We start from the raw sequence: 56434 nt of genomic DNA on the forward strand, positions 1-56434 counted from the left end.
ACGAGCTGACCACGGCCCTCAGCAGCGCCCTGGGCGAGTCGGACGACGTGTCGTCGGCCGTCGAGAGCCTGATCTCCGACGGCGACACCGACGGCGACGGCTCGCTGTCGGGCGACGAGTTCGCGGCCCTGGCCCAGGCTTCGGGCGGCCCCGGCCAGATGGGCGGCCCGCCGCCCGGACCGCCGCCGTCTGAAAGCGCGAGCAGTGAAGGCGGCGGTGGCGGTGGCGGCGGCGGTGCGTCCGGCTCCGGCGGAGCCTCCAGCTCCAGCGAGGTGTTCGACAGCCTCGACACCAACGAGGACGGCACCGTCTCGGCCGCCGAACTGGCCGCCGCCTATACCGACAGCGCCGACAGCGCGGATGCGACCTCGGCCGCTTCCTCGCTGATCTCGTCGGCCGACTCGGACGGCGACGGCAGCCTGTCGGGCGACGAGTTCGCCAGCCTGCTGAAGCAGGCGTCGGATTCGAGCGACGACTCCAGCTCGACCCTCGCCAGCACGCTGTCGAGCTCGAGCCTGGCCTCGGACATGATGCAGAAGCTGCTGCAGCAGCTGGCCGACGCCAGCGGCGACAGCTCGAGCAGCAGCTCCAACAGCTCGACCACGACCCAGTCGGTGAACATCGCCGCCTGATCGGACTGAAAACCCTCCCCCTTGATGGGGGAGGGTTGGGCGGGGGTGGCTCGGGCCTTGCCGGCCGAACCGCCGCGTCACCCCCATCCCCGCCCTTCCCCCATCGAGCGGGAAGGGGGCGGTGACTTGATATTGACGCCCGTCGCTCGCCCGACAGGCGCCGGCCCTCGCCAAGCCAAAGGTTAAGCAAGCCGCTTGCGCCGGGCGCGCTTGTGTTGGACAAACTGGCCCCTTGGTCGGCGTCGCGGGGGCGTCGCTTCATAATTCAAGGTTCTGCCGTCTTGCTTTTCCGTCCTGAGAACGTCCAGGCCCTCGCCGGTCTGGCGCTCACCCTGGGCCTGTGCTGGCTCGTCTCCGAAAACCGCAAGCGCTTCCCGTGGGTGCTGGCCGTCGGCGCCCTGATCATTCAGGTCGGCCTGGTCGTCCTGCTGTTCGGCCTGCCTCAGGCCCAGCAGATGCTGCGCGGCGTCAACGGCGCGGTCGAGGGCCTCGGCGCCTCCACCCAGGCCGGCACGGCCTTCGTGTTCGGCTTCCTGGCCGGCGGCGACCAGCCCTATCCGGTGAGCAACCCGGGCGCGGGCTTCATCTTCGCCTTCCGCGTCATGCCGGTGATCCTGGTGGTCTGCGCCCTGTCGGCGCTGCTGTGGCACTGGAAGATCCTGAAGTGGGCCGCCCAAGGCTTCGGCTTCGTGTTCCAGAAGACCCTGGGCCTGCGCGGCCCGCCGGCCCTGGCCACCGCCGCCACCATCTTCATGGGCCAGATCGAAGGCCCGATCTTCATTCGCGCCTATCTCGACAAGCTCTCCCGCTCGGAACTCTTCATGCTGATCACGGTCGGCATGGCCTGCGTCAGCGGCTCGACCATGGTGGCCTACGCCACCATCCTGGCCGACGTTCTGCCCAACGCCGCGGCCCACGTGCTGACCGCCTCGATCATCTCGGCCCCGGCCGGCGTGCTGCTGGCCCGCATCGTCGTGCCGTCGGATCCGCTGGAAAAGGGCGGCGACCTGGACCTGGCCGCCGAAGACAAGACCTACGGCAGCGCGATCGACGCCGTCATGAAGGGCACCACCGACGGCCTGCAGATCGCGCTGAACGTCGGCGCGACCCTGATCGTCTTCGTGGCCCTGGCCACCATGCTCGACAAGTTCCTGGCCATGCTGCCGGCCATCGGCGGCCAGCCGCTGAGCCTGACGCGCGGCCTGGGCGTGGTGTTCTCGCCGCTGGCCTGGTCGATGGGCATCCCCTGGAAGGAAGCCGGCGCCGCCGGCGGCCTGCTGGGCACCAAGCTGATCCTCACCGAGTTCACCGCCTTCATCCAGATGGCCAAGACCGGCGCGGCCACGCTGGACGAGCGCTCGCGGATGATCATGACCTATGCGCTGTGCGGCTTCGCCAACATCGGCTCGGTCGGCATGAACGTCGCTGGCTTCTCGGTGCTGGTGCCCCAGCGCCGCCAGGAAGTGCTGAGCCTGGTGTGGAAGGCCATGCTGGCCGGCTTCCTGGCCACCTGCCTGACCGGCTCGCTGATCGGCCTGATGCCGCGGGCGCTGTTCGGGCTGTAAGGCTCTTTCCTTCCGCTACGAAAACGAACGATCCTCCCGGCCAAAACCGGGAGGATTTTTCGTTGAAGCTCTATGACAGCCGTCGCGCGCCCAATCCGCGCCGGGTGCGGTGGTTCATGGCCGAGAAGGGGATCGAGGACGTCGAGATCGTCGAGGTCGACATCTTCTCCGGCCAGCACCGCACGCCCGACTACATGGCAAGGGCCGGCCTGCCCAACGTGCCCGCCCTGGAGATGGACGACGGGACCACGATCACCGAGTCGGTGGCCATCTGCCGCTTCCTGGAAAGCGTCTATCCCGAGCCGAACCTGTTCGGCGCCGACCCGCGCGAGATCGCGATCGTCGAGATGTGGGCGCGGCGAGCCGAGATGCTGGTGGCCACGCCCCTGATGCTGACCGTCCGCCACAGCCACCCGGCGCTGGCGGCGATCGAGACCCAGGTCCCCGAAGTGGCCGCCAACAACCGCGCCGCCGCCGAGAAGGGGATCAAGGTGCTGGACAGCCGCCTGGCCGAGAGCCCGTTCATCGCCGGCGACCGCGTGACCATCGCCGACATCCTGGCCGTGACCGGCATCGACTTCGCGCGCATGGCGCGGTTCCGACCCGATCCCGAGCTTGTGCACGTCAAGCGCTGGCTGCACGAGATGAACGCGCGGCCGGCGGCGAAGGCCGGGGTGTAGGGGGCTCCCCCCATACTTCCCGTCATTCCCGCCCTTGTGGCGGGAAGCCCTCTGTCAGCCGCAAGGGCGGAGGGGGCGGCGCGCCGAGCGCGCCGCTGGCGCTTCACGTGCAAGCGGAACCAGGGGTTCCCGCCACAAGGGCGGGAATGACGGGAGGAGAGGGGAGTGGGGCACGCCTTCCCAAAGCCCCGCTTGGCGCATGCGTCCTATCCGGCATAACCTCGTTTCATGGCCGTCTCGCTGTTCACCCATGCCGACATGCTCGACCACCGGCCGGGGTCCGGCCATGTGGAGAGCCCGGCGCGTCTGAAGGCGGTGATCGACGCGCTGGAGGACGAGGCGGGCCTCGACCTGGAGCCGTTCGAGGCGCCGATGGTCGATCCGGCCGACCTGCTGCGCATCCATCCGGCCGCGTTCGTCGATTCGATCTTCGCCGCCGCGCCGCATGCGGGGATCCACGCCCTGGACCCCGACACGGTGATGTCCACCGGCAGCCTGATCGCCGCGCGGCGGGCGGCCGGGGCGGTGGCGGCGGCCGTGCGCCATGTGGCGAGCGGGCAGGGCGGACGGGCCTTCTGCGCCGTGAGGCCGCCCGGCCATCACGCCGAACCCGGCACGGCCATGGGCTTTTGCGTGTTCTCCAACGTGGCGGTGGCGGCCCGCGTCGCCCAGGCCGGCGGCCTTTCGCGGGTGGCGATCGTCGATTTCGACGTCCACCACGGCAACGGCAGCCAGGCGGCGTTCGAGAACGACCCGACGGTGATGGTCGCCTCGATCCACCAGTCGCCGCTCTATCCCGGCACCGGCGATCCGTCGGAGACCGGGGTCGGCAACATCGTCAACGCCACGGTGGCGCCCGGCGCGGCGCGCGAATCCTGGCGCAAGGCGTTCGACGGGCTGATGGCGCGCGTCGACGCCTTCGCCCCCGACCTCGTGCTGGTCTCGGCCGGTTTCGACGCCCACGTACGTGATCCCTTGGCGCAGCAAAGCCTTGAGGCCGAAGACTTCGCCTGGGCGACGCGGGCCATCGTCGCCGTCGCGAACCGTCGGGCCAGAGGGCGTATTGTCTCCTCGCTCGAGGGCGGGTACGACCTCGAAGCGCTCGGCCGTTCGGCCCAGGCGCATGTTCGAGCGCTTCAGGAAGGATAGGGACCCGGCGCCGCGCCCCGCGCGAGCCGGACCGTCGAGGAAAATGGCCGACGCACCGACCGCCGACCAGACCGCCTCGCCCGTGGTCCGCCCACCCGGGGCGATCGTCCTGGCGCGCCACGGCGAGCCGGCGCTGTCACGCAAGGTCCACTTCAGCGCCCAGGCCTATGGCGACTGGTGGGCGCTGTACGAGGAGGGCGGCCTGCTGGCCGGCCAGACCCCGCCCGACTGCCTGCTCGACATCGCCCGCAAGGCCGACGTCATCATCTCCTCGACCCGTCGTCGCTCGATCGAGACAGCCCAGGCCATCGCCGGCGGCCGCGATTTCCCGCGCGATCCGATGTTTATCGAGGCCCCGCTGCCGCCGCCGCCCTGGCCGGCCTGGATCAAGCTGTCGCCCAAGAAGTGGGGCTTCTTCTCGCGCTTCTGGTGGTGGTTCTTCGATCACCACATGGGCCAGGAAAGCCGCAAGCAGGCCGAGGTTCGCGCCGACGCGGCCGCCGACGCCCTGATCGCCCTGTCGCAGGACGGCAGGAACGTGCTGCTGGTGGCCCACGGCTTCTTCAACACCATGATCGGCGTGGCGCTGCAGAAGCGCGGCCTGAAGAAGACCCTCGACCAGGGCTTCCAATACTGGTGCGTCAAGCGTTTCGAGCGCTCCTGAAGCCTCACAGCCGTTGCCCGCACGCGCCTGCCCCACTAGGGTGCCTGCTTCTCCCTGGAGTAGAAATGACCGACGCCGCTTCCCCTGCGCATGATCTCTCGGCCCTGAGCTTCGAGCAGGCCCTGGCCGAGCTGGAGAAGATCGTGTCCGAGCTGGAATCGGGCCAGGCGCCGCTGGAGCGGTCGATCGACATCTACGAGCGCGGCGCGGCCCTGAAGGCCCACTGCGAGAAGAAGCTGGAAGCCGCGCGCCTGAAGGTCGAGAAGATCGTGCTCGGCCAGGGCGGCGCCGCGGGCGTCGAGCCGGCCGAGTTCTCCTGATGGGTCAGGCCGCCGCGAAGATCTCGCCGACGATCGCGTTCGAGGATTTCGAGCGCGTGGACATCCGTGTCGGCACGATCACGCAGGCGCAGGCCTTTCCCGAAGCCCGCAAGCCGTCCTACAAGCTGACGATCGACTTCGGGCCCACGATCGGCGTCAAGCATTCGTCGGCCCAGGTGACCCGCCACTACGCGATCGACCAGCTGGTCGGTCGCCGCGTGGCGGCGGTGGTGAACTTCAAGCCGCGCCAGATCGGCCCGTTCATGTCGGAGGTCCTTTGCCTGGGCTTTCCCGACGACGAGGGCGAAGTCGTCCTCGTGACGGTGGATCGCGCGGCTCCGAACGGGGGAAAGCTGTTTTGAGCGACCTTGGCAAGCGCATCGCCCAGGCGGCCGACATCGTCACCGTGGCGCTCGACGAGCTGCTGCCGCGCGCCGACGGGCCCGAAAGCCGCCTGACCGAGGCCATGCGCTATGCGGCGCTGGGTCCGGGCAAGCGCCTGCGGCCGTTCTTCGCGCTGGAAACCGGCAAGATGTTCGACCTGCCCGAGCGGCCGGTGCTGCGCGCGGCCTGCGCGCTGGAGTGCATCCACGCCTACAGCCTGGTGCACGACGACCTGCCGGCGATGGACGACGACGACATGCGTCGTGGCCGTCCGACCGTGCACGTACAATATGACGAAGCGACCGCGATCCTGGCCGGCGACGCCCTGCAGACGGCGGCCTTCGAGATCATGGCCCACCCCGACACCCATGACGACGGCCATGTCCGTTCGGAGCTGGTGCGGAAGCTGGCCATCGCCTCGGGCGCGCGCGGCATGTGCGGCGGCCAGATGATCGACCTCTTGGGCGTTCGCGACGACCTGGGCGCGGTGGCGCGCATGCAGCGTCTGAAGACCGGCGCCCTGATCGCCTTCGCCTTCGAGATCCCGCTGATCATCGGCCGGGCCAAGGAAGCCGAGCGCGCGGCCCTGATGGGCTTCGCCCAGGACCTGGGTCTGGCCTACCAGATCGTCGACGACATTCTCGACGCCGAGGGCGACGTCGCCTTGCTGGGCAAGGCCGCGGGCGGCAAGGACGCCGTCAAGGGCAAGGCCAACTACGTCACCCTTCTGGGCCTGCAAGCCGCCAAGGAACGCGTCGAGCTTCTGGCCGCGCAGACCAAGGCTCATCTCGATATCTTTGGCGACAGGGCCGATCATCTGCGCGACAGCGTTGATTTCGTGCTGGACCGCCGCAACTGACCGCGCTTTCTACGAACATGCCGACGCAAACGCCTCTTCTCGACTCGATCACCTCGCCCGCCGATACGCGGGGTCTGTCGGTCGCCGAACTCAAGCAGCTGGCGCAGGAGGTGCGGGCCGAGACGATCGACGCCGTCTCCGCGACCGGCGGTCACCTGGGCGCTGGCCTGGGCGTGGTCGAACTGACCGTGGCCCTGCACCACGTCTACGAGACGCCCAAGGACATCCTGATCTGGGACGTCGGCCACCAGGCCTATCCGCACAAGATCCTCACCGGCCGCCGCGACCGCATCAAGACGCTGCGCCAGGGCGGGGGCCTGTCGGGCTTCACCAAGCGGGCGGAAAGCGAATACGACCCGTTCGGCGCGGCCCACGCGGCCACCTCGATCTCGGCGGCGCTGGGCTTCTGCGCCGCGCGCGACGCCAAGGGCGGCGACAACGCCGTCGTGGCGGTGATCGGCGACGGCTCGCTGGGCGCGGGCATGGCCTACGAGGCGATGAACGCCGCCACCGACGCCACGCGTCAGCTGACTGTCATCCTCAACGACAACGACATGTCGATCGCCCCGCCGGTGGGCGGGATGAGCGCCTATCTGGCCAATCTCGTCTCGGGCGGCGTCTATCGCAAGGCGCGCAAGCTGGGCAAGACGGTGGTCGAGAAGCTGCCGACCCCGATCCGCGACGCGGCCCGCAAGGCCGAGGAATACGCCCGCGGCATGGTCACCGGCGGCACCTTCTTCGAGGAGCTGGGCTTCCACTATGTCGGCCCGATCGACGGCCACGACATGGACGCCCTGGTCTCGGTGCTGAAGAACGCCCGGGAATTCAAGGAAAAGCCGGTCCTCGTCCACGTCGTCACCCAGAAGGGCAAGGGCTACGCCCCGGCCGAGGGCGCGGCCGACAAGCTGCACGCCGTGGCCAAGTTCGACGTCGTCACCGGCCAGCAGCAGAAGGCGGCCGCCGGCCCGCCCAGCTACACCAAGGTGTTCGCCCAGGAACTGGTCAAGCAGGCGACCAAGGACGACAAGATCGTCGCCATCACCGCCGCCATGCCCTCGGGCACGGGCCTGGACATCTTCGAGAAGGCCTTCCCGACCCGCACCTTCGACGTCGGTATCGCAGAGCAGCACGCGGTGACCTTCGCCGCGGGCCTGGCCGCCGACGGCATGAAACCGTTCGCGGCGATCTATTCGACCTTCCTGCAGCGCGGCTACGACCAGGTCGTGCACGACGTGGCGATCCAGCGCCTGCCGGTGCGCTTCGCCATGGACCGTGCGGGCCTGGTGGGCGCCGACGGCCCCACGCACGCCGGTTCGTTCGACATCGGCTTCATGGGCGCTCTGCCCGGCATGGTGCTGATGGCCGCCGCCGACGAGCTGGAGCTGGCCCGCATGGTCGCCACCGCCGTCGAGATCGACGACCGCCCCAGCGCCTTCCGCTATCCGCGCGGCGAGGGCGTGGGCCTGGAACTGCCGGCCGGCCCGGCCGAGCCGCTGGAGATCGGCAAGGGCCGCATCGTCCGCGAAGGGACCAGCGTCGCCATCGTCTCGTTCGGCACGCGCCTGAGCGAAAGCCTGAAGGCGGCCGACCTGCTGGCCGCGCGTGGTCTTTCGGCCACGGTCTGCGACGCCCGCTTCGCCAAGCCGCTGGACCTTGACCTTCTGCTGCGCCTGGCGCGCGAGCACGAGGCCATCGTCACGGTGGAAGAGGGGGCCATGGGAGGTTTTGGCGCCTTCGTGCTGCAGGCCCTGGCCCAGCACGGCGCGCTCGATCGCGGCCTGAAGATCCGCACGCTGGGCCTTCCGGACGTCTTCCAGGACCAGGACAAACCCGACGTTATGTACGCCGAGGCGGGTCTCGACGCCGAAGGCATCCTGCACGGAGCGCTGTCGGCGCTGGGGATGGACAATGTCAGCGCCGCGGGGCGGCGGGCGTAGCTCAAGATCCTTCTCCCCTTGCGGGAGAAGGTGTCGGCGAAAGCCGACGGATGAGGGGTCTCTCAAAACTCAGACGCCGCGAAAGCTGATCGGCTTTCGCGGCGTTTCTGTACGTGCGACCCCTCACCCGACCTCCTTCGGAGGCCACCCTCTCCCGCAAGGGGAGAGGGATCAGGCGTCACAAGCCTCGAAGAACGCCTTCACGCGGCCGCGCTCGTCATTGCTGGCCGAGATGCTGTGGCGCTTGCCGGCGTTAAGGATTGCAAGATCGCCCGTGCGGCGAAAATTGCCTAGCGCGGGGTCGCGCGGGGTCGTCCGGGCCAGCAGGAAGGGCCCGGTTCCGCCGTCGTCGGCGGCTTTCGCGGCCAGGCGCGACGTCTGGTCGCGGCTGGCGAGCGCTATGGCGCCGCCCGCGATCCCGCTGGCCGAGACCTCTACCGGCCCGCCCGCCGTCGGACAGGCCAGCATCAGCAGCACCTCGTCGCTGGAGGGGCGGCCGTAGGCCAGCTTGGGACCTTCGCCGGGCTCGTTGAGATAGGCCCAGGCATAGGCGGAATTTGCCGCCTGCTCGTGCGCGCAGCCGGCCAGCCCGAGGGCGGTCAGCAGGGCGGCGGCGATCAGGCGGAATGACATGGCGGCGGATCTCCTTCGTCAGGAGAACGCGTCGCCGCCTAGGCGGTTTCTGCCGATCCCTGTCCGACCACCCTGGGGCGGTCGAGCAGGAAGGGCTTGTATGCGAGCGGCCGGACGTGTCCGGAACCGTCCTTTACGTCATCAGAACGGCGAGAACTTCTCGACCAGGGCCTGGCCGGCCGGGGTCTTCTGCACGCGGCTGATGTCGCCCCGGCCGCCGTAACTGATGCGGGCTTCGGCGATCTGGGTGTGCTTGATCGTGTTGGCCGAGGAGATGTCTTCCGGACGCACGATGCCGGCCACCGTCAGCTGGCGCAGCTCGTTGTTGGTCTTCACTTCCTGGGTGCCCTGGATGACCATGTTGCCGTTGGGCATGACCTGGGAGACGACCGCGGCGATGGTCAGGTTGATCTTCTCCGCGCGGCTGACGCTGCCGGCGCCGGCGTTGGAGAAACCAGAGTTGCTGTTGATGGCGTTCGACGGGTCGAAGCCGCCCGGCAGAACCTTGCCCAGGCTCGACTCCAGGCCGAAGAAGTTGCTGAGGCCAGCCGTGCCCGACGAAGTGCGCGAGGACTTGCTGGTGTTGGAGGTGCTGACGCTGTCGTCGATCTCGATCAGCACGGTGACGATGTCGCCGACGCGGCTGGCGCGCTGGTCGTTGAAGAAGGCGCGGGCGCCGACCCGCCACAGCGAGTTGGCCGAGGCGGCCTGCGGGGCCGGTTCGCGGGCCGAGACGTAGCTGGGGGTCATCGGGGCGAGCGAGGCGGGATAGCCGACCGGGGCCAGCTCGGGGCCCTTCACGGCCTCCTTGACGCTGGAGCAGGCGGCGATTGGGGCGAGCAGGGCGAGGGCGACGAAGGCGGGACGCAGGGACATCTCTGTGCTCTCTTAGCGGGCGGCGTAGCGCACGGAATTGCGGGGAGCCTTCAGGGCTTGCGCCTGAGGGCCGACGACGGCCGAACCGGGGCCGGTGGCCACCGCTTCGATGATCTTCTTGCTGGCGGTGTTCTGGATGCTGAGGGTCTCGCCCACGGCCGCACCGCTCACGGCCTTGCCTTGCAAGGTGAGGGCCACGCCGTCGTAGTCGTAGGTGACTGCGACAACATCGCCCTTGGCGATGACCTGGGCGGCCGAAACGTCGCGCAGGGCGGCGGCCGCGCCTTGGCGCAGCGGGCGTTTGGCGCTCATGCCGATCATGGCGTTGGCGTCGCCGGGGGCGTCGAAGGGCGCGGCGGCGACCTTGATCCACACCAGGTCCTCGGGCTGCACGACCTCGCCGGCGGCGAGGCTGCGGGCATAGGCAAGAACCTCCACGTTGCCGCGCTGGACGCCGGCGCCGCCGGCCAGCTGGCCGCCGTTCTCGACGCCCTGGCGGACGATGACGCGGCGCAGGCCCTGGGGGTTGGCCCAGTCGAGGCCGGCGCGGCGTGCGGTCATCTGCAGCTGGGCGGCGTCGAGCACGACGCTGGGGCCGTTGCGACGGGCGACCACGACGCCGCCGGCCGAGCCGGCGCCGTCGAACAGTTCGCCCAGGGTGACGACGCCGTCGGCGTCGGTGGTGTCGTTGCGCAGGTCGACCGGCTGGCCGGCGAAGGCGGCGGGGGCGGCGATCAGCAGGGCGGCGGCGGCGAGGAGCAGGCTTTTCATGAGCTTACGACCTCAGGTTCGCGGTGGCCTGGAGCATCTGGTCGGCCGTGGTGATGACCTTGGAGTTCATCTCGTAGGCGCGCTGGGCGACGATCAGGGAGGTGATTTCGCTGACCGCGTCGACGTTCGAGGCTTCGGTGTAGTTCTGCAGCAGGGTGCCGAAGCCGGTGGAGCCGGGGGCGGCGACGTTGGCCGCGCCGGAAGCGCCGGTCTCGAGATAGAGGTTGTCGCCGATGGCCTCGAGGCCGCCTTCGTTCATGAAGTTGGCCAGTTCGATCTGGCCCACGGTCTGCGGGTCGGTCTGGCCGTCCAGCGTGACCTGCACGAGGCCGGTCTTGCCGATGGTGATGGCCGTGGCGTTCTCGGGGATCGTGATCCCCGGCTGCACCGTGTAGCCGTCCTCGGTGACGATCTGGCCCTGGTCGTTGGTCGAGAAGTTGCCGGCGCGGGTGTAGGCCGTCTCGCCCGAGGGCAGCAGGATCTGCAGGTAGCCCTTGCCCTGGATGGCCACGTCCAGCTGGTTGTTGGTGGCCGTCGGGGTGCCTTGCTCGGTGATGCGGTAGACCGAGCCGGCCTTGACGCCGCCGCCGATCTGAACGCCGGTCGGGACCACGTTGCCGTCGCTCGACGACTGGGCGCCGGCGCGCTCGATCGTCTGGTACAGCAGGTCCTGGAACTCGGCCCGTTGGCGCTTGAAGCCGACGGTGTTCATGTTGGCGATGTTGTTCGAGATGACCTCGACGTTCAGCTGCTGGGCGGCCATGCCGGTCGCGGCGGTGCGGAGCGCTTGCATGTTCGGCTATTCCCTTACTGGACCTTGCCCATACGCTCGACGGCGGAGCGCGAGAGTTCGGCGGTTTGGTCCATCATCTTGGCGATGCTCTCGTAGGCCCGGCTGACCTCGATGAGCTTGGTGATCTGCTGGACGGGCTGGACGTTCGACCCCTCCAGCATCCCTTGGTGGATGATCGCGTCGGTGGCCGACTGCGGGGTCTCGTTTCCGGCGTTGCGATAGAGGTTGTCGCCCTGCTTGCGCAGCGAGGAGAGGTCGGAGAAGCGGGCGACGCCGATCTTGCCGACCCGGTTCGAGCCCTGGCTGACGATGCCGTCGCGGCCGATGGTGACGGGGCCAAGCTGCGGGTCGATGTTGATCTGGCCGCCGCCGTCGTCGAGCACCGGCGCGCCCTGCTGGGTGGTCAGCACGCCTTCCGGATTGGTCGTGAAGCGGCCGTCGCGGGTGTAGCGCTCGCCCTCGGCGGTCGAAACCTTGAAGAAGCCCTGGTTTTCCAAGGCCAGGTCGAAGGTTCCGCCCGTCTGGTTGAGGGCGCCGGGCTTGAAGTCGCGGACGACGCCGTCGTCCAGCACGAACTTGATCGGCGCCGGGCCGCCCGCGGTGCGCGCGGGCTTGGCCGCTTCGGTGCGGACCATCAGGTCCTCGACCTTGAAGCCGGTGGTGTTGGCGTTGGCGATGTTGTTCGCGACGATGTCCAGCTCACGACGGAGCGTCATCTGCCGCGAAAGGCCCACATACAGCGCGTTGTCCATGACGATTAACTCGCAGTTTGGCGCGACAAATGCGCCGCAACCCTGCAAGCAAGCCCTGTGCCAACTCGAAAAGTGCAATGAAATCAGCAAAGAGGGTGGTTAACGGCGACGCTTTTCGAGGGCGAGCCGGGCAGATTCAGCCTGCGACCAAATGGCCTTCAAAAGAGATCGTTAACCATGCTCGCGCACAAGTAGGACCCATAGTTTTCAAGGAACTCGCGCGTGGCCAAGAAACCGCCCAAGGAAGCCCCCGCCCCGGAAGGCGAAGAGGGCGCCGTCGAGGGTGAAGCTTCCGCCAAGAAGAAACCGCCGATCATCCTGATCGCCGGGGCCGCCGGCGCGCTCGTGCTGCTGATCGGCGGCGGGACCACGGCCTTCCTGCTGATGAAGCCGAAGCCGGCCGCCGAGGGCGAAGCCGCCGCCGGCGAGCATGGCGAGAAAAAGGAAAAGAAAAAGGAAGAGAAGAAGAAGGAAGGCGGCGAGGGTGGCGAAGGGGCCAAGGCCGACGGCGGCGCCGGCGCGCCGGTCGTCAAGGAAGGCCCCGACGGCGTGGTGTTCTACACCCTGCCCGACATCGTGGTGAACATGCAGTCGGCCGACGGCAAGTCGACCTTCCTGAAGCTGAAGCTGACCTTCGAACTGCCCGACCAGGATACGGCCGACGCCCTGACGCCGAACCTGCCGCGCCTGACCGACATGTTCCAGACCTTCCTGCGCGAACTGCGTCCCGAGGATCTCGCCGGCAGCCAGGGCAGCTATCAGCTGCGCTCCGAGCTGCTGCGCCGGGTGAACCTGGTGGCCGCCCCTTCGAAAGTGAACGCCGTCCTGATCGAGGAGATGCTGATCAACTAGCCCTGGCGGCTGGCTGAAGCGACCATCATGGCAGACGAGATCGACGATCAGGCCGCAATGGCCCAGTGGGCCGCGGAGAACCCTCCGGGGACCTTCGACGCCGCCGGCGGCGGCGAGATGAACAGCTTCGGCGACTTCAGCGGCGGCATGGCCGGCATGGGGGGCTGGGACGACGGCGGCGGCGACGGCATGGGCGCCGAGCGCATCCTGAACCAGGACGAGATCGACAGCCTGCTGGGCTTCGACCTGTCCGGCGACGGCTCCGACGACCGCACCGGCATCCGCGCCATCATCAACTCGGCGCTCGTCAGCTACGAGCGCCTGCCGATGCTGGAAATCGTCTTCGACCGCCTGGTGCGGTTGATGACGACGTCCCTGCGCAACTTCACCTCCGACAACGTCGAGGTCAGCCTCGACAACATCAGCTCGATCCGCTTCGGCGACTACCTGAACTCGATCCCGCTGCCGGCCATCCTGGCGGTGTTCCGGGCCGAGGAGCTGGACAACTACGGCCTGCTGACGGTCGACTCCAACCTGATCTACTCGATCGTCGACGTGCTGCTGGGCGGCCGTCGCGGCACCGCAGCCATGCGCATCGAGGGCCGTCCCTACACGACCATCGAACGCGTGTTGGTGCAGCGGATGGTCGAGGTGGTGCTGAACGACGCCAAGGCCGCCTTCGAGCCGCTGCATCCGGTGGCCTTCACCCTGGACCGCCTGGAGACCAACCCGCGCTTCGCCGCCATCGCCCGCCCGGCCAACGCCGCGATCCTGGTGAAGCTGCGCATCGACATGGAAGACCGCGGCGGCCGCATCGAGCTGCTGCTGCCCTACGCCACGCTGGAACCCATCCGGAAGATGCTGCTGCAGCAGTTCATGGGTGAGAAGTTCGGCCGCGACAACATCTGGGAAGGCCACTTGGCCACCGAACTCTGGACCACCCAGATGGAGGTGCGCGCGGTGCTCGACGAGCAGCAGCTGCCGCTTTCCAAGGTGCTGAACCTGCAGGTCGGCGACACGTTGATGCTGAACGCCACGCCCGACAGTCTGGTGGAGTTGCGGGCGGGGTCGATTCCGCTTACCCGCGGCCGGATGGGCCGTCGTAACCATTCCATCGCCATTCGGGCCGACGCCCCGCTGACGCCCGCGGCGAAGAAGGCGGTTCAGAAGCTGAAATGAGCCTGGTCGCGGTCGCCCTGCAGGTCTTTCTGGCGGTGCTCCTGATGGTGGCGCTGGTCTTCGGCTGGCGCCTGGAGCGCAAGCTGAAGGCTCTGCGCGACGCCCAGGACGGTTTCGCCAAGGCCGTGGCCGATCTCGACAACGCCGCCCAGCGCGCCGAGCAGGGTCTGGCCGACCTGCGCGCGGCCACCGACGAGGCCTCCGAATACCTCGCCGACCGCATCGAAAAGGCCAAGGCCCTGGCCGCCCAGCTGGACGACCGCATGACCCGGGCGGCCTCGGCGCCGCGGATCGAGACGCGCGACCCCCGCCAAGATCCGGGCCAGCGCCCAGCTCGCGATCCGCGTGATTTCGTCGCGTCGCAGGCCCCTGAGCCGGAGCCCGCGCCGAGCCCCGCCGGCGGCCGCCGCCTGAGCGCGCAGGACTTCGAAGCGATGCTGGAGCGCGAGGCCCGCGCCCGCACGAGCGGCCCTGCGACCTCGCGTCCCGCGACGCCTTCGAATTCCTCGCTTAATCCGCCTCTCAGTCCCTCGCGCGAAACGCCCCGTTCACGGGCGCGGGTGGATGATGACCTGTTCGACGGCCCCGACCCCTCGTCGCGGCCCGGATCGCCTTTCAGAGACCGTCGATGAAGAACGTTCCTCGCATCCTGCCGATCGTCGGCGTCGCCGTCATCGGCGTCCTGGCCGTCAACGCCCTGGCCGGCGCCAAGTCGATGCCCGACCTGCTGGGCGGCGCGAAAGCGTTCGCCGAAGGCGTGGGCAAGACCGACAAGAAGGACGCCAAGGGCGAAGAGGCCGCTTCGGCCGACGGCGCGGGCGCCGACGCCGCCGCCAAGGCTTCGGCCGCCGCCCCGCCGCGCATCTGCGCGCCGTCGGCCACGGACCTGGCCAAGGAAGCCGGCCTGTCGCCGGCCGAGCTGCGCGTGCTGCAGAGCCTGGGCCAGCGCCGCGGGCAGCTGGACCAGCGCGAGCAGGACATCGACGTTCAGCTGCAGCTGCTGGCCGCCGCCGAGGCCAAGCTCGACGCCAAGATGAAGACCCTCAACGGCATGAAGGGCGAGATCCAGACCCTGCTGGGCCAGGCCGACAGCCAGAAGGCGGCCGAGGTCGACCGCATGGTCAGCGTGTTCTCGGCCATGAAACCCAAGGACGCCGCCGTCCGCCTGACGCTGCTGGACGACAGCGTGCGCCTGCCGATCGCCGCCAAGATGAAGGAACGCACCCTGGCGATGATCCTGGCCAACATGGCGCCGGGCGACGCCAAGGTGCTGACCGAGCGCCTGGCCACCCGTTTCTCGGGCGACGCCATCGCCAAGGGCAAGGCCGCCGTGGCCGACAACGCCGCCGCGCCGACCGCGGGTGGTCAGCAGGCCGCCGCGGCGCCGCCGCTGGCCGGCGCGGGCGCACCGAAGAAAGCCGGCTAGTCCGGGCCAAGGGGGGCTTATGAACCTGCGGGGGGCGTTGAGGGCGAGCGTCGCGGCGATCTGCATCGCCGGCGTCGTCGCGCCCGCCGTCCAGGCCGCGGGACCCGCCGCGGCCCAGGCCCCTCGTTCTTCTATAGGGCAGGGCGACCTCGTCGTCCGCGCCGCCCAGGCTCCCGACTTCTCGCGCCTGGAATTCCGCTGGAGCGGCCGCGCTCCGGCGATGAAGATGCGCCGCGAGGGCCAGCAGGCGATCCTGCGCTTCGGCCGCGACGCCAATCCCAACATCGCCGCCCTGCGCATCGCGCCGCCGCGCTGGATCCGGACGGTCGAGGCCCGCCACGCCGGCGGCGCGCTGGAACTGGTCCTGACCCTGACCGACGACGCCGACCTGCGGGTCGGTCGCGCCGACGGCGTGGATTTCGTCAATGTCTTCGCCAAACCGCCCCAAGCCGCGACGCCGGGCGCGCCGCCGGCGGCCGCGACCCCGGCTCCGCGCGATCCGCGCCGGCCCAATCCCGCCCCCGCCAGCGGCGTGGTGGCGGTGAACTACAGCAAGACCGACGGCCAGACCCAGTTCGTCGCCACCTGGGCCGCGCCCGCCGCCGCCGCCGTCTTCAAGCGCGGCGAGGCCGTGTGGGTGGTGTTCGACGCCTCGGTGCGCCTGGAGCTGGGCCGCACGCCGCAGACCGGCCCCAGCCACACCAAGATCCAGGTGTTCCGCGGTCCCGACTACTCGGCCCTGCGCATCGTCGCCAAGCCCGGCGTGCCGGTCTACGCCGAAGGGCAGGGGAACGTCTGGACCGTAGCCCTGGGGGCCGGCCTGCAGCCCGAACCCGATCCGATCAAGGTGGCTCGCGACGAGACCGCCACACCCGCCAGCCTGTCGGCCAACCTGGCCGGGGCGGGGCGTCCGATATGGGTCAACGATCCGGCCGTCGGCGACCGCCTGGCCGTCGTTCCGGCCCTGGCGCCGTCCAAGGGCCTGCCGTCGCGCCGCGAATATGTCGAGATGGCCCTGCTGCCGTCGGCCCAGGGCCTGGCGGTGGAAGCCTTCGCCAGCGACCTGCAGGTGCTGACCGAGGGCGACATCGTCCGCATCGGCCGGCCCAAGGGCCTGGTGCTGTCTCCGGCCTCGGCGTCGAGCGCGGGCGAGGAAGTGATCACCGGCGCGCCGCAGCCGGCGGCCATGCCGGCCGTCGTCGACCTGGAGAACTGGCCCAAGACCGGCTCGGGCGGCTTCATGGCCCGCTACGACGCCCTGCAGGCCGCCATCGCCGCCGTCGATCCCGCCGACCGCCAGGGCGACATCGCCGCCCGCATGGCCCTAGCCCGTTTCCTGGTCGGCTCGAAGCTGTCGTTCGAGGCCATCGGCGTGCTCAACGCCGCGGCCCGCAAGCAGCAGACCCTGCTGGGCGACGCCGAGTTCCGCGGCCTGCGCGGCGCGGCCAAGGCCATGGCCGGGCGCTGGGCCGAGGCCGAGGCCGACTTCTCCTCTCCGGTGCTGTCGGACGATCCGTCCAGCGCCCTGTGGCGCGGCTATGTCGCCTACAAGCAGGGCCAGTGGGTGGACGCCCGCAACAAGTTCGCGGCCGGCGCCCAGGCGATGAACCTGTTCCCGGCCGTCTGGCAGGCGCGCTTCCTGGGCGCCCAGGCCGACTCCGCCGTGGCCACCGGCGACGGGATCGGGGCCGAGCGGCTGGTGACCCAGGCGCTGAGCCTGCCCAAGCTGCCCATCATCGACCAGCTGGAGCTGCGCCTGATCCAGGCCAAGGCCTTCGAGCTGCAGGGCCGCAAGGACAAGGCCCTGAAGATGTTCCAGGCCATCTCCAAGGCGACGGTCGACCGCATCGCCACCCCGGCCACGCTGCACGCGGTGCAGATCAAGCTCGAGAAGAACCAGATCACGCCGGCCGACGCCGCCAGGACCCTCGACCAGCTGCGCTTCCGCTGGCGCGGCGACGGCGTCGAGCTGGAGGTCGTGCGGGCCCTGGGCAAGCTCTATATCGACCAGGGCCGCTATCGCGAGGCGCTGGAAGTGCTGCGCTCGGCCAACAAGGTGCTGCCTGACCTGCCGCAGGCGGTGGCTTTGCAGAACGACCTCTACGGCGCCTTCCGCACCCTGTTCCTCGACGGCCTGGCCGACGGCATGCAGCCGATCCAGGCGGTGGGCCTGTTCTACGACTACCAGGACCTGACGCCGATCGGGAACGACGGCGACCAGATGGTCCGCAACCTCGTGCGGCGGCTGGTCGACGTCGACCTGCTGGACGAGGCCGCCAAGCTGCTCAAGTACCAGGTCGACAACCGCCTGAACGGCGTGCCCAAGGCGCAGGTGGCCACGGACCTGGCCTGGATCTACCTGATGGATCGCAAGCCCGAGGACGCGCTGGCGGCGATCAACAACACCCGCACCACGATCCTGCCGCCGGCCCTCAACAGCGAGCGGCGCCTGGCCACCGCCCGCGCCCTGATGACCCTGGGCCGCTACGACGACGCGCTGGAAGTGATCGAGGGCGACAAGGGCAAGGACGCCCAGGACATCCGCGGCGACATCGCCTGGAAGCAGCGCAACTGGCCCCAGGCCGGCAAGCTGTACGAGGCCGCCCTGGGCGACCGCTTCAAGAACGCCGCGGGCCTGGCGCCCTCGGACGAGGCCAAGCTGATGCGCGCCGCCGTCGCCTTCAGCCTGTCGGACGACGACGCCTCGCTGGGGCGCCTGCGCACGCGCTACACCAACCTGATCGGCACGGCCCGCAATCCCGAAGGCCTGCGCGTGGCCCTGGCCGGCGTGGACGGCGTGGCGTCGAGCTCGGACTTCAGCCGCGTGACCGCCGAGAACGAGGTGTTCAACGGCTGGGTCGCGAAGATGAAGGACCGCTTCCGGGCGGCGGCGACGCCGAAAACGTAGGGCGGGGAGACCCCCTCCGGCCCTCCGGGCCACCTCCCCCAGAGGGGGAGGATCTAGAAGCGCCGCGCCAAGAAGATGCTCCCCCTCTGGGGGAGCTGTCGGCGAAGCCGACTGAGGGGGTCTTCTACAGCCCCAACTCCCCAATCACGCTCGCCGCCTCGGTGAACGCCGTATTGGCCGCCGGCACGCCGGCATAGATCGCCGTCTGCATCAGCACCTCCTTCAGCTCGTCCTGGGTGAAGCCGCCTTGCTCCAGGCCGGCGCGGACGTGGAGGCGGAACTCTTCCCAGCGCGCCAGGGACGCGCAGATCGCGAGCACGAGGAGCCGGCGGGTCTTGTGGTCGAGGCCCGGGCGGCCCCAGATCTCGTTCCAGGCGTAGCGGGTGATCATCGCCTGGTAGTCGGCGGTGAAGGCCGTGCGCTTGGCCAGGGACTTGTCGACCCAGGCGTCGCCCAGCACCTTGCGGCGGTTCTTCAGGCCGGCCTCGAACAGCGTTTCCTTGGCCGCGCGCTCGGCCGGATCGGCGCCGAGGAAGGCGCGCACGGCGCCGGCGAAGGCGGCCGGGGCTTCGATCGAGGGCAGGTGGGCGGCGTCCAGCAGGGCCGTGACCGCGCCGGGGATGGCGGCGGCGATGCGGTCGCCGTGCCCTTCGAAGGGCGTGGAGACATCCTTGGTCCCGCCGATCACCAGGGTGGGGACGGTGACGGCTGGCAGGCGCTCCAAAAGGTCCATGTCGCGGATGGCCGCGCCGCAGGCGGCGTAGCCCTCGGTGCTGGTGGCCAGGAGGCCCGCGCGGACGGTCTCGACCTGTTCGGGATGCAGGCCGCGGAAGTCTTCCGAGAAGAACCGGCCCAGCGCCATGTCGGCGATGGCGGCCAGGCCCTGGCCGCGAACCGTGTCGATCCGCGCCTGCCATGCCGCGGCGTCCATGGCCGCCGAGGTGCAGGCCAGCACCAGGCCGGTCAGGCGCTCCGGCGCCTTGAGGGCCAGTTCCATGACGATCATGCCGCCCAGCGAGGTGCCGCAGACGGCGGCCTTGTCGATCCCGGCCGCGTCCATCGCCGCCAGCACGTCGCCGGCCAGCAGGTCGAGGCTGTAGTCGCCGGCCGGGGCGTCGGAGGCGCCGTGTCCGCGGGTGTCCAGCCGCAGCAGCCGGAAGTCGGCCAGCAGCAGGGGGGCGGCGGCGTCGTAGAGGCCGATGTCGCAGCCGATCGAGTTCAGCAGCACCAGGGCCGGTTTGTCGGCGCCGCCGTCGAGGCGGAAATAGAGGCGGGCGCCGTCGGCGGCTTGGGCGAAGGCCATCAGCGGTCCTTTTCGTAGTGGGCGAGGGCCCTGAGAGCGATGTTCTCGCTCTCGCCCGTGTCGGTCCCGACGCCGGCGGCGGCGAGGTTGGCGGTCATGCGGTCGGGATGGACCTCCAGGTCCTCGATGACCGGGGCCATGACGGAGAGAGCCCCGTGGGCCAGCTGGAAAAGTTCGGCGATGACCGGACCCTCGGCCTGCCAGCCGCCCAGGTCGCGCTCGTGCGGCTGGGGCAGGGCGGAGACGAGGGTGGCGGCCAGGTGCGGGGCGCGGATGGCGGCGGTCAGGGCCGTCTGGCAGGCGGTGGGGTTGCGCTTGTGGGCCATGGCCGAGGAGCCGCCGCGCCCTTCGACGCGGGGCTCGAAGGCTTCGGCCACCTCGCCCTGGGCCATCAGCGACAGGTCGCGGGCGATCTTGCCGACGGCGCCGACCAGTATGGCCAGGGCCGAAGCCAGGGCCGCGATCGCTTCGCGGCGCGCGTGCCAGGGCGCGATGGCGGGGGCGAGGTCGAGGATCTGGGCCAGGCGATCCGAGACGGCGAAGGCCTTGCCGTCCATGCCGGCCAGGGAGCCGGTTGCGCCGCCGAGCTGGACTTGTAACGCAGAGGCGGCCTCGCTCTCGAAGCGGGCCAGCGCCGCGTCGACGCCAAGCAGCCATTGCGAGGTCTTCAGGCCGAAGGTGATCGGCAGGGCCGCCTGCAACAGGGTGCGGCCGATCATCGGCGTGGCGGCGTGGGTCTTGGTCAGGACGGCGAGGCCTGCGGCGAGACGGCGGGCCTCGTCCACGATCAGCGCCGTCCCGGCCTTGGCCTGGAGGACGAGGGCGGTGTCGGCCAGGTCCTGGCTGGTGGCGCCCTTGTGCACCAGGGCGGCGATGGCCGGGTCGGCGATGCGGCCCCGCAGGTCCTTGACCAGGGGGATGGCCAGGGTGCCGGCGTGGGCGGCCGCCTCGGCCAGAAGCTCGACGTCGGGAAGATCGGCGCAGGCGGCGGCGATGCAGTCCGCCGCGTTCGCATCGATCAACCCGACGTCCACCTGCGCCCGGGCCAGGCCCGCCTCGAAACGCAGGGCCGCGCGCAGCAGGGCCTCGTCGCCGAAGATCGCCAGCATGGCGGGCGTCGAGGCCGCGCGATCGCGGATCAGGGATGGCAAGGTTTCGACTCCTGGGCGGCTAGACGTCGAAGAAGACGGTTTCGCGCTCGCCTTGCAAGACGATGTCGAAGCGCCAGGCGTCGCCGTCCTTCTTGGCCACCAGCGTGTCGCGGCGTTCGGCCGGAACCAGGGCCAGGATCGGGTCCTCGGCGTTCTGGGGCGCGTCCTCGAAATAGACGCGGGTGACCAGGCGCTTGATCAGGCCGCGGCCGAACACGCCGACGGCGATGTGCGGGGCCTGCAGGCCGTTGCCGGGGGCTGGAACGGCGCCGGGGCGCACGGTCTTGAAGCGATAGAGGCCGCTCTCGTCGGTCGAGGCGCGGCCGAAGCCGATGAAGCCCTCGTCCAGCGGGATCTCGGCCCGGTCGTCGTCGGGGCTGGCGTAGCGGCCGGCGGCGTTGGCCTGCCAGATCTCGATCATGGCGTCGGGCACCGGCTTGCCGTCGGCGTCATAGACTACGCCTTCGAGAGTGATCACCTCGCCGCTGACCGCGCCGCGCGGCGGCGACAGGTTCAGGACGTAGTGTTCCTCGGGGAACAGCTCCGGACGCGCGCCCATCTCCGACTGGCTCACGAGGTCGGCGCCGCCCTTCCAGGGCAGGCCGTAGTGGAAGAACGGGCCGACGGTCTGGGACGGGGTCTGGCCGAACAGGGCCGGGTCCTGGTTGTCGTGGCGCGGGGCCGGGTTGACCTGCTCAGTCGTCATGGTGGTCGTCCTCGGTGGGGGTCGCATCGCGGCCGCGCAGCACCACGTCGAACAGATAGCCCAGCGCCCAGTTGGGCTTGGTGGTCTCGATGTCGAAGCGCGAGACCATGCGGTCGCGGTAGGGCATGGGCACGGCGTTGGCGATCGGGTCGATCTCGATCAGCGGGTCGTCGGGGAAGTACATCTGGGTGACGATGCGGCTGGCGAAGGCCGGGCCCAGCAGCGACAGGTGGATGTGCGACGGCCGCCAGGCGTTGTGGTGGTTGCCCCACGGATAGGCGCCCGGACGGATCGTCACGTACTGGTAGCGGCCCTCGGCGTCGGTGACGACGCGGCCGGCGCCGGTGAAGTTGGGATCGTGCGGGGCGTCCCACTGGTCCTTCTTGTGGATGTAGCGGCCGGCGGCGTTGGCCTGCCAGATCTCCATCACCGTATTGGGGACCGGGCGGCCGTCCTCGTCGAGCACCCGGCCCGAGACCACGATCCGCTGGCCCTGGGGCGTGCCCTTGTGCTGGGCCGTCAGGTCGGCCAGGGACGCGCCCATCAGGTTCTCCCACTGGCCGGCCGGACCGGTGGTCTCGGTCAGGGTGTGGGGGATCTTGACCAGCGGTTGGCGCGGCGAGCGCGCCACGGTCGAGGCGTAGCCGGGGGCGAACGACGGCGGCTGGCCGGCGTCTTCCCGCGCATAGGGCAGGATCAGGGTCACGAGGACCTCCTAGTCGTATCAGACACGTTCGATGGCGAGGGCCGCGCCTTGGCCCACGCCGATGCAGAGGGTGGCCAGGGCGCGCTTGCCGCCTGTGGCTTCCAGCTGGCGCAGGGCCGTCAGGGCCAGGCGCGTACCCGAAGCGCCGAGCGGGTGGCCCAGGGCGATGGCGCCGCCGTTGGGGTTCACGTGCGCGCCGTCGTCGGGCAGGCCAAGCTCCCGCAGCACCGCCAGGCCCTGGGCGGCGAAGGCCTCGTTCAGCTCGACGACGTCGAAGTCGCCGATCGCAAGACCCGTGCGGGCCAGCAGGCGCTGGGTGGCGGGGACGGGGCCGATGCCCATGACGCGCGGGGCGACGCCGGCGGTGGCGTAGCCCAGCACGCGGGCGCGCGGGGTCAGGCCGTGGCGCTTCACCGCTTCTTCCGAGGCCAGGATGATGGCGGCCGAGCCGTCATTGACGCCCGAGGCGTTGCCGGCGGTGACCGTGCCGTCCGGACGGACCACGGGCTTCAGCTTTGCCAGCGTCTCCAGTGTGGTCTCGCGCGGGTGCTCGTCGCGGTCGACGATGGTCGGACCGGCCTTGCCGGGGATCTCGACGGGCGTGATCTCGCCGTCGAAGAAGCCGGCCTTGATGGCGGCGGCGGCGCGCTGCTGGCTGCGCAGGGCGAAGGCGTCCTGGTCGGCGCGGGTCACGCCGTAGTCGGCGGCGACGTTCTCGGCCGTCTCGGGCATGGAGTCGACGCCGTAAGCCTTCTGCATGGCCGGATTGACGAAGCGCCAGCCGATCGTGGTGTCCTCGATCTTGGCGGCGCGCGAGAAGGCGCTGTCGGCCTTGCCCATCACGAAGGGCGCGCGGCTCATGCTCTCGACGCCGCCGGCGATGACGAGGTCAGCTTGCCCCGAGAGGATGGCGCGGGCGGCCGTGCCGACCGCTTCCAGGCCCGAGGCGCACAGGCGGTTGACGGTGACGCCCGGCACGGTTTCCGGCAGGCCCGCCAGCAGCACGGCCATGCGGGCGACGTTGCGGTTGTCTTCGCCGGCCTGGTTGGCGCAGCCGTAGATCACCTCGTCCACCGCGGCCCAGTCGAGGCCGGGATTGCGGGCGATCAGGGCCTTCAGCGGGATGGCCGCTAGGTCGTCGGCCCGCACCTTCGACAGCGAGCCGCCGTAGCGGCCGAACGGGGTGCGGATGGCGTCGCAGATGTAGGCGGTCGTCATTGGAAGGCTCCGGGGTCGAAGGCGGCCTTGGTCTTGGCCTTGACCTCATCCAAACGAACGTTTGGAGCCAGTTCAACCAGCTTCAGGCTCTTCTGGCCGTCGGCGCCGCGCTCGAGCGTGAAGACGCAGAGGTCGGTGATGACCATGTCGACGCAGCCCGCGCCGGTCAGGGGCAGGGCGCAGCGCTCCAGCACCTTGCTCTCGCCGGCCTTGTTGGCGTGGTCCATGACGACGATGACGCGCTTGACGCCGGCCACCAGGTCCATGGCCCCGCCCATGCCCTTCACCATCTTGCCCGGGATCGTCCAGTTGGCGATGTCGCCGTTCTGGGCCACTTCCATGGCGCCCAGGACCGTGAGGTCCACATGGCCGCCGCGGATCATGGCGAAGCTCTGGGCGCTGTCGAAGAAGCTGGAGGTCGGCAGCTGAGTGATGGTCTGCTTGCCGGCGTTGATCAGGTCGGGATCGACCTCGTCCGGATAGGGGAACGGACCCATGCCGAGCATGCCGTTCTCGCTCTGCAGGGTGACGTGGACGCCCTCGGGAATGTGGTTGGCGACCAGGGTCGGGATGCCGATGCCCAGGTTCACGTAGAAGCCGTCCTGCAGCTCCGCGGCCGCGCGGGCGGCCATTTCATCGCGGGTCCAGGCCATCAGGCGTTCTCCTCGGCTTGGTCTTCCCGGGGACGGGTCGTGAGCTTCTCGATGCGCTTCTCGTTGATGGTCGAGAGCACGATGCGGTCGACATAGATGCCGGGGGTGTGGATGCCGTCGGCCTCCAGGGCGCCGGCCTCGACGATTTCCTCGACCTCGACGACGGTGACCTTGCCGGCCGTGGCCATCACCGGGTTGAAGTTGCGGGCGGTCTTGCGGAAGACGAGGTTGCCTTCCGGGTCGGCCTTCCAGGCCTTCACGATCGACAGGTCGGCGCGCAGCCAGCGCTCGCGCACGTAAAGCTCGCCCTCGAACTCCTCGACCGGCTTGCCCTCGGCCACGACGGTGCCGACGCCGGTCTTGGTGTAGAAGGCCGGGATGCCGGCGCCGCCGGCGCGGATGCGCTCGGCCAGGGTGCCCTGCGGGTTCAGCTCCAGCTCCAGCTGGCCTGACAGGTAGAGCTGCTCGAAAAGCTTGTTCTCGCCGACATAGGACGAGACCATCTTCTTGATCTGGCCGTTGTTCAGCAGCATCCACAGGCCGAAACCGTCGGCGCCGCAGTTGTTGCTGATCACGGTCAGGCCCTTCACGCCGGTATCCTTCAAGGCCGGGATCAGGGTCTCGGGATTGCCCGACAGGCCAAAGCCGCCGGACATCAGCGTCATGCCGTCGAAGGTCACGCCCTCCAGGGCGGCCGCGGCGCTGTCGTAGATCTTGCTCTTCATGCTGACTCCAAGGCGACTTTTGGCGCGTAGCGGGCGCCAAAACCGCTGACACTTTTGGCTGCTACGCTCCCCTAGATCAGAGGGAGACCGACATAGTTCTCGGCCAGCGTCACCTGGGCGGCGCGCGAGCCCTTGATGTAGGCGAGTTCTGCGACCTGCATCTTGCGGTCGAAGCCGTCGCGGTCGGGGAAGCGGTGGGTCAGGCTGGTGAACCACCAGGAGAACCGCTCGGCCTTCCAGACGCGGGCCAGGGCCCGAGCCGAATAACCGTCGATCCCGGCCTTGGAGCCCTCGTTGAAGTACTCTGTCAGAGCCTCGGACAGCATGACCACGTCGGAGGCGGCGAGATTCATGCCCTTGGCCCCGGTGGGCGGCACGATGTGGGCGGCGTCGCCGGCCAGGAACAGGCGGCCGTGGCGCATCGGCTCGGCGACGAAGCTGCGCAGGGGGGCGATCGACTTCTCGAACGAGGGGGCGCGGACGATGCGCGAGGCCGCGTCGGGACCCAGGCGGATCGAGACCTCGTCCCAGAACCGCTCGTCCGACCAGTCCTCGATCCGGTCGTCCAGCGAGCACTGCACGTAGTAGCGGCTGCGGGTGGGCGAACGCATCGAGGCCAGGGCGAAGCCGCGCTCGTGGTTGGAATAGATCAGCTCGTGGTCGCAGGGCGGGGCCTCGGTGAGAATGCCCAGCCAGCCGAACGGATAGACCCGCTCGAAGGTCTTCAGCACGCCCTCCGGGATCGCCGCCCGGCTGACCCCGTGATAGCCGTCGCAGCCGGCGATGAAGTCGCAGTCGAGGCGCTGCTCAACCCCGTCCTTGCGCCAGGTGACGTAGGGCTTGTCGCCCTCGATGTCGTGCGGCTGGACCTGGTCGGCGTCGAAGACGATCTGGACGCCGCGCTCTTCGGCGGCGTCGAACAGGTCCTTCATGACCTCCTGCTGGCCGTAGACCATCACGGTCGAGCCGCCGGTCAGTTCGGCCATGTCGATGCGGAAGACCTCGCCGTCGCTGGCCAGGTTCGTGCCGCCATGGACCAGGCCTTCGCGGCGCATGCGGGCGCCAAGGCCCAGGCGCTCCATCAGGTCGACGGTGATCTGTTCGAGAACGCCGGCGCGCACGCGGCCTTCGACGTAATGGCGGTCCTTGCGCTCGACGATGACGGCGTCGACGCCGGCCTGCTTCAGCAGGTGGCCGAGGAAAAGGCCCGCGGGGCCCGCGCCGATGATGGCGACCTGAGTGCGCATGGGGTCCTTAGTCTCGCTCCCTGGGGCGCCTCACGGCGTCTTGTGTGGGAGGAGCCTAGCTCTCCGGTCTAGGATTGGGATGGACAGAGCGCGCCAAAACTTGGACATTTCGCACAGGCGTTCGCATCGCGCACAAATTCTGGATCTCCCGAGCCCGACGATGGAAAAGACTGTCGTTCCTAGCTTTTTCCTGTTCGGCGAGCCGCCCCAGGCCGCCGAGGGCAAGTTCATCCATCTGGAGGCCTTGGACGATCGCACGCGGCCCAACGACTGGAACATCCGCGCCCACGCCCATGGCGACCTCAACCACGTCTTCCACCTGACCACCGGCGGCGGGACGATGATGGCCGAGGACCGGCGGATCGCCTTTGTCGCTCCGTGCCTGCTGGTGGTGCCGTCGGGCGTGGTGCACGGCTTCGCCTACGACGTGGGGACGGCCGGCTCGGTGCTGACCATCGCCGACAGCTATCTGCGCGACCTTTCCATGCGCGAGCCGGCCTTCGCGGGGCTGTTCCGGGCGCCGGCGGCGCTGGCCCTGGCCAAGGACTCTCGGGTCGAGGGGGCGCTGGAGGGGCTGGCGCGCGAGCTGGTCTGGGCCGCGCCGGGCCATGCGGCGGCGGTGGAGGCGCATCTGCTGACGGTGCTGGTCGAAGCGCTGCGCCTCAGCGTCTCGGCGCGGGCCGGGGAGGGGCCGGCGGCGATCGGCGGCCATGCGGCTCTGGTGGCGCGGTTCCGCGAACTGGTCGAGGCCCGCTATCGCGAGCACCTGTCGCTGGAAGCCTATGCCGACCTGCTGGGCGTCACCGCCAGCCGCCTGCGGACGGCCTGCGCCAAGGCCGCGGGCGGGGCGCCGCTGAAGTTGGTGCAGGACCGCATCCTGCTGGAGGCCAAGCGGGCGCTGCTCTATTCCAACATGACGGTGGCCGAAGCGGCCTATCACCTGGGCTTCGACGACCCGGCCTATTTCTCGCGCTTCTTCGCCAAGGCGGTGGGCGCGTCGCCCAGGGCGTTCCGCGAGGGCGCGCGGGTCGAGGCGGTGTAGAGGGCAGTGCGTGGTCCTCGTCCTTCGACAGGCTCAGGATGAGGACCATTGATGCGGCGGTTCAGTAGAAAACCTCACCCTGAGCTTGTCGAAGGGCGTGGTTTTCGCTGGGCGCGGCAGCCAAGGGCGCCATGGCGGCTCTATCGCACCACCGATTGACGTCAGTTTCGAATTAGGACTATGTCGATCGCGCGCCGCGTCCTGGCGTGGGGAGAGCCTTGTCCGTGACCAGCTACAGCGAACTGATCGGGGCCTTGCGCATCGACGGCGAGGCGGTGGTCGCCAGCGTCGGCGACGACTGGAAGCAGGGGCGCACCACCTATGGCGGGCTGTCGGCGGCTCTGTGCCTGGAGGCGGCCTCGCGCCGGCTGCCGGAGGCGCCGCCGCTGCGCTCGGCCCAGTTCGCGTTCGTGGGACCGGCGGCCGGCGAGCTCGGCGCCAGGGTCGAGGTGCTGCGGCAGGGCAAGTCGGCGCTGTTCGCCAATGTCGATCTGCACGGCGAAGGCGGCCTGGCCACGCGCGGCCTGCTGACCTTCGGCGCGCAGCGGACTTCCAAGCTCGATCACCTGGACCTGCCGGCCCCCGATGCGCCAGCGCCCGAGACGCTCGAACTCTTCATTCCGGAGGGCGCGGGTCCGGCCTTCGCCCGCCAGTTCGAGTTCCGCTACGTGGCCGGCGGCCGGCCCCTCGGCGGCGGTCCGCCGGACTTTCTGGTCTGGATCCGCCACCGCGATCCGGCCGCGCGGTCGCTGGCGGCGATGGTCGCCCTGGCCGACGCCCTGCCGCCGCCGGCCCTGTCGGTGTTCGACCAGTTCGCGCCGATCTCGACCATGACCTGGTCGATGGATGTGCTGGGCGAGGTTCCCGACGACGACGGCTGGCGGCTGATGTCCAGCCGCGCGGAAACCATCGCGGAAGGCTATTCGGCCCAGGCCATGACCCTGTGGAGCCGGGACGGCCAGCCGCTGATCGCGGCGCGCCAGACGGTGGCGGTGTTCCTCTAGGGCGGTGTTGGAGCGCCCTTCGAGGGTTTTAGCCGTGAACTCCAGCCCACGGCGGCCATTGCCTCGCGTCATCGACTGCGGCTAAGGAGAACGCCCGTTCGCGAACGCGCGCCGTTCGCCGACGTCGAGGCGCCGGCTTAGCTCAGCGGTAGAGCAGCGGTTTTGTAAACCGAAGGTCGGGGGTTCAATCCCCTCAGCCGGCACCAGCCTCCGAAAATCCCTCTCAGGCCTCGGGCTCGTAGTGAACGAAGCCGGCCGGATCGAGGGACTCGAGCACGCCGCGCACGGTCAGGCCCTCGGAATGATGGCGCTCGAAATCCTCGACCTCGTAGACCTGGCCGGTGAAGACGCCCAAGTGGGGCAGGCCGGCGCCGGTGCGCAGGATCATGTCGCCCTGTCGGAAGACGCGTTCGGTCATGGCAAATCCTCCCGTTCCTTATCCTGAGATTGCAGGCGAGCGGGCTCTCGACCAAGACACGATGATGTCAGCTTCCCGAGCGGAACCTCTTTCGGCGTTCAGAAAGCCAGCGTCAGGCGCAGTCGCGCGCCGCCCAGGGCGTTCGGATCGCCGGGCTCGGGCGGCAGCAGGGCCAGGCTTCCGCCATGGGCCTGGATGATCTGGCGCGCCAGGCTTAGGCCGACGCCCGAGCCGGTCGCCTTGGTGGTGTAGAACGGCAGGAACACCTGGTCGGCCTGGTCGGACGCGATGCCGGGGCCCGAGTCCTCGACGGTGATGTGCAGGGCTTCACCCACGCGTTCGGCCGACAGGCGCACGCGCGGGGCGGGGCGCTCCAGCGCGGCCTGGGCGGCGTTGTTGAGCAGGTTGCCGACCGCCAGCCACATCTGGTCCTCGTCGAGACGGACCTCCAGCTCCGGCGGAGCCGCGCGCTCCAGCAAGACGCCCTTGTCGCGCCACTGGGCCTCGAAGCTCTCGCAGGCGACGTCGAACCAGGCGGGCAGGTCGGCCAGGGCGCGCACCGGCGGCGGCAGGCGGGTCATTGTGCGGTAGGCGTTGATGAAGTCCTGCAGGCCGGCGGTGCGGGCCACCACCCGCTCCAGGGCCTTGATCGCCGTGGCGGTCGCGTCGTCGCCGCCATCGCGCAGGAGGTCGAGGGCGCTGCGGCTCATCGAGGCGACGGGGGTCAGGGCGTTCATCAGCTCGTGGTTCAGCACCCGCAGCAGGTCGCGCAGGGCGGCGGCCTCGGCGGCGCGGACGTCGGCCGAGATGTCGGTCAGCACCACCAGGTCGGCGGCCTGGCCGTTCTCGATCAGCTCGGCGCGGCTGACGGCGTAGGCGGCGTCGCGCCAGCGGACGGGGGTGACGAGGTCGGCCAGCGGCTGGCCGTCGGTCAGGGCGCGGCGGGCGGCCGAGGGCAGGGCGTAGGGCGTGTCGAACAGCCGGCGGGCGGCGCGATTGACGGCGATGACCTGGTCGTCCTGGGCGCGCAGCAGGATCGGCGACGGCGTCTGGTCGAGCAGCATCTGCAGCCGGCGGCGGCTGAGATCGGCGGCGAAGGCCTCGCCGGGCAGCGCGGCGCGGGCGGCCAGAGGGCGTCCCGACAGCAGACGCTGGGAAAGGGCCGTCGCCAGGCCGGCGGCGACCAGCACGCAGAGCAGGGCGTTGGCGTAGAGCCCGTGGGTGAAGGCCAGCCAGGCCAGGGCGCCGACCGCGAACAGCGCGGCCTGGACCGCTAGCAGCAGGGCGAGCGGCTTAAAGCCCATGCTTTTCCATCCGCCGGTAGAGCGCCGCCCGGGTGATGCCCAGGTCCTTGGCCGCCTGGGAGACGTTGAAGCCGTGGCGGGTAAGGGCGGCCTGGACGAGGGTGCGCTCGGAGCGCTCCAGGTTGAGGTCCTTGGGCGGCAGGCCGGCCGGGACGCGGCGCGGGGCCTCCAGCGCCGCCTGGATCGAGCCGAGGAAGCGGTCGTTGTTCCACGGCTTGACCACGAAGTCCTGGGCCCCCAGGCGCATGGCCTGGATGGCGATGGCCATGCCCGAATGGCCGGTGACCACCACGACGGGCAGTTCGGGGGTCGCGGCCAGGGCGGTTTCGAGGAAGGCCAGGCCCGCCTCGCCGGAGGTGTCGCCACGCCGGAAGTTGAGGTCGAGCAGCAGCAGATCGATCCCGCCCTGGGCCAGGCGCTCGTGCGCGGCGGCCGGCGTCTCCAGGCCCACGAAGGCGAAACCACCCCGCTCCAGCACCAGGCTGGCGGAGGTCAGGATATCGGGATCGTCGTCGAGAAAGAGGACGGTGGGCCGGGCGTCGGACATGTTCGGAAACGTACACTCTCAAGCGGCGGTTGAGGTGGAGAATCTGCCGAAATTCCGTAGAAATCAAATAAAATCAGTTATTTATGTCTATTGAGTCGATGCTGTTAGCCTAGCAGCATGACCAGGACCGTCCTGCTTTCCTCGACCCATGACGACGCCGGCGCTGGCGGCATGGACCGCCGCGTCGAGCGGCCATGGCACGCGAAACGCGCTTATCGTCTGGGCGCGGCCGCCGCGGCAGTGGTCCTGGTCGGCGTCGCGGCCTGGACGCTGTCGCCGAGGGCGGGGTCGGTGAATGTCGACGCCGGCCTGCTGACCATCGGCGCGGTGACCCGCGCGCCCTATCTCGACTACGCCCCGGTGCGGGCCGAGGCGGCGCCGGCTGAGACCACCCTGGTGGCGGCCGAGGCCTCGGGGCGGGTCGAGAGCGTCGGCGCGGCCGACGGCGACCGAGTCAGCGCCGGCCAGGTGCTGGCGCGGCTCAGCAACGCCCAGCTCAGCCTCGACGCGGCCGCCCGCGAGGCCGACATCTCGGCGCGGATCAGCGACAACGCCAGCCGGGTGATGTCGCTGAAGTCGGCCGAGGAGAGCCGCGAACAGGCGCTGGCCGACACCGCCTACGCCCTCAACAAGGCCCAGCAGGAGCTGGAGAAGCGTCAGGTGCTGCTGTCGCGCGACCTGCTCAGCGAGGCGGCGGTCAAGCCCTATGCCGACGAGGTCGTCTACCAGCGCCAGCGGCTGGCGGCGCTGAAGGCCGGCCAGGTCTCGGACAAGGCGTTCTACGTGTCTCAGCGGACCCAGGCCGCGCGTACGGCCGAAGACCTGCGGCGCAATCTGGTCGAGGTGGGGGCGGGGCGCTCGGCCCTGGTGGTGCGCGCGCCGATGAGCGGCCGGCTGACGGCCTTCGACCTCAAGCCCGGCCAGGCCGTGACCCTGGGCCAGAGCCTGGGCCAGGTGGACGTCGAGGACGCCTACAAGCTGCGGGCCCAGGTCGACGAGTTCTACCTGCAACGCCTGGCGGTCGGGCAGAACGCCGAGGCGACCGTCCACGGCCGCACGGTGCAGGCCCGCGTGGCCAAGGTGTTTCCCCAGGTGACGGCGGGGCGGGTGACGGTGGAGCTGGCCTTCGCCGGCGCCCAGCCCGCCGGCCTCAAGCGCGGCGAGGCCATCGACCTGCGCCTGTCGCTGGGCCAGCCGGCGAGCGCGGTGATCGCCCCCTCGGGCGCCTGGCTGAGCGACACCGGCGGAGCCTGGGCCTTCGTCCTGTCGCCCGACGGCAAGCGCGCCGAGCAGCGGGCGGTGACCATCGGCCGGCGCAATCCCGAACAGGTCGAGGTGGTGAGCGGTCTTGCGCCCGGCGAGCGGATCGTCACCGCCGGCGCCCAGGACCTGCAGAAAGCCAAGACCCTGCGACTTCGAGCGAGAGACTGACCATGATCGAACTGAAATCCCTCTCGCGCCGCTATCGGTCCGACGAGATCGAGACCACGGCCCTGAACGACGTGTCGCTGACCATCCGCCAGGGCGAGTTCGTGGCCATCATGGGCCCGTCCGGCTGCGGCAAGTCCACGCTGCTCAACATCCTGGGCACGATCGATCGGCCGACCGAGGGCCGCTACCTGTTCGACGGCGAGGACCTGACCGCCAGCAGCGAGGGGGCCCTGGCCCAGCATCGCGCCCAGCGGCTGGGCTTCATCTTCCAGAGCTTCAACCTGGTCGATGATTTGACCATCGCCGAGAACATCGAGCTTGGCCTGCTCTATCGCAAGGGCCGCCAGGGCTCGCGCCGGGCGCTGGTCGAGGCGGCGATGGACCGGGTGGGCGTGGGGCACCGTGCGCGGCATTTCCCGCACCAGCTGTCGGGCGGCCAGCAGCAGCGGGCGGCGATCGCCCGCGCCATCGTCGGCGAGCCCAGCCTGATCCTGGCCGACGAGCCGACCGGCAACCTCGACACCGAGAACGGGGCCCAGGTGATGGAGATCCTCAAGGGCCTGAACGCTGCCGGGGCGACCATCGTCATGGTCACCCACTCGCCCAGCCACGCCGACCAGGCCGGGCGGCGCATCGACATCCTGGACGGGCGGCTGGTGGCCTCCGTCGCCCAGGCGATCTGAGGAGGCGGGGCGTGCTGCGTTCGATCCTGGTCGCCTTCTGGCGCTCGTTCACCCGGCGGCCGCTCTATGCGGCGCTGAACCTGCTGGGCCTCAGCCTGGGCGTGGCGACGTTCCTGACGCTGAGCCTGCTCTATCGCTTCGAGACCGGCTACGAGAGCTGGACGCCCGAGCGCGGCCGCATCTACGCGGGCGGCGTGGCCTACAACATCCCCGGCTTCACCCACGCCACCCGGGTGGGGGCGATGGGCGGGCTGCTGGAGGAGATGAAGGCCGACTATCCCGACATCAGGGGCGTGCGCGACTGGCCCCAGCTGGTGACCGTGCACAGGGGCGCGGCGGCCACGGCTGAGCAGATGGAGCTGGTCGATCCCGAGTTCCTGGACTTCTTCCAGGTTCCGCTGCTGGCCGGCGATGCGCGCACGGCGCTGGCCGATCCCGGCCGGGTGGTGATCTCCGAGGACCTGGCGCGCAAGTATTTCGGCACGGCCGACGCCGTCGGGCGAACGCTGGAGGTCACCGAAGCCGAGGGGCGGGCGAACTACACCGTCAGCGCGGTGTCCAAGGCCCTGCCCAAGAACAGCGAGCTGAAGCTCGACATGCTGCGCCTGCTGACGCCGACCAGGACGGCCAAGGAGGAGAGCTGGCATCACTGGGGCTCGATCCAGCTCCAGACCTACTACAAGTTCGACCGGCCCGAGCAGGCGCGCGCCCTGGAGGCGCAGCTGCCGGCCTTCGTCGACCGGCGGGTCGGCAAAACCTTCGGCGACGTCGTTCCGCACGAGATGCTGAGCCTGAAGTTCGTGCCCCTGCGCGACGTGCACCTGCTGGACGCCAAGCAGCGGGCGGCGGTCGACACCCTGGGCGTAGTCGGGATCGTGGCCCTGGCGCTGGCCCTGATCAACTATGTGAACCTGGCGACCGCGCGGGCGGGCCTGCGGGCCCGGGAAGTGGCCGTGCGCAAGACGCTGGGCGCGGGTCCGGGAGCGCTGCGGACCCAGTTCCTGGGCGAGGCGGCGGTGACCATCGCCCTGGCGTTCCTGATCGGCCTGGCTGTGGTCGAGCTTGCCCTGCCTTTGATCAACGCGGCCGGCGGCCTGTCGCTGGACCTCGACTATCGGCAGGACGGCGTCTGGGTGGCGGGCGTGTTCGGCGTGGTGCTGGCGGCGGGCCTGCTGGCGGCGGTCTATCCGGCCTTCATGCTGGCGGCGTTCAAGCCGGCCCAGGTGCTGGCCTCGAGCCGCGCGCCCAGCGGCGGCCGGTTCGGCGCGCGGCTGCGCGAGGGGCTGGTGGTCTGCCAGTTCGCCGCGGTGGTCGCCGCCTTCGTGCTGATGCTGGGCTTCCTGGGCCAGATCCGCCACATGCAGGACGCCGATTTCGGCTATCGCCGCGACGGGCTCTACCTGGTCACGGCCACGCGCGGGGTCGGGGTCACGCCCGAGCAGCGCAACGCCTTCTGGGAGGCGGTCAAGCGGATCCCGGGCGTGACCTCGGTGACCGCCAGCAGCAACGCCCCGGCCGACGACAGCTTCAACAGCAACTCGACGGCCACGCGCCTCGATCGGGCCGCGCGCCCCGGTCTTTCGCCCACCCTGAACCTGTCGTCGATCGGTCCGGACTATTTCCAGGCGCTGGGCGCCAGGCTGATCGTCGGGCGGCTGCTGGACCAGCAGCACGGCGGCGACGAACAATACGATCCCAAGGCCACGCCCGATACCGTGACCAACGTGGTGATCAGCCGCGCGACCGTGAAGCTGATGGAATACGCCTCGCCGGAACAGGCGCTGGACAAGCTGATGGACTTCAGCGGCCGCAAGGTGCGCATCGTCGGCGTGGTCGAGGACATGCGCTTCTACAGCCCGATGGAGAAGGTGCCGGCCAAGATCTACTTCTTCAGCGGCTATCCGGCCTACTGGCCGCCGGACTGGCCGATCACCATGGTCCGTTATTCGGGCATGGACGACGCGGCCATGCGATCGCGCCTTGAGGCCGCCTGGCGGCAGGCCGCGCCCAGCGCGCCGTTCGAGGGACGCACAGCCCTGGCCAATCTCGATCGCTACTACAAGCCCCAGCGCGACCGCTCCAACCTGTTCAGCCTGGGTGCGGCGACGGGGGCGGGGATCGGCTGCATCGGCCTTTACGGCCTGGCGGCGTTCAACACCTCGCGGCGGGCGCGGGAGGTGGGCCTGCGCAAGGTGCTGGGCGCGTCGAGCCCGCAGGTGGCGCGGCTGCTGATCGGCCAGTTCCTGCGGCCCATCCTCATCGCCTGCCTGATCGCCTGGCCGTTGGCCTGGTGGGCGTTGCGGCGCTGGCTGTCGCAGTTCGACGACCCGGTAGGCATGGGGCCGGGGATCTTCCTGGCCGGCGCGGCGGCGGCGCTGGCGGTGGGCCTTGCGACCGTCGGCGGACTGGGCTGGGCGGCGGCCGTGACCTCGCCCGGCAAGGCGCTGCGCACCGAGTGAGCGGGGCGCACGGTCAGGTGGAGGGTGCGGCGGCGCTCTCCTCCAGGCTTCGTTGTCCTTGATCCAAAAGGCTTTTCGTCGGGGAGGGCGCCTGTGTCGCGGGCAGTTGACTGGCCGGTCCCGGACTTGCAGAGCTAGGCGTTGACGAGGCGCGCACCGACAGGAAAGAAGCGCGCCATCGAGGGCGGGCAGGGGCGATCGGTGTGAAGGACGAGGGCTGGCGCGGGCTGGTGCGCCGCATCACGCGCATCACGCGCGACCCCGCCGGCGCGGAAGACGTGGTCCAGTCCGCCATGCTGCGGATGCTGGAATATCGTCGCGCCAACGCGCTTCATAACCCCGAGGCCTTCGTCGCCCGGGCGGCGGTGAACCTGGCCATAGACGAGCGACGCCAGAAGGCGCGGCGGCCCGAGGAGACCCTGGATTTCGTCGAGGGCGCCCTGGCCGACGCCCATCCGTTGCAGGACGAGGTCCTGAGGGCCCGCGAGCGCCTGGCGCGGCTGAAACTGGGCCTGGCGCGTCTCAGTCCGCGCACCCGCGAAGTCTTTTTGCTTCACCGACTGGAGGGGCTGAAGTATCGGGAGATCGCAGAGCGCCTCGGGATCACCGTCAGCGCCGTGGAAAAGCACGTGGCCAAGGCGGCCCTGTTCCTGACCGGATGGACCGAGAAGTGGTGAGCCCAGCGCGCGATCTCGACGCTGTACGCAAGGAGGCGGCCGACTGGCTGGCCCGCCTGCGCAGCGACGCGCGCGGCCCGGCCGACGAGGCCGAATTCAAGCTCTGGCTGAGTCGTTCCGAGGACAACCGGTCCAGCTTCGACGCCCTGACGGCGACCTGGGAACTGGCCGGCGCCCTCAAGCACGACCCCGAGATCGCCGCCTCCACCCGCCGTCACGCGCCGTCGATGGCGCGCCGCGCAGTGCTGGCCGGGGTGGGCGTCGGCGCGGTGGGCGTCGGCTGGCTGGCCCTGGCGCCGGAGGTCTACGCCACCGGCATCGGCGAGACCCGCACCCTGCATCTCGACGACGGCACCTCGATCCTGCTGGACGCCGACAGCCGCATCCGGGTCCATCTGGAAGGCCGCAAGCGCAAGGCCACCCTGGTTCGAGGGCGGGCCTTCTTCCGCGCCGCGACCGATCCGGTGAAGCCGTTCGTGGTGACCGCCGAGGGGCGCGAGATCGTCGGCGACGGCGGCGACGCCTTCGACGTGTCGCTGAACAATTCCGCCGTGGCCGTGACGGCGGTCGAGGGCCAGGTGCTGGTGATGGACGCCGGCCAGCCTTCCAGCCGCCTGACAGCCGCCGCCGGGCAGCGGATCGTGATGGCCGGGGAGGCCGCGCCGCGCCGCGAGAGGGCCGACGTCCAGGCCGCCACGGCCTGGCGCTTCGGCCAGGCGGTGTTCGACGACCAGACCCTGGCCGCCGCCATCGCCGAGATGAACCGCTACAGCCGTCGCCGCATCGTGCTTTCGGAGCCGGGCCTGGAAGAGCTGCGGATCAGCGGCGTCTACAAGGCCGGCGACAACGAGGCCTTCGCCCGGTCGGTGGCGACCCTGCTCGACCTGAAGGTCCAGACCAGCGCCGGCGGATTGCTGATCGAGCCGCGCGGCGGGGCATGAACGCGTCGTTTCGCGGCTCCGAAAAAAGTTGCTGAGGAAAAATCGACCGCCGTCGTCAGGCCTCTAGAGCCCGAACATGTCGGGCCGAGAGGGGACTAGATTTTCATGACGATGGGGAACGACGGCCGGCTGCGCCGGATGCTGGCCGGATCGGCGGCCGTGGGCGTGCTGCTGGCGGCAGGGGCCGCCTTTGGCCAGTCCGTGGCCGTGGACGTGCAGGCCCAGCCGCTGGACAAGGCGCTGCGGGAGCTCGGCAAGGAGACGGGCGCCAACATCCTGTTCTCGCCCAAGGCCGTCGCCGGGCGTCGCTCGACCACGGTGGTCGGCCGCTACACGCCGCTGGAAGCGGCCCGTCGTCTCGCCGGCTCGGCCGGCCTGGAAGTGGTCGAGGATGGTTCGGGCGCGCTGATCGTGCGCCAGCCGGGCGCCGCCCCGGTCGCCACCGTCCAGCCGGCCTCGTTCGAAGCCGTAGATCAAGGCCCTGCTGTCCAGGTTGAAGAGGTCGTGGTGACCGGCTCGCGCCTGCGTCGCACCACCTTCGACAGCCCCTCGCCCGTGGTCGACATCGAGCGCGAAGAGCTGCTGGAAAGCGGCTACACCGACATCGCCGAAGCCCTGACCGACCTGCCGGGCGTCGACATCGGCGTCAACCTGTCGACCAGCCAGTCGGCGGTCCAGGACAACGGCCTGTCGACCGTCAGCCTGCGGGGCCTTGGCCAGAACCGCACCCTGACTCTGATCGACGGCCACCGCACGGTGTCCAACGCCGGCAACAAGAACGCCGTCAGCCTGAGCTCCATTCCGGAGTTCTTCGTCGACCACGTCGAGATCAGCACCGGCGGCGCCTCGGCCGTCTATGGTTCGGACGCCATCTCGGGCGTCGTCAACATCATCACCACCAGCAAGATGGACGGCGTGAAGGCCCGCGCCGTGGCCGGCGTCACCGACGACGGCGGCGGCAGCAGCCTGGAATATTCGGTGGCGGCGGGTAAGCGCTTCTTCGACGACAAGCTGTTCGTCATGGTCGGCGGCACCTACGAGAAGCAGGACGCGCTGAACGCCAGCGACCGCAAGTGGGCGACCCAGTCGGTGCTGTACGATCCCGACACCAACACCGCGACGACGCCGGACCTGTCGACCTACACCCCGGGCGGCCGCTTCCGCAGCAGCAGCTTCTATTATGACGAAGGCGGCCTGCAGAAGAACTTCGTCACCGCGGTGAACGGCTACGAGACCCGCAAGAACGGCACCCTTATCACCCCGGCCAAGCGCTCGTCCGCCGCCGCCAAGATCTCCTACCAGGCCACGCCCGACATCAAGATCTGGGGCCAGTTCCAGGCCTCGCGCGTGACCACCAATTCGGTGCGCGAGCCGTACGCCCTGAGCAGCTCGACCACCTACGGCGTCAACGACGAGTTCACGATCGGCAACATCGCCCGGGCCAACCCGTACGTGCCGTCGGCGATCTATTCGTCCTCGACCTCGTCGATCAGCTTCCGCCGCCGCATGACCGAGGTCGGCGAGCTGGAGATCTACAACCGCCGCACCACGCTGCGCGGCTGGGCCGGCGCCGAGGGCAAGGTGTTCGGCGACTGGGACTGGGCCGTGACCTACGGCTACGGCGAGTTCGACGGCTATCAGCTGCGCAAGAACGGCCTGAACATGGCCAATGTGAAGAACGCGCTGAACGCCGAGCTCAACGCCACGACCGGCCAGATCCAGTGCAAGGACGCCACGGCCCGCGCCGCCGGCTGCGTGCCGCTGAACCTGTTCGGCATCGGCTCGATCAGCGCCGCGGCGGCCGACTACATCCGCGCCGACGTCTGGTATCGCCCGCAGAACCGCCAGGACACCGTCGAAGGCTACGTGACCGGCGAGCTGTTCCAGCTGCCGGCCGGCCCGGTCGAGACCGCGTTCGGCTTCGAGCTGCGTCGCGACAAGACCCGCACCACGACCGACGAACTGACCCAGAACGGCCTGACCAACTTCGCCTACATCCCCGAATACAGCGGGGTGGTGAAGGCCAAGGAAGCCTTCATGGAAGCCTCGGTTCCGCTGGTGAAGGACCTGCCGCTGATCAAGCGCCTGGAAGTCGACGGCGCCGTGCGCGTCGCCCACTACAATCTCGAGAACGTCGGCACGACGGTCAGCTATCGCGGCGGCCTGCAATGGGCGCCGGTCTCGGGCCTGCGCTTCCGTACCGCCTGGAGCCGCGCCCAGCGCGCGCCTGACACCACCGAGCTCTATTCGCCGCCCCGCGACGACTACGACACGGTGGCCGACGTCTGCAGCGGCGTGACCGCCGCCTCGACCGGCACTGTGGCCCAGAACTGCCGTGCCAACCCCGGCATCGCGGCGGCCATCGCGGCCGACGGCGTGTTCACCTCGGAAGTCACCAGCGTCAACTCGCCCAACGGCGGCAACACCGACCTGAAGGAAGAGACCGCCGACACCCTGACGCTGGGCTTCGTGTTCCAGCCGACGTTCCTGCGCGGCTTCGACCTGAGCGTCGACTACTACGACATCAAGGTGACCGACGCGATTTCGTCGCTGTCGAACAGCCAGCTGATGGCCGAGTGCTACCGCTCGACCAGCGGCACGGACAACCGCTTCTGCAACGTCATCAGCCGTGACGCCGAGGGCCAGATCACCAAGATCCTGAACCTCGAGGAGAACCTGGACGACCTGCGCGCCCGCGGCGTCGACGTGGCCCTGCGCTATCGCTTCGACCTGGATCGCTGGAGCGTGCCGGGCGACTTCACCTTCCGCGCCAACTACAGCCGGCGCCTGAAGCTGGAAACCCGCTACCAGGGCGTTGACGGCATCAGCATCAACGACGACCTGGGCGAGGTCGGCACCTCCAAGAACGAGGGCATGGCCAGCCTGGCGTGGCGCGGCCGTCACTGGAACCTGCAGTGGACGACGAACTACATCGGCAAGGCCGTGGACGACAACGACCTGGCGGCGGCCTTCGCCGAAGCCGGCGTGACCAATCCGCTGTACCTGAACGTCGACGCCTTCTGGCGCCATGACGTGTCGGTGAAGTTCTTCCCGGATCCGAAGAACAAGGACCTGCGCGTGTTCGGCACGATCAAGAACGTGTTCGACAACCAGGGTCCGTTCCTGCCCGACGGCACGGAGTCGGGTAACAGCTACAACTACAGCGCCGTCTACGGCGTGACTGGCCGGGCCTACACCCTGGGCCTGCAGGTCGCGTTCTAAGAACGACCTCTTCATCGCCGGCGCCTTCGGGCGCCGGCGATTTCATTTCCGGAGCTTTTCGATGTCTCGTTTCCGCCTGGCGGCCCTGGCCGCCGGTAGCCTGCTCGCGTCCGTCGCCTCGCACGGCTGGGCCGCCCCGCGCGTCATGACCGCCACCGACCTGGTGGGCCTCGAGAAGCTCTCTGATCCCAAGGTCTCGCCCGACGGGCGGTTCGTGCTCTATTCGGTCGGCCGGGTCGACTGGAAGGTCAACGCCGTGCAGGACGACCTGTGGCGCGTCGGCCTCGATGGATCTGATCCCCGGCGGATGGTCGAGGGACCGGCCTCGGGCGCGGCCTGGGCACCGGACGGCAAGCGCTTCGCCTTCACCGCCAAGCGCGACGGCGACAGCGGCCGGCAGATCTATCTGTCGCCGATCGACGGCGGCGAGCCGCGCCGGCTGGGCAAGCTGCGCACCAGCCCGTCGGACTTGCGCTGGTCGCCGGACGGCTCGGCGATCTACTTCCTGGCAGACGCCCCCGATCCCAAGCCGCTGGCCAAGCGCAAGCGCGAGAAGGACGACATGGTCGCCTTCGAGACCCCGCAGGCGCGCGGGCGGCTGTGGCGGATCACCCTGGCCGACGGCAAGGCCGAGCCGGTGGTCGAGGGCGACTTCGAGGTCGAGGCCTACGACCTGTCGGCCGACGGCAAGACCATCCTCTATCGCCGCGCGCCATCGCACCTGCTGGACGACAATCCGAAATCCGAGCTGTGGGTGAAGACGGGGCAGGGGTCCGACCGCCGCCTGACCGACAACGACTTCCAGGAAAGCACGCCGCGCCTGTCGCCCGACGGCCGCTTGGCGCTGTTCCTGGCCACGGCCGAGAACGGCCGCTACGGCACGGTCAATCCGAACCTGTTCGTCGTGCCGCTGGCCGGCGGCGCGCCGCGCGAGCTGGCCCACGGCCTGCCCTACGAGATCGAGGACGCGGTCTGGTCGGCCGACGGCCGCGAGATCTACATCACCGCCACCACCGGCGTACGGCGCGAGCTGTTCGCCGTCGATGCCAAGAGCGAGGCCGTGCGGCCGCTGGCGCGCGGCGACCACGCCGCCGGCGACGTCACCCTGACCCGCGACGGCAAGACGGCGGTGTTCTTCAAGGCCTCGGCGACCTCGCCGGGCGAGGTGTTCCGCATCGATCCGGCGCGGCCGGCCCCGGTGCAGGTGACCCACCTGAACGACGACATCGCCGCCCGCTTCCGCCTGCCGCGCCAGGAGGCGATCCAGTGGACCGCCGCGGACGGCCAGGCGCTTGAGGGGCTGGTCACCTATCCGCTCGACTACCAGCCGGGCCGCCGCTACCCGCTGATCGTGCAGAGCCACGGCGGGCCGCGCTCGTCGGACGTGTTCAACATCTTCGCCTACGGCCGCTTCAACCCGCTGCTGGCGGCCAAGGGCGTGATGACGCTGAGCGTCAACTACCGGGGCGGCACGGCCTATGGCGACGCGTTCCTGCAGGGGATGAACGCCGGCTACTTCCGCCACGCCGACAAGGACGTGCTGTCGGGCGTCGACAACCTGGTGGCCAAGGGCCTGGCCGATCCGGACCGCCTGGGCGTGATGGGCTGGAGCGCCGGCGGCCACATGACCAACCGCCTGATCACCGTCACCGACCGCTTCAAGGCCGCGGCCTCGGGGGCGGGGGCGGTGGACTGGCCGTCGATGTACCTGACCTCGGACACCCGCTGGCAGCGCAGCGAGTGGTTCGTGACGCCGCCCTACGGCTCGGCCGCGCGGCGCGATCTGTACACGGACAATTCGCCGCTCAGCCAGCTGGACAAGGTCAAGACCCCGACCCTGATCCTGGCCGGCGCCGAGGACGAGCGGGTGCCCTGGACCCAGTCGGTGATGCTGAACCGGGCCCTGAAGGCCCTGGGCGTCGAGAGCGAGCTCTACCTCGCCCCGCGCGAGCCGCATAACTTCCGCGAGCTGCGCCACCGCCTGTTCCAGGTGAACGTGCAGATGGACTGGTTCAGCAAGCGCGTGCTGGGCCAGGACTATGTCTGGAGCGCCCCGCCCGGCGGCGAAGGCGACGAGGCCGGCGAGCCCTGAAATGGAAACGGCGGGGGCCAGGGCCCCCGCCGTTTTTGGTTCTAGCGACGCACCCGCAGGGTGACGCCGAAGGTGCGCGGGTCGCCCAGCGTGCCGGTGACGGCCCCGGTGTTCGCCGCCGCCAGCGACAGGTAGTAGAGCTTGTCGAAGACGTTGCGGCCCCAGACCTGCAGGTCCCAGCGGCCGTCTTCCGAGCCGATGCCGGCGCGCAGGTTCAGCAGGGTGTAGCCCGGGATCTTGGAATATTCGGAGTCCGCGGCGGTGGTGTAGTAGGCCGAGCGGTAGTTGGCGTCGTAGCCGGCATAGGCCTCCAGCCCGTTGCCGCGCCAGGTCCCGGCCGCGCGGCGGTACTCGCCGCCGGTCGACACGGCCCACAGCGACACGCCCGGCAGGCGGCGGCCGGTGAGGTCGCAATAGGTCGTCAGGTGGACCTCGATCGGGCAGGCGGCCTTCTCGTAGCTGGTGTAGCTGGCGTCGTTGTAGGTGGTCGAGCCGTAGAGGGTCAGGCCCTCGACCGGCGCGGCCCGCACGTCGATCTCAACGCCGCGGCTGCGGACGCTGCCGGCGTTGGTCAGGTAGCTGGTGCTGTTGATCAGGTTGACGGCGGTGGTCTGGTAGCCTTCGTCCTCGGTCCAGAACAGGGCGAGGTTGGCGGTCAGGCGACGGTCCAGCCAAGTGCTCTTCAGGCCCGCTTCATAGCTGTCGATGGTCTCCGGATCGATGACCGGATCGACGGCGTTGGCGCCCGAGGTGTTGATGTTCGACAGGTTCAGGCCGCCGGCCTTATAGCCCCGGGCGTAGGTCGCATAGAGCAGCGGGCCGTTGTCGAAGGTGTAGGCCAGGGTGACGTTGCCGGTCAGGCTGTCGCCCGAGGTCTTGGACGAGAAGCTGTTGGCCGCGCCGAAGCGGGCGCGTAGGGCGATCGCGGTGGCCTGTTCGGCCGTGGTCAGGCCCGAGAGGCTGGCGCCCGACGCGGTCTGGTCGAACCAGCCGGTCATCTTCTCGTAGGTGTAGCGCAGGCCGCCGGTGATATCGAAGCGGTCGGTGACGTGCCAGGTGCCCTGGGCGAAGGCCGCCGCGCTGGTGGTCTCGGGGCTGGAGTGGCTGATGATCGAGTAGTTGTTCAGCGCCGCGGCGCGCACGGTGGCCGAGGCCGCCGCCGGGGCCAGCAGCCAGTCGGCCGCGTAGGGACCGTAGTAGTTGACCGCCTCGGCCTCGAGATCCTGCCAGAAGTAGTAGAGGCCGGCCACGTAATCGAGCTTGCGGTCGCCTTCCGAGCGGATGCGCAGTTCCTGGCTGAACTGCTGCTGGTCGTTGTCCTGGTGGGCGTCGATGATGGCCGACAGGGTGGTGCCGTCGGCGTCGTTGTGCGGACGCCAGTGCCAGCCGCGCCAGGCGGTGACCGAGGTGAGCGTGGCGTCGGCGAGGCTGTAGTCGACGATGGCCGACACGCCGCCGTGGGTCTCGAAATAGCTGTTCTTGGTGTTGACCGAGACCTGGCGGGCCTCCGGATCGATGGCCGGCGGGGTGAAGCCGATACGGGCGGCGCGGGCCAGATAGCCGTTCGGATAGGCCGCGCCGTCGTCGGCGTAGTTGGTCAGCAGGCCGGTCAGCACGCTGGCGGCGGTGTTGGAATATTGCTGGCCGTAATCGCCCGACAGCTTGATCTTCAGCTTCTCGTTCGGGGTCAGCAGGAACTGCAGGCGGCCGCCGAAGTCGTGATAGTCCTGGGTCTTGGAGCCGTCATAGACATTGGTCATGTAGCCGTCGCGCTGGGTGTTGGCGAGGGCGACGCGGAAGGCCAGCTTGTCGTCGACGATCGGACCGGCGACGGCGAGGTGAGCCTGGAAGTAGTTGTAGTTGCCGCCGGTGACGTCGGCCGCGAACTCCGGCGTGAACTTCGGCTCCTTGGTCGAGATCACCAGGGCGCCGGCCGAGGTGTTCTTGCCGAACAGCGTGCCCTGCGGGCCGCGCAGAACCTGCACGGAGTCGAGGTCGGCGAGGTCGAACACCGCCTGGCCCGGACGGCCCAGATACACCTGGTCCAGATAGACGCCGACCGCCGACTGCAGGCCGTCGTTATAGACCGAGACGTTGTTGCCCAGGCCCCGGATGTTGATGCTGGTGTTGCGCGGGTTGGTGACGCTGACGCTGAGGCTCGGCGAGAGCTGCTGCAGGTCGCGGACGTTGTAGGCGCGGGCTTTCTCGAGTTGAGCGCCGCCGAAGGCGGAAACCGCGACGGGCACGGTCTGGGCGTCTTCCTCGCGGCGGCGGGCGGTGACGACCACGGACTCAAGGCCCACGGCGTCGTCGGGCGTCGCATCAGGGGCCGTCGCAGCGGGCTCGGCGGGCGTCTCGGCGGCGAAGGCGGGCGCGCCGACCATCAGGGCCGCGCAGGAGGCGGTGGCCAAGGCCAGGCGACGCAGGGTCACGCCGTGGTTGTGGTCGAGGCGAGTATTCGCCTGGCGATAAGAATGTTGCGCGCCCGACATGTTGTGGAGCCCCCATAAACAGCAAGAACAACCGCAGAAGAACGACGGTCCATGACGCCTCGGCGGGCCCTTCGCCGATGCGTCGTCGTTGCGGTGCGGAGGGAGCTTTAAATCCCAACTACTCCGATCGGCATTACAGAAATTCTCAACGGTGCGTTTCGAAATTGTCGTAAGCGCCTCGGAGCGGGGAGGCCTTAGGGAAAAGGGAAAGCTGAGGGAAAGCGTCATGAAGACCCGCAATACGAACCTGGGAAACCCCCTGCGCGCACGCCTCCTGGCCGGCGCCATGATCGCCGCGACCTGCCTTGCGGGCGGCCTTGCAAGCGCCGCGGAACCTACGGTTCCGGCCGTGACGCGCACGGCCGACAAGCGGCCGAACTTCTTGATCATCGTCGCCGACGACTTGGGCTATTCTGATCTGGGCGCGTTCGGCGGCGAGATCGACACGCCGAACCTGGACGCCCTGGCCAAGGCCGGCGTGCGACTGTCGGGCTTCCACACCGCCGCCACCTGCTCGCCGACCCGCTCGATGCTGCTGACCGGCTCGGACAACCACCAGGTGGGCCTGGGCTCGATGGCCGAGATCCTGACTCCCGGCCAGAAGGGCCAGCCCGGCTACGAGGGCTATCTCAACGACCGCTCGGTGACGGTGGCCGAACTGCTGCGCGACTCCGGCTACCGCACGCTGATGGCCGGCAAGTGGCACCTGGGCCTGACCGACGACCAGTCGCCCACGGCGCGCGGTTTCGAGCGCTCCTACGCCCTGCTGCAAGGCCTGCAGAACCACTATGGCGAGGACCAGAACGACGCCTACAAGGCCGCCGGCGCGGCCTCGACCTTCCGCGAGGACGGCAAGGTCGTGACCTATCCCAAGGGCGTGTTCTCGGCCGACTTCTACGGCGACCGGATGGCCCAGTACGTCCGCGAGAGCGCCAAGGACAGCCGGCCGTTCTTCGGCTACCTGACCTTCACCGAGCCGCACTGGCCGCTGCAGGCTCCGCCCGAGACCATCGCCAAGTACAAGGGCCGCTACGACGCCGGCTACGAGGCCCTGCGCGAGCAGCGCCTGGCCAGGCTGAAGGCGCTGGGCCTGGTGGCCAAGGACGCCAAGGCCCATCCGTTCGTCGACGTGCCGGCCTGGAGCTCGCTCACCCCCGAGCAGCAGAAGGTCGAGTCGCGGCGGATGGAGATCTACGCGGCCATGGTCGATCGCCTCGACCAGAACGTCGGCAAGGTGGTGGCGGCCCTGAAGGAGACGGGCCAGTACGACAACACCGTCATCGTCTTCCTGTCGGACAACGGCGCCGAGGGCAGCCGCATCGACACCGTCCGCGCGGTCTTCGATCCGGCCAAGCTGGCGGCGCTGCAGATCGACAACAGCTTCGACAACCTGGGCCGCGCCAGCTCGCACGTCGGCTACGGCCCCGGCTGGGCGCAGGCGGCGACCTCGCCGACGCGGCTCGTGAAGGGCTATTCGACCGAGGGCGGCATCCACACGCCGGCCATCGTCGAGGGGCCGGGCGTCAAGGGCGCGGGCCGCATCGTCGACTCCCTGGCCCACGTCACCGACGTCGAGGCCACGGTGCTGGAACTGGCGGGCGTCAAGCGTCCCGAGACCTATCGCGGTCGCCCCGTCGCTCCGGCCATCGGCCATTCGTGGGTCCAGGCCCTGGCCAGCGCCGACGCCTCGGTGCGCGGCCCGCAGGACACCGTGGCCTGGGAGCTGTTCTTCCGCCGGGCCGTGCGTCGCGGCGACTGGAAGGCGGTCTACCTGCCCACCGCCCCGGGCGGTGCGGCCTATTCGCGCGAAGCCGTGCTGCCGGCCAACTGGCAGCTCTTCAACCTGAAGAGCGACCCGGCCGAGGCCGTCGACCTGGCCGCCAGCCAGCCCGACAAGCTGAAGGAACTGGTCGAGGCCTGGAACCGCTACGCCGCCGACAACGGCGTGGTGCTGCCGCCGGCCCCGCCGGCCGCTGGGGGCGCCGCCGCCAAGACCAGCGGTAAATGAGCCGGCGCGGCCTTTCCTGGGCGGTCGCCGCCGCAGCCCTCGTCGCCGGCCTGGCGACGAGCGGCTTCACGGTCGCCGATCCGGCCGGCGTCGAGGTGGCGGCCATTCGCGCCGCCGCCCCCGGCGCCTGCCATGCCCGCAAGGGCGAGGACAGGGAAGGCCGCGCCTTCGTTCCCGCCGGCGCCGTGGCGCTGGGCGAGGATGGTCCGGGCAAGCCGGGCAAGGCCGTGGCCGTCGAGGGTTTCTGGATCGATCGCCACGAGGTGACCAACCGCCAGTTCGCCGCCTTCGTCGACGCCACGGGCTACGTCACCCAGGCCGAGCGGGACGGGGCCTCGGCGGTGTTCGTGCAACCCGAGCACCTGTCGGGCGATGACGCGGCGCAGTGGTGGAAGCTGGTGCGCCGGGCCAACTGGCGTCATCCGCACGGCGGCGGAGCCGACGACCTGGCCCATGCCGACGAGCCGGTGGTGCACGTCACCTACGACGACGCCCGCGCCTACGCCCGCTGGGCCGGCGGCCGCCTGCCGACCGAAGCCGAATGGGAGCGGGCGGCGCGCGGCGACCAGTCCGGCCCGCGCTCACCCCAGGCCTGGGCCTATGACGACGACGGCAAGCCGGTCGCCAACACCTGGCAGGGCGAGTTCCCGCTGGCCCAGAGCAACGAGGACCACTTCACGGGGCTCGCGCCCGTCGGCTGCTTTTCCGCCAACGCCTTCGGCCTCGTGGACATGATCGGCAACGCCTGGGAGTGGACGTCGAGCGCCGCCGCGACCGGCGGACCCGAACGCCTGATCAAGGGCGGCTCGTTCCTCTGCGCCTTCAACTACTGCGCCAATTTCCGCCCCGCCGCCTGGCAGGCGCAGGAGGAGGGGCTGGGGACGTCGCACGTGGGGTTCCGGGTGGCGTACGCCCGGGCGGTGTGAGGCTTTCACCACCTTAGAGCCCGTCATTCTCGCCCTTGTGGCGAGAACCCCTCTGTCAGCCGCAGGTGCGGGAGGGGCGGCGTGCTCGGCACGCCGCTTGCGCTTCAACTTGCGAGCGGAACCAGGGCTTCCCGCCACAAGGGCGGGAATGACGGGAGGGGAGGAGAAGCGGCGCCTCTAGCCCACGATTTCTCTCGCATCCCCGTCCAGGTCAATCCGCTGCCGCACGATCTCCACTCGATCGCCAGCATCCCGCATCTCGTAGAGCTTGCCGCGGGCGTTCTTGAAGGGGCGGTGGACGATCATCATCAGCTGGCCGTCGAAGCGGCGGAACAGCATGCCGTGGCCGCTGTCGTGGCGGACCAGCGGCGGCAACTGCTCCCACGGGCCTTCCAGCTTGCCCGTCGTCGACCGCGCCTGGGACTGGACGTAGCCGTTCCGGTCATAGCTGGACCACAGCATCAGCAGCTGGCCCGTCTTCGTCGTGAAGAGCTGCGGGCCGTCGGTGACGTAAGCGAGATCGCCTTCGGGCTGCTGCTTGCCGTCGGCCCAGGGCGCCTGGCTGGCGGTGAACAGGGTGATGGGCGGGGCGGCGGCGGCGATATCGTCGCTCAGGGGCAGGGCCTCGATGGCGCCGTCGCCCACCTGCAGCCACTCGCGCGAATAGACGTACCAGGGCCGTCCGTCCGGGGCGATGTAGAGCGTGCCGTCCAGGGTCATGAGGTCCTTGGGCGCGACCGGCTCGCCGCCGCGCACGACGGTGAAAGGACCTTCGGGTCGGTCGGCGACCGCCAGGATGGTGCCGCGCCGGTAGGGCCTGCGCTTGCCGACAGCTGGCAGGGAATCGGCCTCGTCGTGGAAGGTGGTGAAGAGAAACCAGCGACCCTTCCAGAAGTGGACCTCCGGCGCCCAGGCCCCGCCCTTGAACCAGGCGTCGGTCGGGGCGGTGAACACGCACCGGGGCTTCTCCCAATCCAGCAGGTCGCGGCTGACGTACATCATCGTGCCGAGGCCCGGCGCGCCGCTGAGGCGAGGGATGTTCGAAGTGTAGAGCCGGTAGAGCCCGGCCTGCTCGTCGGCGACCATGAACGGGTCGTGCAGCGGCATGTTCGGCAGGCGCAGCGTCGGCTGGGCGCGGGCCGCGACGGGCGCGATGGCCAGGGCGGCGGCGCCGAGGGCCACGGCCCGGCGCGAACGATCGACGGGCATCAGGGCTCCTACGCGACTTCACCGATCGGACGATCCTGTTTCCGGCGGCGCTTTGCAACGGCGAGGGCAGGGGGCAAGCTGGCGGGGAACGCGCGGCCTGCGGCAAAGGTCGTGCTGGTGTGGCGGCGTTTTCGGGCATAAACGTCGCCCAACAACGAAACATGCGATGGAGGCTCTCCGGAAAGGGCCTCGTCCCGAGGAGGAATGCGTTGATCGAGTCGGTCCTGATCGCCAATCGCGGCGAGATCGCGCGCCGGATCATCCGCACCGCGCGCGAGATGGGCGTGCGCACCATCGCCGTCCACTCGGAGGCCGACACCCACGCCCCGTTCGTGATGGAGGCCGACATGGCCATCCTGATCGGCGGCTCGCCCGCTCGCGAAAGCTATCTCGTCCCCGAGAAGATCCTGGCCGCCGCGCGCCAGGCCGGCGCCGAGGCGATCCATCCGGGCTACGGCTTCCTGTCCGAGAACGCCGACTTCGCCCAGGCCGTGATCGACGCGGGTCTGATCTGGATCGGTCCGCCGCCCTCGGCCATCCGCGCCATGGGCCTGAAGGACGCCGCCAAGAAGGTGATGATCGAGGCGGGCGTACCCACCACGCCCGGCTATCTGGGCGACGATCAGAGCGAGGCGCGGCTTTCCAAGGAAGCGGCCGCCATCGGCTTTCCGGTGCTGATCAAGGCCGTGGCCGGCGGCGGCGGCAGGGGCATGCGCAAGGTCGATCGCGCCGAGGACTTCGTCGAGGCCCTGGGCTCGTGCCGGCGCGAGGCGGCCGCCAGCTTCGGCGACGACCGCGTGCTGCTGGAAAAGTACGTCACCCGCCCGCGCCACATCGAGGTGCAGGTGTTCGGCGACCAGTTCGGCGAGGTCGTGCACCTGTTCGAGCGCGACTGCTCGCTGCAGCGCCGCCACCAGAAGGTCATCGAGGAAGCGCCGGCCCCCGGCATGGACGAGGAGACCCGCGAGGCCGTCTGCGGCGCGGCGGTGCTGGCGGCCAAGGCCGTCGGCTATGTCGGCGCCGGCACGGTGGAGTTCATCGCCGACGCCAGCGAGGGCCTGCGCGCCGACCGCATCTGGTTCATGGAGATGAACACCCGCCTGCAGGTCGAGCACCCGGTCACCGAGATGGTCACCGGCCAGGACCTGGTCGAATGGCAGCTTCTGGTCGCTTCCGGCGAGCCGCTGCCGCTGGCCCAGGACGAGATCGAGCTGCAAGGCTGGGCCATGGAGGCGCGCCTCTACGCCGAGAACCCGGCCACCGGCTTCCTGCCCTCGACCGGCCCGCTGAAGCATTTCCGCCTGCCGGAGGGCGACGTGCGCGTCGACAGCGCGGTGGAGGAGGGCGGCGAGGTGACCGCCTTCTACGACCCGATGATCGCCAAGCTGATCGCCCACGGCGTCGATCGCGAGGACGCGGCCCATCGCCTGGCCGAGGCCTGCAAGCTGGTCGAGGTCTATCCGGTCAAGACCAACGCCGCCTTCCTGGCCGCCTGCGCCAGCCATCCCGACTTCGTCGAGGGCGCGATCGACACCGGCTTCATCGCCGCGCGGCTGGAGGAGCTGACCGAGAGGACCTTCAGCGACGCCCCGACCCTGGCCGCCATCGGCCAGCGACTGGAGGGCTTCATGGCCGCCGACCAGCCGAAGGCCGATCCCTGGGCCAGCGCACCCTCGCGCCTGCTGGGCTTCCGCATGAACGCCCCGCGCGCGGCCATGGAGCTGCCGCTGACCGTGGACGGCGCCAAGGTTCCGTTGCGGGTCGGCCTGGTGGCGGGCGCGGGCGACGACTGGTCGTGGGACATCACCGTCGAGGATGGCCGGCCGCTGGACGACGTCGACGTGCTGCCCGGCGTCTATGGCCGCGACCCGTTCTACGTGTTCGAGGGCGGCGACGTGCGGGAGTTCGACTTCGCGCCGAAGGTCGGCGGCGGCGCCCATGGCGCGGCGTCGGATGGGGCGATCCTGTCGCCGATGCCGGGCAAGGTGGTGTCGGTGGCGGTGGCGGCCGGCCAGTCGGTGACCAAGGGTCAGACCCTGATGGTGCTGGAGGCCATGAAGATGGAACACGCCCTTGCCGCGCCGTTCGACGGCGTGGTCGGCGAGCTCTCGGCCGTGGCCGGCGGCCAGGTGGCCGAGGGCGTTGTGCTGGCGCGGCTGGAGGCTTCCTGATCCTTCTCCCCTTGCGGGAGAAGGTGTCGGCATAAGCCGACGGATGAGGGGTCTCTCAGACATCAAACGCCGCGAAAGCTGAACAGCTGTCGCGGCGTTTCTGTACTTGCGACCCCTCACCCGACCCCACTTTGTGGGGCCACCCTCTCCCGCAAGGGGAGAGGGGCCGCGAGGCGGCTACACCAACTGCTTCGCCGGCTGCGCGACGTGCTCGTCCTCGCTCTCGTCCAGCGCCCCCAGTTCGCCGCGCTCGCGGGCCTTCTTGCCGTAGAAGGCCTCGAACAGCGGCGAGGTCATCAGGGTGGTGACCACGGCCATCACCGCCAGCATCGAGAACAGGGCCGGGCCGATGATGCCCTTCTGCAGGCCGATGTTGATGATGATCAGCTCCATCAGGCCGCGGGCGTTCATCAGGGCGCCGATGCCGAGGGCCGTGGGGTTGTCCTGGCCGGTCAGGCGCGCGGCGGCCCAGCAGGCCCCGCCCTTGGCCAGGATCGAGCCGGCCAGGATGACCAGGGCGACGAGAACCAGCGACCAGCTGTTGACCAGGTTGATCTGGGTGTTGAGCCCCGAGAAGGTGAAGAACATCGGCACCAGCAGGGCGACCGTGAACGGTTCCAGCTGCTTCTTCAGCTCGCGGGTCAGCACGCCGCGCGGCATGGCCGCGCCCAGCAGGAAGCCGCCGAACACCGAGTGCAGGCCGGCCGCGTCCATCGCCCAGGCGCTGAGCATGAACAGCATGATCACCACGCCCAGCAGCGGCGGAGTGAGCTTGCCCTCGCGCTCGGCCCAGCGGCCCAGCGGGGCCAGCAGCCTGGGGGCGACAGTCAGCATGAACAGGGCGAACAGCCCGCCGCCGATCAGCGCGTTCAGCGCCACGGCCGGGCCGCCGCCGAACGAGGCCAGCACGATGGCCAGCACCGTCCAGGCGCCGGCGTCGTCGATGGCGCCCGACGACAGGGCCAGCGAGCCGAGCGGGGTCCGGGTCAGGCCGCGCTCCTGGATGATCCGGGCCAGCACCGGAAAGGCGGTGATCGAGATCGCCGCGCCCATGAACAGCGTCGCCTGGAAGGTTTGAACGCCCTTGCCGAACAGGTTCAGGCTCATCAGCCAGGGCGTCAGGGCGATGGCCACCAGGAACGGCGCGATCATGCCCGACAGCGAGACGGACAGGGCGCTCCTGGCGTTGGTCTTGAAATGGTCGGCGCGGAAGCCGATCCCGACCAGGAACATGTAGAGGCCCACGCCCAGCTGCGCGCCGACGAACAGGATCGACTTGGATTCCTTGGGGAATAGCGTGTGCTGGAGGTCCGGCGCCAGCAGGCCCAGCAGGGACGGGCCCAGGATGATGCCGGCGATCATCTCGCCGATCACCTGCGGCTGGTCGAAGAACCGCTTCAGCACCCACCCGGTGGCGCGACAGGCCGCGACGATGACGGCCATCTGCAAGAAGAAGACTACGCTGAGTTCGGCCGGCGTCATGCTCCGGATCCCCCTGATCTGCGCCGCCTTGGGCGGTCGCCGTTCCATCCCTTGGCCAAGCGATATCACTGGTCTCGGGGTGCGCGCCAGCGGCGAGTGATAACGTTGTCATGAGCCTGCGGCGATCCCGCGCTTGCGCTGCGGCCGCACCGCGCTACATCGGCTTCATGGCTCTGCACATGATCAAGCTGGTCGTCGGCTGCGACACCATCGACGACCTCCTCGCCTGGCACGAGGAAGGCCATCCGTGGGTGATGCACACCCGGATGACGCCCAAGCGCATCGACGAGATCCTCGACGGCGGCTCGCTCTATCGCGTGTTCAAGGGCCAGGTGCTGTGCCGCCAGACCATCCTGGCCATCGACACCGTGGGCGAGGGCCAGGCGGCGCGCTGCGAGGTGACGGTTGATCCGACCATCGTCCGCGTCGCGCCCCAGCCGCGCCGGGCCTTCCAGGGCTGGCGCTATCTCAAGCCGGAAGACGCCCCGCCGGACCTGACCGAGGGCGAGGCCGCCGACATGCCGCCGGAACTGGCGCGGCAGCTGCGCGAACTCGGCGCCTGGTGAGCGCTTAGCGTCTCGTCAACCCAGGGGTGCGACGCTTTATCCTCGGTCTTGTGAGGAGAGCGAAGATGCGGCTGGCTTACGTGGCGCTGGGCATGGGCCTGCTGTTCCTGGCGATGGTGGTCGCCGTCGGGATCGCCCTGGCGGTGAAGGTCTGAGGAGGTAGATCCTCAGGCGGCCATGTTGTCGATCAGGCGGGTCTTGCCCAGCCAGGCGGCCGCCAGCAGGCGGGCCTTGGCGTCGTTCCCATCAGAGGGGGGCAGGCCGTCGGGACCCAGGCGCGACAGGTCGTCGGCGTCGCGGAAGTCGAAATAGTCGACCTGGCGGAAGCCGGCGGCGGCCAGGGCGGCCTTGCCGGCGGTCTCGGCGGCCTCGACACGTTCGCCGGCCTGGACGGCGGCGATGGCGGCCTTCATGGCGGCAGGCAGGGCGACGGCGGCGGCGCGTTCCTCGGGCGACAGGTAGGCGTTGCGCGACGAGAGGGCCAGGCCGTCCTCGGCGCGGGCCGTGGGCGCGCCGACGATCTCGACGGGCAGGTCGAGGTCGCGGGTCACGCGGCGGATGACTTGGAGCTGCTGGTAGTCCTTCTCGCCGAAGACGGCGATGTCCGGCTCCGCCTGGATCAGCAGCTTGGTGACCACGGTGGCGACGCCGCCGAAGAACTGCGGGCGGGCGGCGCCTTCCAGCGGCTCGGACACGCCGGTCAGGTTGATGCTGGTCGCGAAGCCTTCCGGGTACATCTCGGCGCCGTTCGGGGCGAACAGCAGGTCGCAGCCGACGGTTTCCAGAAGCTCGGCGTCGCGGGCCTCGCCGCGCGGATAGGCGTCGAAGTCCTCGTGCGGGGCGAACTGCTTGGGATTGACGAAGACGCTGGCGACGGTGCGCCGCACTTTGGTCTGGGCCAGGCGGACCAGCGACAGGTGGCCTTCGTGCAGCGCGCCCATGGTCGGGATCAGGCCCACCTGCTCGCCGGCGGCCTTCCAGGCGCGGACTTCGGCGCGCAGCTGCGCGACGGTGCGGACGATGCGGGTCATGGCAAGCCACTCTGCTGCAACGCAAAAACAAGCGTTCGGACGGGGCGGCTTATGGCCGATATGGGACATCAGGTCCACCTGCGACACGGAGTCTGTGGACGCCGGGCGCCACAAGATTGACGCTGATGGCGTGCAGGGCGCTTCATGCGCGTTAAGATTTTGGTTAGATTCGCCGAGTCGGGCGGAACGAAGGATTAAGCCAATGGCCGAAACGCGCGTGATCGTCGTCGGCAACGAAAAGGGCGGCGCCGGCAAGTCGACCATCGCCATGCACCTGATGACGTCGCTGCTGTACGGCGGCGCCCGGGTCGCGATCATGGACCTGGACCTGCGCCAGTGCACCAGCATGCGGTTCTGCGAGAACCGCGTGGCCTGGCTGGCCGGCAACGACATCAAGCTGCCGATGCCGCAGACCTTCCGTCTCAGCGACAACGACATCGCCCTGGCGGCGGCGTCCGAGGCCGAGCAGGTGGCGGCGTTCGAGAAGGCGTTCCTGGCCGCGCGCGAGGTGGCCGACTTCGTACTGATCGACACCCCCGGCGGCGACACCCAGATCACGCGCATGGCCCACGGCCTGGCCGACCTGATCGTCACCCCGATGAACGACAGCTTCGTCGACTTCGACATGCTGGGCCACGTCGACCCGGTGACCATGGAGCTGCAGAAGCCCAGCCTCTATTCCCAGACGGTGTGGGAGGCCCGCAAGGCCCGCGCCATGGCCGGCCAGCGCCAGCCGCTGGACTGGGTGGTGCTGCGCAATCGCCTGGCCACCACCGAGGCTCGTAACCGCAAGCGCCTGGAAGACCGCCTGACGGCCCTGGCCAAGCGGGTCGGCTTCCGCATGGGTCCCGGCCTGCGCGACCGCGTGATCTATCGCGAACTGTTCCCGTTCGGCCTGACCATCGCCGACCTGTCGACCCAGGTGCGCCCGGTGCCGGTGTCGCTGCAGCACCTGGCCGCGCGCCAGGAACTGCGGGCGTTGATGCACTCGCTTGGCCTGGCGGCGTTCTCGGGCGAAACTCTGCTCGCCGCCCAGTAAGCCATTGGGGCGGCGACGGGTCCGCTGATGCTCTTCTATCTGATCCTCGGCGGCGTGGTCGTCGCCTGGCTGCTGTGGGGCAAGCGCAAGCCGCTGCTGGCCGGCGAGGGCTGGCGCGTCGGCGCGGGCGTGGCCTCGGCCGCGGCCTTCGCCGCGGCGGCCTATGCCGGCGTGCGCAGCCAGTGGCCGGCGACCCTGGCGCTGTGCGTTCTGGGCCTGTGGTGCGCTACCTCGGCCCGCCAGCGGCCGGCGATCCGCAAGGCGGCCGAGCCGCGCAAGGCCGACCTGTCGGCTAGCGAGGCGCGTTCGATCCTGGGCGTCGGCCCCCAGGCCGGCGCCGACGAGATCCAGGCCGCCTATGCCCGGCTGATCCGCCTGGCCCATCCCGACAAGGGCGGCACGGCGGGGCTGGCGGCGCAGCTCAACGCGGCGCGGGATCGGTTGCTCAAGGGGCGGTGAGGGGCGAAAACCTCGTCCTTCGACAAGCTCAGGGTGAGGTTTTTCCAGCGCCGCTGATCTGAAACGGGTCTCATCTGAGAGCCTGCCATGATCCTCATCCTGAGCCTGTCGAAGGACGAGGATCACGCACTGCCAAAGAAAAAGCCGGCGACCGCGAGGTCGCCGGCTTTCCTGTTTCTGGCTCCAGGCCGAGGATCAGCGCGGGGCGATGACCATGCAGGGCTGGCGCTTGGCCGTGATCGCCGAGCAGGCGGCGCGGGCGGCCTCGGCGGTCATGCCCTGGAACTGGGCGCGGAAGGCGCCGCCGGCGGCGCCGACCACGGCCCCCTCGGCGTCGGCTACGGCCTTGGCGAAGCGGTCGCGCACCAGGCCCAGCTGCTTGTTGGCCAGGCTCTTGGACTGGAAGGCGCCGACCTGGACGCTCCACTCGCCCTTGGCCTTCTTCGGCGCCGGCTTGGCGGCGTCCTTGGCGGCCTTGAGGGTGGGGGAGACCTTCACCGGAGCGGGCTTGGGATTGTCGGTCAGGACGATCTTCAGGCCGGCCTGGTCGCCGTCGCCCTCTTCGGAGGAGGGGCGCATGATCGGGCCGGTCGGCTCGTCTTCATAGAGGTTGGCGGCGATGGTGGTGCGCTCGCCGTGCGAGCGGCGCTTGAGCACGTCGAAGCCCGTGGTCAGCAGGTCTTCCATGTTGTTGTCGCGCCAGGCGGTCGAGGAGCCGCCCAGGACCACGGCGATCAGGCGGCGGCCGTCGCGCACGGCCGAGCCGGCGAGATTGTAACCGGACGCATTGGTGTAGCCGGTCTTCAGGCCGTCGAAGCCGTCCATGCTGTTGAGCAGGCGGTTGTGGCCGCGCACGTAGTTGCCGCGGAACTCGAAGCCCTTGAGGCTGAAGTAGGAATAGTACTGCGGGAAGTCGCGCATGGTGGCGCGCGACAGGATGGCCAGGTCGCGGGCCGTGCTGATCTGGCGGCTGTCGGGCAGGCCCGAGGCGTTGACGAAGCGGCTGTTGCGCATGCCCAGTTCCTGACCGCGCAGGGTCATCAGGGCGGCGAAGCGGCTTTCGCTGCCGGCCAGCTTCTCGGCCATGGCGGTGGCGATGTCGTTGGCCGACTTCACGGCCATGGCGCGAATCGCCTCGTCGA

General features: G+C 69.8%; 50 protein-coding genes, 1 tRNA gene and 1 pseudogene (2 of these 52 running past the window's edge). 30 read left to right on the forward strand and 22 right to left on the reverse strand.

What is annotated here, in order from left to right:
- The 9 genes from AC07N1_RS07150 to dxs form a co-directional block, all read left to right on the forward strand.
- Positions 1 to 632, forward strand: the 3' portion of a protein-coding gene (locus tag AC07N1_RS07150) for an EF-hand domain-containing protein (protein ID WP_494671162.1). 349 nt of this gene lie to the left of the window's left edge; only the last 632 of its 981 coding nucleotides appear in the window; its start codon lies off the left edge, out of view; it ends in the stop codon at positions 630 to 632.
- A gap of 281 nt (positions 633 to 913) precedes the next feature.
- Positions 914 to 2197, forward strand: coding sequence for a NupC/NupG family nucleoside CNT transporter (locus tag AC07N1_RS07155; protein WP_494671163.1), 1284 nt, complete (start codon positions 914 to 916; stop codon positions 2195 to 2197).
- Positions 2198 to 2259: 62 nt separating this feature from the next.
- Entirely contained in the window at positions 2260 to 2877 is a 618-nt protein-coding gene (locus AC07N1_RS07160) for a glutathione S-transferase family protein (RefSeq protein WP_494671164.1), read from the forward strand.
- A gap of 228 nt (positions 2878 to 3105) precedes the next feature.
- A complete protein-coding gene (locus tag AC07N1_RS07165) occupies positions 3106 to 4026 on the forward strand; it encodes a histone deacetylase family protein (protein ID WP_494671165.1) in 921 nt (306 codons plus the stop codon).
- Positions 4027 to 4069: 43 nt separating this feature from the next.
- Complete coding sequence (locus AC07N1_RS07170) at positions 4070 to 4690, forward strand: phosphoglycerate mutase family protein (protein WP_494671166.1); 621 nt, start codon at positions 4070 to 4072, stop codon at positions 4688 to 4690.
- 65 nt (positions 4691 to 4755) lie between these two features.
- Positions 4756 to 5010: an exodeoxyribonuclease VII small subunit gene (locus AC07N1_RS07175; protein ID WP_109099095.1), complete on the forward strand. Its 255-nt coding sequence runs from the start codon at positions 4756 to 4758 to the stop codon at positions 5008 to 5010.
- Positions 5010 to 5372 carry a tRNA-binding protein gene (locus AC07N1_RS07180; protein ID WP_494671167.1) on the forward strand — a complete coding sequence of 121 codons (363 nt, stop codon included), beginning with the start codon at positions 5010 to 5012 and terminating at the stop codon, positions 5370 to 5372. The genes AC07N1_RS07175 and AC07N1_RS07180 overlap by 1 nt, the downstream gene beginning before the upstream one ends.
- Complete coding sequence (locus AC07N1_RS07185; protein WP_494671168.1) at positions 5369 to 6253, forward strand: polyprenyl synthetase family protein; 885 nt, start codon at positions 5369 to 5371, stop codon at positions 6251 to 6253. The genes AC07N1_RS07180 and AC07N1_RS07185 overlap by 4 nt, the downstream gene beginning before the upstream one ends.
- Positions 6254 to 6270: 17 nt before the next feature.
- Positions 6271 to 8190 (forward strand): 1-deoxy-D-xylulose-5-phosphate synthase, encoded by a 1920-nt coding sequence (gene dxs, locus AC07N1_RS07190; protein ID WP_494671169.1) that lies wholly within the window; start codon positions 6271 to 6273, stop codon positions 8188 to 8190.
- Between the two features lie 171 nt (positions 8191 to 8361).
- Here the strand turns inward: dxs and AC07N1_RS07195 are convergent, their stop codons facing one another.
- The 5 genes from AC07N1_RS07195 to flgF all read right to left on the reverse strand — a co-directional run bounded on the left by AC07N1_RS07195 (position 8362) and on the right by flgF (position 12015).
- On the reverse strand, positions 8362 to 8823 hold the full coding sequence (locus AC07N1_RS07195; protein WP_494671170.1) for a hypothetical protein: 462 nt from the start codon (positions 8821 to 8823) through the stop codon (positions 8362 to 8364).
- Positions 8824 to 8964: 141 nt separating this feature from the next.
- Positions 8965 to 9699 carry a flagellar basal body L-ring protein FlgH gene (gene flgH / locus AC07N1_RS07200; RefSeq protein WP_494671171.1) on the reverse strand — a complete coding sequence of 245 codons (735 nt, stop codon included), beginning with the start codon at positions 9697 to 9699 and terminating at the stop codon, positions 8965 to 8967.
- Positions 9700 to 9711: 12 nt separating this feature from the next.
- Positions 9712 to 10470: a flagellar basal body P-ring formation chaperone FlgA gene (gene flgA, locus AC07N1_RS07205; RefSeq protein ID WP_494671172.1), complete on the reverse strand. Its 759-nt coding sequence runs from the start codon at positions 10468 to 10470 to the stop codon at positions 9712 to 9714.
- A gap of 4 nt (positions 10471 to 10474) precedes the next feature.
- Positions 10475 to 11263 carry a flagellar basal-body rod protein FlgG gene (flgG, locus tag AC07N1_RS07210; RefSeq protein WP_494671173.1) on the reverse strand — a complete coding sequence of 263 codons (789 nt, stop codon included), beginning with the start codon at positions 11261 to 11263 and terminating at the stop codon, positions 10475 to 10477.
- A 14-nt stretch (positions 11264 to 11277) separates the two neighbouring features.
- Positions 11278 to 12015 (reverse strand): flagellar basal-body rod protein FlgF, encoded by a 738-nt coding sequence (flgF, locus tag AC07N1_RS07215; RefSeq protein WP_494671174.1) that lies wholly within the window; start codon positions 12013 to 12015, stop codon positions 11278 to 11280.
- A gap of 222 nt (positions 12016 to 12237) precedes the next feature.
- On the opposite strand from flgF, the gene fliL reads away from it, so the two are divergent.
- From fliL to AC07N1_RS07240, 5 genes are read left to right on the forward strand one after another with little or no spacing between them, the layout of a single operon-like run.
- Positions 12238 to 12867, forward strand: coding sequence for a flagellar basal body-associated protein FliL (gene fliL / locus AC07N1_RS07220; RefSeq protein ID WP_494671175.1), 630 nt, complete (start codon positions 12238 to 12240; stop codon positions 12865 to 12867).
- A gap of 27 nt (positions 12868 to 12894) precedes the next feature.
- Positions 12895 to 14046, forward strand: a complete 1152-nt coding sequence (fliM, locus tag AC07N1_RS07225) for a flagellar motor switch protein FliM (RefSeq protein ID WP_110120640.1) — start codon at positions 12895 to 12897, stop codon at positions 14044 to 14046.
- On the forward strand, positions 14043 to 14678 hold the full coding sequence (locus AC07N1_RS07230) for a DUF6468 domain-containing protein (RefSeq protein ID WP_494671176.1): 636 nt from the start codon (positions 14043 to 14045) through the stop codon (positions 14676 to 14678). The genes fliM and AC07N1_RS07230 overlap by 4 nt, the downstream gene beginning before the upstream one ends.
- On the forward strand, positions 14675 to 15472 hold the full coding sequence (locus AC07N1_RS07235; protein ID WP_494671177.1) for a MotE family protein: 798 nt from the start codon (positions 14675 to 14677) through the stop codon (positions 15470 to 15472). The genes AC07N1_RS07230 and AC07N1_RS07235 overlap by 4 nt, the downstream gene beginning before the upstream one ends.
- Before the next feature lie 19 nt (positions 15473 to 15491).
- Positions 15492 to 18380, forward strand: coding sequence for a tetratricopeptide repeat protein (locus AC07N1_RS07240; protein WP_494671178.1), 2889 nt, complete (start codon positions 15492 to 15494; stop codon positions 18378 to 18380).
- Between the two features lie 124 nt (positions 18381 to 18504).
- Here AC07N1_RS07240 and pcaDC read toward each other — a convergent pair whose 3' ends face one another.
- The 8 genes from pcaDC to pobA all read right to left on the reverse strand — a co-directional run bounded on the left by pcaDC (position 18505) and on the right by pobA (position 26089).
- Positions 18505 to 19683, reverse strand: coding sequence for a bifunctional 3-oxoadipate enol-lactonase/4-carboxymuconolactone decarboxylase PcaDC (pcaDC, locus tag AC07N1_RS07245; protein ID WP_494671179.1), 1179 nt, complete (start codon positions 19681 to 19683; stop codon positions 18505 to 18507).
- Positions 19683 to 20834, reverse strand: coding sequence for a 3-carboxy-cis,cis-muconate cycloisomerase (pcaB, locus tag AC07N1_RS07250; RefSeq protein ID WP_494671180.1), 1152 nt, complete (start codon positions 20832 to 20834; stop codon positions 19683 to 19685). Before pcaB ends, pcaDC begins: the two co-directional genes overlap by 1 nt.
- A gap of 19 nt (positions 20835 to 20853) precedes the next feature.
- On the reverse strand, positions 20854 to 21540 hold the full coding sequence (pcaG, locus tag AC07N1_RS07255; RefSeq protein ID WP_494671181.1) for a protocatechuate 3,4-dioxygenase subunit alpha: 687 nt from the start codon (positions 21538 to 21540) through the stop codon (positions 20854 to 20856).
- On the reverse strand, positions 21530 to 22240 hold the full coding sequence (gene pcaH, locus AC07N1_RS07260) for a protocatechuate 3,4-dioxygenase subunit beta (RefSeq protein WP_494671236.1): 711 nt from the start codon (positions 22238 to 22240) through the stop codon (positions 21530 to 21532). Before pcaH ends, pcaG begins: the two co-directional genes overlap by 11 nt.
- Before the next feature lie 24 nt (positions 22241 to 22264).
- A complete protein-coding gene (pcaF, locus tag AC07N1_RS07265; RefSeq protein WP_494671182.1) occupies positions 22265 to 23464 on the reverse strand; it encodes a 3-oxoadipyl-CoA thiolase in 1200 nt (399 codons plus the stop codon).
- Positions 23461 to 24117 (reverse strand): CoA transferase subunit B, encoded by a 657-nt coding sequence (locus tag AC07N1_RS07270; RefSeq protein WP_110120646.1) that lies wholly within the window; start codon positions 24115 to 24117, stop codon positions 23461 to 23463. The genes pcaF and AC07N1_RS07270 overlap by 4 nt, the downstream gene beginning before the upstream one ends.
- Positions 24117 to 24842 carry a CoA transferase subunit A gene (locus AC07N1_RS07275; RefSeq protein WP_494671183.1) on the reverse strand — a complete coding sequence of 242 codons (726 nt, stop codon included), beginning with the start codon at positions 24840 to 24842 and terminating at the stop codon, positions 24117 to 24119. The genes AC07N1_RS07270 and AC07N1_RS07275 overlap by 1 nt, the downstream gene beginning before the upstream one ends.
- A gap of 71 nt (positions 24843 to 24913) precedes the next feature.
- Positions 24914 to 26089, reverse strand: coding sequence for a 4-hydroxybenzoate 3-monooxygenase (gene pobA, locus AC07N1_RS07280; protein WP_494671184.1), 1176 nt, complete (start codon positions 26087 to 26089; stop codon positions 24914 to 24916).
- Positions 26090 to 26249: 160 nt separating this feature from the next.
- Here pobA and AC07N1_RS07285 point away from each other — a divergent pair, with 160 nt between their 5' ends.
- From AC07N1_RS07285 to AC07N1_RS07295, 3 genes are all read left to right on the forward strand, one after another.
- Entirely contained in the window at positions 26250 to 27131 is an 882-nt protein-coding gene (locus AC07N1_RS07285; RefSeq protein ID WP_494671185.1) for a helix-turn-helix domain-containing protein, read from the forward strand.
- A gap of 224 nt (positions 27132 to 27355) precedes the next feature.
- The gene (locus AC07N1_RS07290; RefSeq protein WP_494671186.1) at positions 27356 to 28135 is read left to right on the forward strand and encodes an acyl-CoA thioesterase; all 780 of its coding nucleotides are present in this window, start codon (positions 27356 to 27358) and stop codon (positions 28133 to 28135) included.
- Between the two features lie 131 nt (positions 28136 to 28266).
- A tRNA-Thr gene (locus tag AC07N1_RS07295) sits at positions 28267 to 28341 on the forward strand.
- Positions 28342 to 28358: 17 nt separating this feature from the next.
- Here the strand turns inward: AC07N1_RS07295 and AC07N1_RS07300 are convergent.
- From AC07N1_RS07300 to AC07N1_RS07310, 3 genes are all read right to left on the reverse strand, one after another.
- Entirely contained in the window at positions 28359 to 28553 is a 195-nt protein-coding gene (locus AC07N1_RS07300) for a hypothetical protein (RefSeq protein WP_110120652.1), read from the reverse strand.
- Positions 28554 to 28651: 98 nt separating this feature from the next.
- Positions 28652 to 29857, reverse strand: a complete 1206-nt coding sequence (locus tag AC07N1_RS07305) for a sensor histidine kinase (protein WP_494671187.1) — start codon at positions 29855 to 29857, stop codon at positions 28652 to 28654.
- Positions 29847 to 30404, reverse strand: a complete 558-nt coding sequence (locus AC07N1_RS07310; protein WP_494671188.1) for a response regulator — start codon at positions 30402 to 30404, stop codon at positions 29847 to 29849. The genes AC07N1_RS07305 and AC07N1_RS07310 overlap by 11 nt, the downstream gene beginning before the upstream one ends.
- A 117-nt stretch (positions 30405 to 30521) precedes the next feature.
- On the opposite strand from AC07N1_RS07310, the gene AC07N1_RS07315 reads away from it, so the two are divergent.
- The 7 genes from AC07N1_RS07315 (at position 30522) to AC07N1_RS07345 (ending at position 41909) form a co-directional block, all read left to right on the forward strand.
- A complete protein-coding gene (locus AC07N1_RS07315; RefSeq protein WP_494671189.1) occupies positions 30522 to 31835 on the forward strand; it encodes an efflux RND transporter periplasmic adaptor subunit in 1314 nt (437 codons plus the stop codon).
- Positions 31836 to 31837: 2 nt separating this feature from the next.
- A complete protein-coding gene (locus AC07N1_RS07320) occupies positions 31838 to 32518 on the forward strand; it encodes an ABC transporter ATP-binding protein (RefSeq protein WP_494671190.1) in 681 nt (226 codons plus the stop codon).
- A gap of 11 nt (positions 32519 to 32529) precedes the next feature.
- The gene (locus tag AC07N1_RS07325) at positions 32530 to 34977 is read left to right on the forward strand and encodes an ABC transporter permease (RefSeq protein WP_494671191.1); all 2448 of its coding nucleotides are present in this window, start codon (positions 32530 to 32532) and stop codon (positions 34975 to 34977) included.
- A gap of 203 nt (positions 34978 to 35180) precedes the next feature.
- Positions 35181 to 35654, forward strand: a complete 474-nt coding sequence (locus tag AC07N1_RS07330) for an RNA polymerase sigma factor (RefSeq protein ID WP_494671192.1) — start codon at positions 35181 to 35183, stop codon at positions 35652 to 35654.
- On the forward strand, positions 35651 to 36595 hold the full coding sequence (locus AC07N1_RS07335; protein ID WP_494671193.1) for a FecR family protein: 945 nt from the start codon (positions 35651 to 35653) through the stop codon (positions 36593 to 36595). Before AC07N1_RS07330 ends, AC07N1_RS07335 begins: the two co-directional genes overlap by 4 nt.
- 105 nt (positions 36596 to 36700) lie before the next feature.
- Entirely contained in the window at positions 36701 to 39817 is a 3117-nt protein-coding gene (locus AC07N1_RS07340; RefSeq protein ID WP_494671194.1) for a TonB-dependent receptor domain-containing protein, read from the forward strand.
- A 61-nt stretch (positions 39818 to 39878) separates the two neighbouring features.
- Positions 39879 to 41909, forward strand: a complete 2031-nt coding sequence (locus AC07N1_RS07345) for an alpha/beta hydrolase family protein (RefSeq protein ID WP_494671195.1) — start codon at positions 39879 to 39881, stop codon at positions 41907 to 41909.
- Between the two features lie 41 nt (positions 41910 to 41950).
- Here AC07N1_RS07345 and AC07N1_RS07350 read toward each other — a convergent pair whose 3' ends face one another.
- Positions 41951 to 44401, reverse strand: coding sequence for a TonB-dependent receptor (locus AC07N1_RS07350; RefSeq protein ID WP_494671196.1), 2451 nt, complete (start codon positions 44399 to 44401; stop codon positions 41951 to 41953).
- Between the two features lie 226 nt (positions 44402 to 44627).
- On the opposite strand from AC07N1_RS07350, the gene AC07N1_RS07355 reads away from it, so the two are divergent.
- Positions 44628 to 46409, forward strand: coding sequence for an arylsulfatase (locus AC07N1_RS07355; RefSeq protein ID WP_494671197.1), 1782 nt, complete (start codon positions 44628 to 44630; stop codon positions 46407 to 46409).
- A complete protein-coding gene (locus AC07N1_RS07360; RefSeq protein ID WP_494671198.1) occupies positions 46406 to 47335 on the forward strand; it encodes a formylglycine-generating enzyme family protein in 930 nt (309 codons plus the stop codon). The genes AC07N1_RS07355 and AC07N1_RS07360 overlap by 4 nt, the downstream gene beginning before the upstream one ends.
- A 177-nt stretch (positions 47336 to 47512) precedes the next feature.
- Here the strand turns inward: AC07N1_RS07360 and AC07N1_RS07365 are convergent, their stop codons facing one another.
- A complete protein-coding gene (locus tag AC07N1_RS07365; RefSeq protein ID WP_494671199.1) occupies positions 47513 to 48544 on the reverse strand; it encodes a glycoside hydrolase family 43 protein in 1032 nt (343 codons plus the stop codon).
- Positions 48545 to 48753: 209 nt separating this feature from the next.
- On the opposite strand from AC07N1_RS07365, the gene AC07N1_RS07370 reads away from it, so the two are divergent.
- Positions 48754 to 50715, forward strand: coding sequence for an acetyl/propionyl/methylcrotonyl-CoA carboxylase subunit alpha (locus tag AC07N1_RS07370; protein WP_494671200.1), 1962 nt, complete (start codon positions 48754 to 48756; stop codon positions 50713 to 50715).
- A gap of 177 nt (positions 50716 to 50892) precedes the next feature.
- Here AC07N1_RS07370 and AC07N1_RS07375 read toward each other — a convergent pair whose 3' ends face one another.
- Positions 50893 to 52197, reverse strand: coding sequence for a cation:proton antiporter (locus tag AC07N1_RS07375; RefSeq protein ID WP_494671201.1), 1305 nt, complete (start codon positions 52195 to 52197; stop codon positions 50893 to 50895).
- 167 nt (positions 52198 to 52364) lie between these two features.
- Here AC07N1_RS07375 and AC07N1_RS07380 point away from each other — a divergent pair, with 167 nt between their 5' ends.
- Positions 52365 to 52763 (forward strand): DUF1489 family protein, encoded by a 399-nt coding sequence (locus AC07N1_RS07380; protein WP_110119012.1) that lies wholly within the window; start codon positions 52365 to 52367, stop codon positions 52761 to 52763.
- A 167-nt stretch (positions 52764 to 52930) separates the two neighbouring features.
- On the opposite strand, the gene panC is transcribed toward AC07N1_RS07380, so the two are convergent.
- On the reverse strand, positions 52931 to 53794 hold the full coding sequence (gene panC / locus AC07N1_RS07385; protein WP_494671202.1) for a pantoate--beta-alanine ligase: 864 nt from the start codon (positions 53792 to 53794) through the stop codon (positions 52931 to 52933).
- A 202-nt stretch (positions 53795 to 53996) separates the two neighbouring features.
- Between panC and mipZ the strand changes: the two genes are divergently transcribed.
- Together mipZ and AC07N1_RS07395 are read left to right on the forward strand one after the other, a co-directional pair.
- The gene (gene mipZ, locus AC07N1_RS07390; protein ID WP_110119014.1) at positions 53997 to 54833 is read left to right on the forward strand and encodes a division plane-positioning ATPase MipZ; all 837 of its coding nucleotides are present in this window, start codon (positions 53997 to 53999) and stop codon (positions 54831 to 54833) included.
- Positions 54834 to 54860: 27 nt separating this feature from the next.
- On the forward strand, positions 54861 to 55292 hold the full coding sequence (locus tag AC07N1_RS07395) for a J domain-containing protein (protein ID WP_494671203.1): 432 nt from the start codon (positions 54861 to 54863) through the stop codon (positions 55290 to 55292).
- A gap of 9 nt (positions 55293 to 55301) precedes the next feature.
- Here AC07N1_RS07395 and AC07N1_RS07400 read toward each other — a convergent pair.
- Positions 55302 to 55418, reverse strand: a pseudogene (locus AC07N1_RS07400) (hypothetical protein); the annotation flags it as partial.
- 69 nt (positions 55419 to 55487) lie between these two features.
- On the reverse strand, positions 55488 to 56434 hold the 3' portion of the coding sequence (locus AC07N1_RS07405; RefSeq protein WP_494671204.1) for a D-alanyl-D-alanine carboxypeptidase family protein. It continues 364 nt past the right edge of the window; only the last 947 of its 1311 coding nucleotides appear in the window; its start codon lies beyond the right edge, outside the window; the stop codon is at positions 55488 to 55490.

It is taken from the genome of Caulobacter sp. GW821-FHT09B11 (assembly GCF_059418205.1).

What these genes read in the sequence shown, in the direction of transcription:
- AC07N1_RS07165 (WP_494671165.1), top strand. Translation starts at nt 3,106, where the DNA reads ATGGCCGTCTCGCTGTTCACCCATGCCGACATGCTCGACCACCGGCCG.
- AC07N1_RS07170 (WP_494671166.1), top strand. Translation starts at nt 4,070, where the DNA reads ATGGCCGACGCACCGACCGCCGACCAGACCGCCTCGCCCGTGGTCCGC.
- AC07N1_RS07175 (WP_109099095.1), top strand. Translation starts at nt 4,756, where the DNA reads ATGACCGACGCCGCTTCCCCTGCGCATGATCTCTCGGCCCTGAGCTTC.
- AC07N1_RS07180 (WP_494671167.1), top strand. Translation starts at nt 5,010, where the DNA reads ATGGGTCAGGCCGCCGCGAAGATCTCGCCGACGATCGCGTTCGAGGAT.
- dxs (WP_494671169.1), top strand. Translation starts at nt 6,271, where the DNA reads ATGCCGACGCAAACGCCTCTTCTCGACTCGATCACCTCGCCCGCCGAT.
- AC07N1_RS07195 (WP_494671170.1), bottom strand. Translation starts at nt 8,823, where the DNA reads ATGTCATTCCGCCTGATCGCCGCCGCCCTGCTGACCGCCCTCGGGCTG.
- flgH (WP_494671171.1), bottom strand. Translation starts at nt 9,699, where the DNA reads ATGTCCCTGCGTCCCGCCTTCGTCGCCCTCGCCCTGCTCGCCCCAATC.
- flgA (WP_494671172.1), bottom strand. Translation starts at nt 10,470, where the DNA reads ATGAAAAGCCTGCTCCTCGCCGCCGCCGCCCTGCTGATCGCCGCCCCC.
- flgG (WP_494671173.1), bottom strand. Translation starts at nt 11,263, where the DNA reads ATGCAAGCGCTCCGCACCGCCGCGACCGGCATGGCCGCCCAGCAGCTG.
- flgF (WP_494671174.1), bottom strand. Translation starts at nt 12,015, where the DNA reads ATGGACAACGCGCTGTATGTGGGCCTTTCGCGGCAGATGACGCTCCGT.
- fliM (WP_110120640.1), top strand. Translation starts at nt 12,895, where the DNA reads ATGGCAGACGAGATCGACGATCAGGCCGCAATGGCCCAGTGGGCCGCG.
- AC07N1_RS07230 (WP_494671176.1), top strand. Translation starts at nt 14,043, where the DNA reads ATGAGCCTGGTCGCGGTCGCCCTGCAGGTCTTTCTGGCGGTGCTCCTG.
- AC07N1_RS07235 (WP_494671177.1), top strand. Translation starts at nt 14,675, where the DNA reads ATGAAGAACGTTCCTCGCATCCTGCCGATCGTCGGCGTCGCCGTCATC.
- AC07N1_RS07240 (WP_494671178.1), top strand. Translation starts at nt 15,492, where the DNA reads ATGAACCTGCGGGGGGCGTTGAGGGCGAGCGTCGCGGCGATCTGCATC.
- pcaDC (WP_494671179.1), bottom strand. Translation starts at nt 19,683, where the DNA reads ATGGCCTTCGCCCAAGCCGCCGACGGCGCCCGCCTCTATTTCCGCCTC.
- pcaG (WP_494671181.1), bottom strand. Translation starts at nt 21,540, where the DNA reads ATGACGACTGAGCAGGTCAACCCGGCCCCGCGCCACGACAACCAGGAC.
- pcaF (WP_494671182.1), bottom strand. Translation starts at nt 23,464, where the DNA reads ATGACGACCGCCTACATCTGCGACGCCATCCGCACCCCGTTCGGCCGC.
- AC07N1_RS07270 (WP_110120646.1), bottom strand. Translation starts at nt 24,117, where the DNA reads ATGGCCTGGACCCGCGATGAAATGGCCGCCCGCGCGGCCGCGGAGCTG.
- AC07N1_RS07275 (WP_494671183.1), bottom strand. Translation starts at nt 24,842, where the DNA reads ATGAAGAGCAAGATCTACGACAGCGCCGCGGCCGCCCTGGAGGGCGTG.
- pobA (WP_494671184.1), bottom strand. Translation starts at nt 26,089, where the DNA reads ATGCGCACTCAGGTCGCCATCATCGGCGCGGGCCCCGCGGGCCTTTTC.
- AC07N1_RS07285 (WP_494671185.1), top strand. Translation starts at nt 26,250, where the DNA reads ATGGAAAAGACTGTCGTTCCTAGCTTTTTCCTGTTCGGCGAGCCGCCC.
- AC07N1_RS07300 (WP_110120652.1), bottom strand. Translation starts at nt 28,553, where the DNA reads ATGACCGAACGCGTCTTCCGACAGGGCGACATGATCCTGCGCACCGGC.
- AC07N1_RS07305 (WP_494671187.1), bottom strand. Translation starts at nt 29,857, where the DNA reads ATGGGCTTTAAGCCGCTCGCCCTGCTGCTAGCGGTCCAGGCCGCGCTG.
- AC07N1_RS07310 (WP_494671188.1), bottom strand. Translation starts at nt 30,404, where the DNA reads ATGTCCGACGCCCGGCCCACCGTCCTCTTTCTCGACGACGATCCCGAT.
- AC07N1_RS07315 (WP_494671189.1), top strand. Translation starts at nt 30,522, where the DNA reads ATGACCAGGACCGTCCTGCTTTCCTCGACCCATGACGACGCCGGCGCT.
- AC07N1_RS07320 (WP_494671190.1), top strand. Translation starts at nt 31,838, where the DNA reads ATGATCGAACTGAAATCCCTCTCGCGCCGCTATCGGTCCGACGAGATC.
- AC07N1_RS07340 (WP_494671194.1), top strand. Translation starts at nt 36,701, where the DNA reads ATGACGATGGGGAACGACGGCCGGCTGCGCCGGATGCTGGCCGGATCG.
- AC07N1_RS07345 (WP_494671195.1), top strand. Translation starts at nt 39,879, where the DNA reads ATGTCTCGTTTCCGCCTGGCGGCCCTGGCCGCCGGTAGCCTGCTCGCG.
- AC07N1_RS07350 (WP_494671196.1), bottom strand. Translation starts at nt 44,401, where the DNA reads ATGTCGGGCGCGCAACATTCTTATCGCCAGGCGAATACTCGCCTCGAC.
- AC07N1_RS07355 (WP_494671197.1), top strand. Translation starts at nt 44,628, where the DNA reads ATGAAGACCCGCAATACGAACCTGGGAAACCCCCTGCGCGCACGCCTC.
- AC07N1_RS07360 (WP_494671198.1), top strand. Translation starts at nt 46,406, where the DNA reads ATGAGCCGGCGCGGCCTTTCCTGGGCGGTCGCCGCCGCAGCCCTCGTC.
- AC07N1_RS07365 (WP_494671199.1), bottom strand. Translation starts at nt 48,544, where the DNA reads ATGCCCGTCGATCGTTCGCGCCGGGCCGTGGCCCTCGGCGCCGCCGCC.
- AC07N1_RS07375 (WP_494671201.1), bottom strand. Translation starts at nt 52,197, where the DNA reads ATGACGCCGGCCGAACTCAGCGTAGTCTTCTTCTTGCAGATGGCCGTC.
- AC07N1_RS07380 (WP_110119012.1), top strand. Translation starts at nt 52,365, where the DNA reads ATGGCTCTGCACATGATCAAGCTGGTCGTCGGCTGCGACACCATCGAC.
- panC (WP_494671202.1), bottom strand. Translation starts at nt 53,794, where the DNA reads ATGACCCGCATCGTCCGCACCGTCGCGCAGCTGCGCGCCGAAGTCCGC.
- mipZ (WP_110119014.1), top strand. Translation starts at nt 53,997, where the DNA reads ATGGCCGAAACGCGCGTGATCGTCGTCGGCAACGAAAAGGGCGGCGCC.
- AC07N1_RS07395 (WP_494671203.1), top strand. Translation starts at nt 54,861, where the DNA reads ATGCTCTTCTATCTGATCCTCGGCGGCGTGGTCGTCGCCTGGCTGCTG.